Here is a 57,671-nt window from a genome sequence, read left to right on the forward strand (position 1 = left end):
TCACCTAAAAATCTAGTGAGAGGACATATTGCCGAAGGGCCGTCGGGATGAATCAAATCGCCAAACGGTCGATTCAAGCCTCGCATTTCGTACCGGGCTCCATTAGTTCCGAGCATATTCACGCTGTGCTCATTCGCGACCGGCGCCGAGGCGATAGAAGGCTTGCATCTGAAGGACGGAGTTATTGAGCCGCGTCACGTCAGCAATCTGGTACTGACGGGAGACTGCCTCGCGGACGGCATTGTTACGAAAGAGAATCTCGCAGACCGGTGTGTAACGGAGACGAAGCTCGCCTTCATACCTGTACAGACGTCGCCTGCGGTACCATGCGCCCTGCAGTTGGCCGGTACCGACTCCTTCAGCTTAGGTTCAGAGGAAGAATTCACTGAAGTGGTGATTACACTGCCGGAGCCGTTCGCCGATGACTCGTACGTGCTCGTCGCTATGACCGACCGCCCGGAATGTTACGCCGTATCCGGCGCCAAATCGCGCGCAGCGGCGACTGTGAGAATCGTACGCGCCAAGCCGGGCGCCGAAGTAAAAGGGACAGTACAAACTATCGCCTTCGGTCCGAAAGCATAACTGAAGAGTTCAAGCAGGGGGAGGGCGGCCACAAATTGCGGCCGCCTGTGTTAGTGCGCCCAGCATGGGCGGAATCTTTAGGAAGGTGATAACGTTGAGGTCAATGTTCACTTTCTGTAAGCCCACGCCATAAAGAGCGTGGGTTTTCTTTTTGTATTGGGATAGAATAAAGAAGGATGTCAACGAACAATAAATCCCAATTGGAGTGGTGGTACATACATGACGAACAGGGAACTTGAAATGTTGAATAACCCTAGACCGAACGAAACGCATAACTGGTTAGTGTACGAAAAATCGCCGTACCTTCAACAACATTGTACGAACCCAATCAACTGGTATCCGTGGGGAACTGCGGCGTTCCAGAAGGCACAACGGGAGTCCAAGGCTGTGTTTTTGTCCATTGGCTATTCCTAGCCCTACGGGGCTAATATACAGAAAGTGGGTATCCCTAATTTACATGTCATTGGTGTCATGTGATGGAACGGGAGTCATTTGAGGACCCGGAGGTGGCGGAACTCTTAAATCGTCACTTCGTCGCCATTAAGGTGGACCGCGAGGAGCGGCCTGACATTGATCATATCTACATGACGGTTTGTCAGGCGATGACGGGGCAGGGCGGGTGGCCCCTCACAGTCATTCTCACCCCAGACCAAAGACCGTTCTTCGCAGGAACGTACTTCCCGAAAGAACGTCGATTTGGCCGCATGGGGCTGCTGGAGATCCTGCAGCAAATTCATGAAAAGTGGGAAGAGGACCCAGACAAGGTTGTGGCAGCGAGCCTGAAAATCATGGACCAACTGAAGCCGGCGATGGAAGCTACGGGGAAAGGCGAAGTCGAGATATCCTGGATAGAGGATGCGTACGACGGATTTCGCGATGCATTTGACGAGGTGTTCGGAGGGTTCGGCGACGCACCCAAATTTCCGACGCCGCACAACTTGATGTTTCTTCTGCGGTACGGGCGTTTGAACGAGGATGTGCGGGCCATTGACATGGTGGAAAAAACATTGATGTCCATGTATCGGGGCGGCATCTACGACCACGTGGGGTTTGGCTTTGCGCGCTATTCCACGGACAGGGAATGGCTGGTGCCGCACTTTGAGAAGATGCTGTACGACAACGCGCTGTTGGCGATGACGTACGTCGAAGCCTATCAGGTCACGAAGAAAGATACGTACAAGGACATCGCACGGGATGTGCTGGAGTACGTGCTGCGAGATATGACCAGTGAGGATGGCGCGTTTTACTCTGCGGAGGACGCTGATTCAGAGGGCGAAGAAGGCAAGTTTTACTTGTGGACGGTAGATCAGGTGGTGGAAGTACTCGGCGAGGAACTCGGTGGACGGTACTGCCGGTACTACGACGTCACGCCGGACGGGAACTTTGAAGGGCGGAATATTCCCAATCTCATCGGCCAGTCACATGACGCGTTCTGTGCCCGAGAAGGAGTCCATCCAGATGAGTGGGCGAAGCAGGTCAGAGCCGCCAATCGAACGCTGTTTCAACACCGGGAGAGGCGTGTTCATCCGCACAAAGACGACAAAGTGTTGACGTCCTGGAATGCCCTGATGATTGTAGCGTTGGCAAAGGCTGGTCGGGCGTTTCACGAATCCACCTACATTGCGGCTGCCGAGCGGGCGCTGCAGTTCATCAACGACAACCTGAAAAATCCGGATGGAAGGCTCCTGGCTCGGTTTCGCGATGGTCACGCGGCTCATTTGGGCTACCTGGATGATTACGCATTCCTGACGTGGGCGTGCATCGAACTTTATGAAGCGACGTTCCAACCAGAATACCTAGCCGCTGCCGTCCAACTGCAGGACGTAACGATTCGTTTGTTTTGGGATGAGCGCTCTGGCGGGTTCTATTTTTATGGCAGCGACGCGGAAACGTTGATTGTCCGGCCGAAGGAGGTATACGACGGCGCGACGCCGTCCGGAAATTCCGTGGCGGCGCTCAACCTGGTACGCCTTGGACGACTGACGGGTAATACCGAGTACGAACGCCTCGCGGGGGAATTGTTCTCGGCGTTTGCAGACCACGTCGGGCACTATCCGATGGGACACACCATGCTGCTGATGGCATTGCAGTTGGCGCATGGCAAAGGCAGAGAGATGGTTGTCGTCGGATCGTCGGAACACCCGGAGACCCAGGCAGTGCTTGGACGTATCCAATCCTTGTTTCTTCCTGACACGGTTCTCATTCACCGGCCTACGGACGCAGCCAAGGCGGCGGAATTGGCCGCCCTGTGTCCGTATGTGGAAGACCAGGTCGCTGTGGATGGCAAGCCCACGATATACATTTGTGAAAACTTCGCGTGTCAACAACCGCTCACGGATGTCGAAGAGGCCATTCGGCGACTCCGGTAGTACGACACTTGAAACTGGCGCACGGTATGTCTCCGTGCGTCAGTTCGTATTCCAGCATATGTCTTACATGGGAAAAGTTTAGATACATGTGCAATTTCTACNAGAACTCCCAAGGGGACTTTGGTAGCATTAGGCTAGTCATGTCGCGATGCGTCGCTTTTTCGGGAATCTCGCAATATTATGTGGAATCATGTAACGTTTCTGTTGCACTGTTCGTCCATGTCAGGTGTGGGACTGCCGCCTTAGCAGCATCGCTGGAGACACACGTGAACTTACGTCCAGTTAAGGAGGCGCCAGTGTGAAGGGAAGGAAGTTCATCGCGTTAATGACGGCCCCGGACGGAAGATTCGGCAACACCACCGCTGCAGCAGTAAGGAAAAGATCGCCCAACATTTACCCGTCGATGGCGTCGTAGGTTCAGCGACGTGGACTGCACTGGGTGTGAAGGACACCTCACTCGCTTCCGGGGGAACCAGTGGCGGACCTACCTCTTCATCCTCCAGTCCCTCTCAACGCAATCTCAAGCAAACAGAGATTTGGTTGAATGGCAAGCTCGTTTCAAGCCCTATGGCGTTTGCGTGGAATCATACAACCTATATGCCCATTTGGTACGTCATGGAGGTTCTTCAACGCATTGGCGTGACCCAGCCGCGTCCGTGGGACGGCACGCACTGGTCTATGGCGACCAAGAACGGCCTGTTTACAGCGTACAAGATGGACGGAACAAAGCTGCAAGACTACGCGACGCTCTCCGACGCGGAAGCCGCGGTTTCCAATGTTCCCGGGGCGGACGTGAAAGATGGCTCGGGAACTGTCGTCCATCAAGTGCCAGATTACCGGGCGTTTGCGTCTCCAACGAAAATCGTGGGGGATTTCACCAGCGTGCAAACGGCGGCATCCGCGTTGCAAGCCAGTAACGGATATGTCATCAACGTGAAGACAAATACAGTGGCTCAGTATCCGGAATATTACTATTATTTAAATAACGACGGGCAATGGACAAGCAAGAAGTCTGGGCCGACAGGGACAGCAGCGCCGTCGTTCGCGAAGTTGGGGGAAACGTATTACGTGGTTGCCGCTTCCACCACACAGTACTACCTGTTGAGCCCGGCGGACAACCAATATAGCGGGAAACTGTTGAACCCCAATTCGTCGGAAAATCCGTTGCAGAATGTAGATCTCCGTTTCCCGGCACCGAGCAGTGTCACGCCGGCACAGATTGACAACTGGCTGTCGCAACATCAATCACCGTTGACCGGGCTGGGCACTTCCTTCGTGAGTGCGCAAAATAAGTACGTGGTGGACGCCACGTACTTGGGGAGTCACGCTGTCCTTGAAACATACTGGGGAACGAGCCAGATTTACAAGGCAAAGAACAACCTGTATGGATGGGGGGCATACGACAGCAATCCCGGCAACTACGCAGGTTCGTTTCCTTCGTCAGACTACGCAATTCAGTACGAGGCGTACATCGTACGGCAAGTGTACTTGGAACCCGGCGGGACTTTTTACGTTTCGCCGACACTGGATGGGATGCAAAAGCACTATGCGACAGATACGAGCTGGGCAAATAGCATTGCGCGGATTATGAACCAATACGTGTCTGAGAACAACGGAACCGTGAGTGCGTACCCACAGTTTCCGCAGAGCACTTTACCGCCTGTGTCCCTGATCAGTGACGAACCGGTGTATCGAATGAATCGCGCGACAGCCAAGGTGCTGTCCAATCCTTGCGGAAACCTGCCGGTCTTTTCCGATCCGGGATCTGGCGCGTCTCAGATGTTTCCAGGTACCCTCAAGTACGGCAGCAGCGGCTCTGCTGTGAAGCAATTGCAGAAAGCGCTGGGCGTTACTGCGGATGGAGTGTTCGGGCGGATGACACAAAGCGCCTTGACCGCTTACCAACGCAACCACCCTGGGACAGCGGGGTGTGTGACGGGGCTACGTGGGTCAGCCTATTTCCACCGCCGAAGGCGTTGCCAGTGGGCACCCCGGTGGTGGCGGATGCCATGAAACAGGGCATGGTGGCTAACACCGTGACGGAATGGTGTGACGTGACGGGAAACGGCATCTCCGGTTGGGTGGATGAAAACGACCTCGCTTTTACGAACGTGTATCGCGTTCAAATCCGTCGCGGATATCATGCGAACGTGTACGCCGCCGACAGTAGAAGTTCGACTCGCGTCGGAACCGTACACGTGGGTGACTACATCGTCACCAATACGCCTTCCCCGGATGGATTTGAATTCGTCTAGGTCCAGTTCCTCACGGATGCCACTCAAAAAGGCGAGATCCACATTGGATCTCGCCTTTCATCACGTTGAGATATCCTTCGATGAACTTGGCTTTGGCCATCGTGGTGCGGGTTTCATCCATCACCGTGACATAGAAACACCGCGATTTATGTTAGTGCACTGTGGTAAACGCTGAACAGAGGAAACCAACAAACATCAGGGCACCGAATCTGAACAGAAGTTTTGAAGTACCTTTGACTGCGGGATGCAGTTGTTTCGGCTCTGTATACCGATAGTACAGTTTCACGACATAGATGGCCGAAGGAATGGTGAGAAAAACCAACAAGGCCCACGGTGTCAAATAACCGAGTACGACGAGTGCGAGGACCACCACATAGGAGACGACAAACACGCTGGCAAACAGGACGCGGCCACGTTCGCGACCGAGCAAGATGACTAATGTTCGACGGCCACCCTCGCGGTCCTGATCCATATCGCGTATGTTGTTTCCGAGCAGGATGGCTCCAATCAGCAGGCCGATTGGAATCGATGTCACGACGGATTCCGCGGTAATGGTGCGGGTCTGCACGTAGAACGACAACAAGACAATGGCTGGCCCCATGGCGACAGCGGCTGCCAATTCACCGAATGGCGTGTACGCCAGAGGTTTCGGGCCCCCGGAGTAGCAATAAGCAACACATAGGCACAGCGTACCCACGGCCGCAATCCACCACGTCGTGGATGCACAGATGTATACGCCGAGCAGGACGGAAATCGCCACGCAGATCCAAGCCAATCGAATCACGGTGCGTGGACTCACGCCATCTCGCACGATGGTGCCGGCGATGCCCACCATGTTGTGGTCATCGAGACCCCGCTTGTAGTCGAAGTATTCATTGAACATGTTTGTCGCCACTTGTATGAGAAGCGATGCGATGAGAAAACTTAAGAATAACAGTGCATGAAAACGACCCTGCGACAGAGCCATGCCTGTGCCAATGAGCACCGGGACCAGCGATGCCGTGAGCGTGAACGGGCGCAGAAGTCGCCAGCCAATGGAAAAACGTTCGCGGAAGCTCATCCCCGCACACCTCCGTTTCAACAGACTATCTACCACCCACCGATCATAGCAAACCCGGCCTGCGCCGACAACGCGCACATCTTGGTCAACTTTCCGGCTAGTTGCGAGTTTGCTATACTTGTTGTGGTGTTTTTGAGGGTCATGGTTGCGTAGGATTGAATTCGCAGAATCGGAGGTTTGTCCATGCTGGACTGGCAAATTGTTAAACCATATGAGGACATTATTTATGAGAAGGCGGAAGGCATTGCGAGAATTACCATCAACCGCCCTGAAGTACGTAACGCGTTCCGTCCAGAGACGGTCAAGGAACTTATCGATGCGTTCGCACATGTACGCGACGACGCGGAGACTGGTGTGGTGCTGCTCACCGGAAAGGGAGACAAGGCGTTCTGCTCCGGCGGCGACCAACGAGTCCGTGGGCACGGCGGCTACGTTGGCGGCGACAACGTACCTCGCTTGAATGTGCTGGATTTACAACGGCAAATCCGGGCATTGCCGAAGCCGGTGATTGCGGTCGTGGCCGGGTATGCCATTGGCGGCGGTCACGTGTTGCACTTGGTCTGCGACCTGACGATTGCTGCGGACAACGCGCGGTTTGGGCAAACGGGTCCAAAGGTCGGGAGCTTTGACGCTGGCTATGGAGCCACCTTATTGGCTCGCACAGTCGGTCACAAGAAAGCCAAAGAAATCTGGTTCCTGTGCCGTCAATACACTGCGCAGGAGGCTCTGGAAATGGGGCTTGTCAACGCTGTGGTGCCGCTCGACAAGCTGGAAGAAGAGTCCATTAAATGGGCGCGTGAAATACTTGAAAAGAGTCCGATTGCGCTGCGGTTCCTGAAGATGGCGTTCAACGCAGACACCGATGGACTGGCCGGTCTGCAGATGCTGGCCGGGGATGCAACCATGCTGTATTACATGACCGACGAAGCGAAAGAAGGCATGCATGCGTTTCTCGAAAAGAGGAAGCCTGATTTCAGCAAGTTCCCGCGCCTGCCATAACCTTTTTCACCTCGGCGCGCCCCTCCTGGCAAGGTGGGGCGGTTGTATTTTTGGGGAAGGAGGAGGCGCATGGCGACGACGAGAGACTTCCAACCTGTATTGCCTGACTGGCTTCATCGGCGGGCCGCCGATGTACCGAACAACGTGGCCCTGGAATCGCCGGACCAACGGTTGACCTATGCGGAATTGTTGCAGGCAGCGACGGGACTGGCTTCTAAGCTGCGCGATGTCGGCTTAGTCCCTGGAGACACCGTCGCGCTGTTGTGCAAAAAAGGCCTGGTGTTTGCAGTCGGGCTGCATGGCGTGATGCAGGCTCGCGCGGTGGCTGTACCGCTCAACGTGCGGTTAACGACTGCAGAGTTGTCGTGGCAATTGCGCGATGCCGGTGTCAAGGCCATAGCGCACGACAACTTTTTTGCGGACGTTGCGCACCGGCTTCAGGAAGAGCTCGGCGCAGGCGTGGTCGCTCTGAACCTTGAATCGGTCCAGGCCGATGGCCGTACACACACAGAACGGTTGCACATTGACCTCGGAGAAACGCTCGCCATCATGTATACATCGGGTACCACGGGCCATCCGAAGGGTGCCATCATTACGTACGGAAACCAGTGGTGGTCAGCCATCAACTCTGCGTTATTATTGGGGTTGCAAAAAGGGGATCGGTGGTTGGCGCCGATGCCGTTGTTCCATATGGGCGGATTATCGGTGCTCATGAGGAGCTTGATCTATGGTACAACGGCAGTGATTCACGATAAGTTTCACCCGGATGTGGTCAATCGAACGATTGACGAACAGCACATCAACCTGGTCTCCGTCGTTCCGGTCATGTTGCAGCGCATGCTGGAAGGTCGCACGAGGCCTTACCCAGAGCAGTTGCGGTGCGTGTTGCTGGGTGGCAGTGCCGCACCCAAAGCGCTCTTGGAACAGTGTCAGGCGTTGCAGGTTCCAGTGGCCCAATCGTACGGTTTGACGGAAGCCAATTCGCAGGTGACTACACTGCGGCCGGAGGAAGGGCTACGGAAGCTGGGCTCCTCTGGTAAGCCGTTGCCAGCCACAGAGGTGGCCATCTGGGTGGATGGCAAACCGGTGGGAGCCCACGTGCCTGGAGAAATCGTGGTGCGGGGGCCGACCATTGTACCCGGGTATTTTCATCGGCCGGATGCCACAGCAGCGGCGATGGAAAACGGCTGGTTCAAAACGGGGGACATCGGCTACATCGATGAAGAAGGCTATTTGTACGTGTTGGACAGACGCAACGACTTAATCGTCTCTGGCGGTGAAAACGTCTACCCCGCAGAGGTGGAAAGTGTGCTCTCGACCCACCCCGGCGTGATTGAGGCGGGTGTGACAGGCAGAGAGGATGCAACTTGGGGGCAGATACCCGTTGCTTTCATCAAGGCCGTGTCACCTGGGCCGGATTTGTCGGCGGAATTGGAGGAGCACTGCCGCAAGTACCTGGCAGGATACAAAGTTCCAAAGGCGTTTTTCTTCGTCGATGACTTGCCGCGGAATGCGTCTGGAAAGCTCATGCGAAGGAAGTTACGAGAATGGCTCACCCACACATTGCAACAAAGCTAGAATACGACTTGGATTCACTGTGCGGCCGGTTGCGTGCAGCGGTTGACGCTGCCATGCAGACGTTCAAGGACCGGCCCACTCGTGCGGTCGTCAGTGCGACGGCGGATGTCGCGGTGCCGTGGTCTTTGATCCGCCGCTTGGCCGGAACCTGTCCGACTGCCAGTGAGCGGATGTATTGGTGTCTGCCGAGTGAACGAACCTGTCATCTGGCGCTCGGCGCAGCTGCCGTCATCCTGGCAGACGGCGAGAACCGTTCGGCCGACGTTCGCCGTCAGATGCATCAGTATGGTGTGGTTTTGGAAGCAACGGACACAGTCGGCAGTGTTGTACAGGAATCCCGTGACGCGACTGCCGTGTGGTTTGGAGGCATGTCGTTTGACATTGGTGAGCGACGGAGTCCGTGGGTGAACTGGCCAGAAGCGAAATTTGTGTTGCCACACCTGTGGATTTGCCGCACAGACGCTGGATGTCGGGTGACGGCGATGGTGGTCATCGGGGACGGCCAGGATGTCGAGGCCCAGTGGATGGGTCTGCAGCGCCAAGTGCAGTCGCTGACTCGACTCAATCAGCGCGATGCCGACGGACAACGTGTCGTGCAGAGCCACGGAACAACGGCCGAACCCGGCGTGGATCGTAAGCAGTGGGAATGGGCTGTCGCGCGCACTGCAGAAGACATTCGGCACGGGCGTTATGAAAAGGTCGTTTTGGCGCGTTACGAATTGGTGGAGGGAATCCGGAAGCCACTGTCTCGGGTGCTGGAAACGCTGGAGGCCACCTATCCAGACAGCCAGGTTTTCGCCATCTGGAACCAAGGACAATGCTTCTTGGCAGCCAGTCCCGAGCGCTTGGTGTCCGTCAGTGGAAGCCGCGTGGACGTCGACTGCCTGGCAGGGACGATTGGCCGCGGGAGCACGCCCGACGAGGATGCGGCCTTGGAACGGAAATTGTTGGCGAGTGCGAAGGACAGACATGAACACGAAGTGGTGCGCGCATGTATCACCGAACAGTTGCAGGCTGCGAGGGTTCGCTCTATTGATTATCCAAAGCAACCATTGATCAAGAAACTGGCCAACGTACAGCACTTACACACGCCAATAGTGGCCGTGCGGAATCCAGAGCAGACTGTGCTCGATTTGGTGGAACGGCTTCACCCGACACCGGCGGTTGCGGGAATGCCGAGAGACCAGGCGCTGCAGGTTATCCGGCAGCGGGAAGGCATGGACCGCGGTTGGTACGCGGGCCCCGTAGGGTGGATGAACGCGCGTGGAGAAGGGCAGTTTGCAGTGGCACTACGGTGTGCGTTGGTCATGGAAGACAACGCGTATCTCTTCGCAGGTGCAGGTATCATGGGGGATTCTGAACCTGCTTCGGAGTGGCAGGAGACGAAAATGAAACTGCGCGCCGTACAATCCGCCCTCATGGCGAATAACGGAGGCGTAGCTGAATGACTGAAAATCCAGCGTTATATATTGTAACAGCGTTTATGACTGAACTTCGCAGAGCTGGAGTTCGCAACGTGTGCATCTCACCCGGTTCCAGGTCCACGCCGTTAACGATGGCTGTCGCTCGCCACGGCGAATTTGCCACGTGGACACTTTTGGATGAACGATCCGCGGCCTTCTTTGCCCTCGGCGTAGCACGCGCCAGCGGGGAACCCGTGGCATTGATTTGCACGTCCGGCACTGCGACCGCCAATTACCTACCAGCCGTTATGGAAGCCCGGCAGTCGAATGTGCCGCTCATTGTACTGACGGCCGATAGGCCGCCGGAACTGCACGGCATCGGCAGCAATCAGACCATCCGGCAGGACTACATGTACAACGATTACGTCAAGTGGTCGTTCAGTATGCCGGTCCCGGAGGAGAACCCTGCACTGGTGCGTCACGCACGCTCCGTCGCGTGGCGGGCTGTCGCGCACGCCACAGCGGTCCCGCAAGGCCCCGTGCACCTCAACTGGCCGCTTCGCGAACCACTCGTTCCACCGAAGAATCCGCCTGCATGGGCAACGGCGGAGGCGAGCGGTGGGCTTCGTCACTGGTTTGAGGGGCGGTTGACGGTGGCCGACGAGGTGACAACCACAATGTCACACTGGCTGAAGTCTGCGGAACGTGGGCTCATCGTCTGCGGTCCGCAAGATGATCCGAGCCTCGCCAGCCCCATCATGCGGCTGGCGGAACGGTGGAACGTGCCGATTCTGGCAGATCCGCTTTCACAACTTCGTACAGGTTTACACATCAACGACCTTGTCATTGACACGTATGATCTATTTTTGCGCAACAGGCAGTTGTGGTCGGCGTTCACGCCAGATGTGGTGGTGCGTTTCGGCAGGACGCCGACGTCGAAAGTGCTTGGGCAGTTCTTGGCGGCCTGTGACGATGCTCACCAGGTTGTTGTCACCGACGACGTGGGTTGGAAGGACCCGTTTTTCACGGCGTCGGCAGTGGTGCAGGCGGATCCTGCGTCGTTGTGCGAGGCGCTCTTAGAGACACTGGATGGGTCGCTGCAGCGCGAGCGCCAGTGGACCCGCATGTGGACAGCGACAAACCGCGCAGCCGCTGGCGTGGTGGAGCGCATGGGGCAGAACGAGGTATGGTCAGAAGGACGAATCTTCTATGAGCTTTCGCATCTCTTACCGGACGGTGCAACGTTGTTTGCAGGGAACAGCATGCCGGTGCGTGACTTGGACGATTTCTACTTGAAACAACGACATCGCGTGCGATTTTTGGCCAACCGCGGTGTGAGCGGCATCGATGGTGTCGTCTCATCTGCGCTCGGCGTTGCCGCGGTCAGCCCAGAACCTGTCGTCTTGGTGATTGGGGATGTCTCGTTTTTCCACGATTTGAACGGACTCTTGGCGGCAAAGATGCACAACCTGAACCTGCTTGTCATTCTCGTCCACAACGACGGGGGTGGCATCTTCTCGTTTCTGCCGCAGGCTGCGCATCCGGATACATTTTCGTACTTTCGCACGGAACATGGATTGGACTTCCAACGCGCTGTGGAAATGTACGGAGGTTGTTTTGAGCGAGCTGAGGACTGGCCTGCCTTCCGTACAGCAGTTGGCCGATTGTTGTCTCGTGGTGGGCTCAATGTCCTCGAAGTCCGCACCGAGTCATATGAGAACGTGCGCCTACACGAAGACGTGTACCATCAAGTGGCAGAGGCAGTGGAGGAATTGGCATGGCCGAGCAGATGATCCAACTGGATGAGCGGGCGTGGTATGCGTCCGTGCAGGGCCGAGGCCATCCCATCTTGATGCTGCACGGCTTTACGGGAAGCGCTGACTCGTGGACACACGTTGCGAAGGCATTGGCAAACCGATTTCAGTGCATTGCGGTCGATATTACGGGCCACGGTCGAACTTCTGCACCGATGGACATTTCCGCCTACACGATGGAGAACGTGTGTGCTGACCTCCTGCAGGTGATGTCGAAGCTGGGGCATGACAAGTTCCACGTCCTCGGCTATTCTATGGGTGGTCGGCTGGCGCTCTGTCTCGCGCTGACTGCCCCTTGGCGCGTTCTCAGTCTCTGCCTAGAAAGTGCCTCGCCGGGCCTGCAGACAGAACAGGAGCGGGCACTACGCAGGGCGAGTGACGAGCGATTGGCCGATGAGATTGAACATTACGGCGTCGAAGTGTTTGTGAAGAAGTGGGAGCAGCTGCCGCTGTTTGCGACGCAGGCTCGATTGCCAGAGTCCGTGCGGCTTGCCCAGCGGAACATTCGCCTGTCTCAGCGAAAAGTGGGGTTAGCCAACAGCCTCCGCGGGATGGGAACCGGTGTGCAACCGAATCTCTGGGGGCGACTCGGGGAACTGAACATGCCGGTGTTGCTAGTGACCGGCGCGCTGGATGAAAAGTTCTGTCACATCGCAGAGCGCATGCTGCGAGAGATGCCCGTAGGGCGTCATATCACCATTGCCGATGCGGGGCACACGGTCCACATGGAGCAAACGGCGGCCTACGTGGACGCTGTTGCCGCGTTTTTTGCACAAAGCGAACGAGGGGAAGTGTGACGATGCGTGGAAAGGCTCTGTTCGCAGTTATCGTGTTGACGTCGCTTTTGACAGGGTGCGGAGGGGCCACGTCGACCACGTCGGGAGCCAACGACGTCAAGAGTTCAACAAATCCGGCACCGGTGGTCGGAAAACAGGCGCCTTCCTTTTCCTTGCCGCAGTTAAACGGGAACGGGACCGTGTCGTTGCAGACCATCCTTGCGCATCATCAACCTGTCATTCTCAACGTCTTTGCGTCCTGGTGCGAACCTTGCAACAATGAGGCCCCCGATTTTGTGCAGGCAGCGCACAAATACCGCGGTAAAGTGCAGTTTGTCGGCATCGATATGACCTCGACGGAAATGAACGAGAGAGGTCCCCAGGATTTTGTCGACAAGTACAAGATCCCTTATACAGTGCTCAAGGATCCTCACGCTGCGTTCATGAATGCGTACGGCGTGTACGCGGCGCCACAGACGTTTGTCCTGTCTCCCACCGGACGGATTATCGATATTGAGCCTGGTATGTTAACAGCCAGCAAACTGGATGCAGTCGTTCAAAAGGCGCTGAATCCATCCTGATGGATTGTACGGAAAACACGAAGGCGACGAGGCTGCGGCCCCATCGCCTTTGTTCATCATGCATCCAATGTCGCGTCGAAGTTTACGCGGTCTTGCTGACTGTGACAGTTCCCTGATCCGTGGTGATGGTAGGGGCTTTCGCGTTTGCAACGACGTCGAATTCATCCCACATGCCGCCAGCTGCGTGGCCGGGAACGCCGCAGACCAGGGCATACTTTCCAGCCTGATTCGCCACAAAGGAGAATTTATACGGTTGGTTTTGTGGAACGCCCGACTGGAACTTGTCAGATGGGCCCGTGGATCCCTTGAAGGCTGCGGTGAATTGTCCATTTGGCGTCTCACGCTCGGACCACGGTACAAAGCCGACACTGTGATTCACGGACTGCTGATTGTTGTAGGTTACGTTCACCGTCCAGCCTGCAGGTACGGTGATTTTGAGTGCGCCCTTACTGTATCCGTTGAAGTTCATTGGGTCATCGCCATTCTTGGAAGTGATACTCAGATCCAGCGTTTTCGGCACTTTGTCCAGCGCGTACCAAGCAGCCTGACCTTGCCCCGTCGCGCCTTGTCCTGTAGATCCGCTGGTTGGACTGACGGACGTTTGGATCTTCGGGTTTGCGGCGAAATTACGGTGCGTGACTTGGTTCGGAAGTACAAAATAACCTACAATCCAAAACACGATGGCAGAGCAGGCACCGAGCGCGACAACCAGTGCGCCGAGAGGTGAAATCTTCATGACGCATCCTCCAATCCATCTGAGCGTTCATCCGCATTCGCGAAGAGCATGTACAGGCATAGCCCTGCCCACCACCTAGGCTTCTGGGATGACCCACTACTTTCAAGTATATCTTGTATATCAGGCGGTGAAATAGACCTGCCGGCGACAAATATACAAAAAAACCTGAAAAGTGTCACATATTTGACACAATGTTTCGTCTGGATTGTCTAACGGTCAAAAATAAAGGGAAGCGCCATGCTGTTTCAACCACTGCTGACTCTCCTGATACGCTGGGAAGGCCTTGGCAACGTGTGCCCAGAACCGCGCCGAGTGGTTCATCTCAAGCAGGTGGCACAACTCGTGGACCACGACGTAATCGATGATCTCTGGCGGCGCCTGAATGAGTCGCCAGTTCAAATTGATGTTGCCGGTGCTGCTGCAGCTTCCCCAGCGCGTGCGTTGGTCTTTCACGCGGAATCCCTGATACGATACGCCGAGTTGGTGGCTCCAATGCTGCAGACGATGTTCAAAGTCAGTTTTGGCAGCCTGTTTATACCACCGCGTCAAGATGTCGTAGATCTTGTCTACGGGTGGTGAAACGTCTGGACCTGTGATGTAGAATCGGTTGTCGCGGTACGCGCAACGCCAATGCCCGGCCGTATATTCGTATTCCACTGGGGTCGGCTTCCCATGCAACCAGAATGTTGTATCCGTCCAGTGTTTGCGCGCCTGGGTATCAGACGGTGACTGCCGCAATCGCTCTTCAATCCAATCCCGGCGCGTTTCCAATATCCTTCGGATCTCATGCTCAGGGGTATCTGCGGGGGCGAGGATTCGGACTTGACCGCTCCGAACCATCACGGTGATGGTTTTTTTACGCTTTGCACTGCGGATGACTTCCAGTTTCCCTGAAAACGGTAAGGCCATGGTTCCGCTTCTCCTTTATTTCGATGGGCCTCTGACCCTCATGATATACTAGGCTGGTACTTTTGGGAATCGTGTCAGAAGGCGAGGAGGAATGCGCGTGCTTCACATGGAGCATTGGGAGAGTGCCTTGTTGGTGTTGGTCGTGGTGTTTGGAGGCAGTCTCATCGCCGGAAAACTGACGGAGAAGCCGCGCATCCCGGACGTGGCTGCGTACCTGCTGCTCGGTATTTTGATTGGGCCGGCCGTGTTGAATCTGGTTTCGGAACCGATAGGATCGCAAGTGAACTTATTCATTCTCAATATCGGAGCCACCCTCATCGTGTTTGATGGAGGGCGCGCAGTGCGGTTTTCCATCCTGCGGCAAGTCTGGGTCAGCATCGGATTGCTCGCCACCCTTGGTGTGCTGGTCTCTGCCATCGTGGTAGGTGTGGTGGCACATTGGTTGGTAGGCACACCGTGGGTGTTTTCGCTGTTGCTCGCGGGCGTCATCGCGTCTACGGACCCTGCGACGCTGATTCCTGTGTTTAAACGGGTGCCCATCTTGCCTCGACTGCAGCAGACGGTGGAATCTGAATCGGCTTTTAATGACGCGACCGCCTCTGTACTGGTCATGACGCTGCTCAGCTTGGTGACAGCGAAAGGTGCATTCCACTGGTACGCACCCATTGTGGGCTTTGTGAGTTCGTCCGTCACGGGTCTCGTGGTGGGATTTGTATGCGGTTTGCTTGCGTTGTGGTTGGTATCCGAACGAGGGTGGGGGCTATTTCGCGACTACGGATCGATGGTCATGCTGGTGTTGGCACTGGGTGCCTATGAGCTGGCGGAAGTGTTCCAAGCCAGCGGTCTGATGGCGGCTTTCACGGCGGGCGTCGTGACCGGAAACGGCGCGTCGTTTGGGTGGCCGTTGTCCAAGCACACGGAAGCTAACGTGAACCACTTTGGAAACTCCATCACTTTGATTATGCGCATGCTCATCTTTGTCTTTCTCGGCACTCAGGTCGACTTCTCGGAGGTCCGGCACTACCTGTGGGTAGGCATTTTGTTGGTGGCTGTCCTGATGTTTGTCGCGCGACCGCTGTCCGTGCTGTCGTCTGTCCTTGTGGACGGGCGAGCACGATGGAACTGGCGCGAAATTTTGTTCATGTTCTGGGTGCGCGAAACCGGCGTGATCCCCGCGGCACTGGCCGGGATGATTGCTGCAGAGCAAGTGCCTTTTGCAAAGCTGATTGGCGCGGTCACATTTCTGGCGATTCTGGCCACGATTTTGGTACAAGCCAGTACAACGCCGTTTGTCGCAAACCACTTGAGGGTTGCCGTAGAAGGGGAGGAATTGGATGTCTAAATGCCGAGACTGCGCAATCGGCGTCTTGTTCAGGCAAGACGCCGATTGGATCTCTGCAGACACGTCGGTCGCTTACTTCGCGAGCTCCCGGTATTTTCCGTGGAAATACAGGAGAGGTTCTTTGCTTTCGTCCACCGACGAGTGTTCCACTTGTCCTATGTAGATAAAGTGGTCTCCGCCATCTACCTCTTGGGTCACTTTGCACTCCAGATGCGCCAAAACGCCTTCGAGAACAGGAACACCAAGTGTTCCGATGCGGTAGGATACGCCTGCGAACTTGTCCTCTCGACGTGAAGCAAAGTGGTTGGAGACATCCGACTGATCACTGCTCAAAATGTTCACTCCGAATACGCGGCTGGTCCGGAGCAGTGGAATCACGGACGAGCGTTTATCGATACAAATCAAGATATACGGGGGATCAAGCGATACAGAACTGAACGCCGATACCGTCAATCCTCCGAGTTTACCGTCAACGGCAGTGGTCACTACGGTGACACCGCTGGCGAACCGACCCAGCGCATGCCGGAAATCATCTGCACTCACTGGCACAGCGGTAACCCCCTCTCGAAAGTTCCAAAAGTTTCAATACGCATACTGTTCTATTGTATCAGAAGCGGCATCCAAAGCGGAATGACGCAAGGGGACACAAGAAGGCCGTCGGCGGTCAACGAAACCTGCCAACGGCTCTCTCCATGCGCATATGAGAATGATTGACCCGATGTCGGCTACCCGCGTTGGGTAGGGATGGGCTTCACGCCTTCTGGGGGAATGATGAGATCGGCAGCAGTCAGACGTTTGACTTCTTCAATGCTGTGTCCATCTGCGACTTCGCGCAGCACGAGTCCTTTGTCCGTGACGTCCATCACGGCGTAGTCGGTAATGATGCGGTGAACCACGCGCTTTCCGGTGAGTGGCAACCGACATTCCTTGAGAATTTTGGGTTCACCTTGTTTGTTGACATGCTCCATGGTGACGATGACACGTTTGGCGCCGTGAACAAGATCCATGGCCCCGCCCATGCCTTTGACCATTTTTCCTGGAATCATCCAGTTTGCCAAGTCGCCCTTTTCTGACACTTCCATTGCACCTAAGATAGCGACGTCAATGTGGCCGCCGCGAATCATCGCGAAAGATTCAGCGCTGTTGAAGTAGCAGGCTCCGGGCAACACAGTGACCGTCTCTTTGCCTGCATTAATCAAGTCCGGGTCTTCCTCCCCTTCGTAGGGGTACGGTCCTGTACCTAACAACCCGTTCTCTGAATGTAAAATCACAGTGATGTCCTCAGGAATGTAATTCGCCACCAGTGTCGGCATCCCAATCCCCAGGTTGACGTAGTGGCCGTCATCAATTTCAAGTGCAGCCCGTTGGACGATTTCATCGCGCGTCAAAGGCATGTTTTCATCGCTCCTCCCGCATACAGTTTGAGCTACTCACGGTCACGATGGACGTGGGCGTGTGGTCCTGCGTTCAATCCGTTTCTCGTAAGAAGGGCCTACCACAATGCGCTGGACGTAGATGCTCGGGGTATGGATCTCGTGGGGATCCAGTTCGCCTGGCTCTACGAGTTCTTCCACTTCAACAATCGTAATTTTTCCAGCGGCCGCCATCATCGGATTGAAGTTTTGGGCGGTTTTACGGTAAATGACATTACCCAACGTATCCGCCTTCCAGCCCTTGATGAGGGCGTAATCTCCACGGATTGGCATCTCCAGGACGTATTCACGCCCGTCAATGACGCGTGTTTCTTTACCTTCCGCCACGACGGTCCCCACGCCGGCCGGTGTGTAAAAGCCGCCAATGCCAGCTCCGCCAGCGCGAACGCGCTCGGCCAACGTTCCTTGCGGAACCAGTTCCACTTCTAGCTCGCCGCTCAAAAACTGTCTTTCAAACGTTTTGTTTTCACCGACGTAGGAAGAAATCATTTTCCGGATCTGTCGGGTCTGCAGTAGCAGTCCCAGCCCCCAGTCGTCAACACCACAGTTGTTGCTGACACAGGTGAGATCTTTCGTGCCTTGGTCGCGCAGCGCGATAATCAGATTTTCTGGAATGCCTACGAGTCCAAAGCCGCCGACTAATAGAGTAGATCCATCCGGAATGTCGCGGACAGCATCCGCAGCGGACGCAAAGACCTTGTTCAAACCCAATCCCTCCTGCCACCGAAGACCTGTTTTCAATCCTATTACCGCACAGTCATCGCGGTTATGCAAGCGTTTTCGCGGACATCCCCCCCGTTTTCGCCCTCAAATTCTATGAATCTTCGATTGCTGGTTCAAGAGCCGCTGATATAATGTACATGGCGCATAAAAATACATATCCGAACTCCGTTGCGCCGGAGGCGGGGGATTCATGGATTGGTGCGAATCTGTACGTGAGATCACTGCTCAGGGCAACCCCCATATTCAGAGCCCGTCAACGAACCCCGCAGGAAGAAAAGGGGCTGTATCAGTGAACCGCTTGGCCAAGCTGTTTCTTTCAGCTGCCCTTGTCACCGTCGCAGGGCCTTCGGTGAGCTTTGCGGCCACCGCACACACATACGGTCAGAAGCAGGGTGTGAAGAACGCCCCGTCACATGCTATCGTGCGTGAAGAATTTTCGGACATCCACTTCACGACGAACCAGCAGAGAACCACCACGTACATAGTGAAGTCCGGAGACACTTTGTGGGGTATCGCAACGCGCTTTCACACGACCGTCTCGAATTTGGCAAGTCTGAATCATCTCAACAGTAAGGCCATATTGAAGGTGGGGCAACATTTGAAGGTGCCTTTGAGCCAGAGGACCAGTAGCCGTTCGGGCAGTGGGTTGCTCAGTATGGCGATTGACCTGAAAGGGCAACTCGTTGCCCAGTACGCAAGAACTTTCGTCGGTGCACCGTATCAGTGGGCGGGCACGACACCGAACGGATTTGATTGCTCTGGGCTGGTCTTCTACGTGTACAGGGATTTCGGGTTCAGTCTGCCGCGTTCAAGTTACGGAATGTACGGCATCGGATCTCCTGTACGGTCCAACGACTTGGCACCGGGTGACCTGGTGTTTTTCAACACGGATGGGCCTGGGGCATCACACGTCGGTATTTTCTTGGGTGGAGGTCAATTCATCAGCGCCGAGCGGAACGGCGTCAATATTGCGTCACTGTTTGACTCCTATTGGGGATTGCACTATCTTGGCGCACGCGATGTGTTACATTGATCACGTATCCAAGAAAGAACCGTAAAAAGGGCACAGGGTGTGCCCTGTTTACGGTTGCTTAGAAAGAAAACAGGCGCCATGTGCGCCCGGCACGATTGCATTATGTGAGTGCATGTAGGGACACGTAACCAATGGTCCCGCTGACAATCATCACCGCTGTAAACACTGCAATTCGCTCGCCGATTCTCCACAGTTTCTCTAACCCAGCGATGGGATTCGCCATGTCGTGATTTTTCATGAAGATCACCTTCTTCAAATGGGCATCCACCCTTGCTTGGAGTTAGTTTATCATGTCCGCCTGTCCGCAGTACAGCGATGCGCTCGGCCATTTGTGAAGCTTCTGTCACGGTTTTCTCGAATTTTCACTCATTTTGCAGTGCCGTGTCGTCACCACGGCTTTCGGATCATTGGACACGGGCGCCGCGAAGGGCGCCTGTGTCGATGATGCGGGACGTCATTTCAGGGGAGATTGGCTGCCGGGGGTGTTGATTCGCTCTGCGTCTTCGGGCCTGGCGGTGCGAACTGCGATGCCAGGCGTACCGTCGCCATGTGCATTGAACTTGCGCAGGAACTCCGTTGCATCATTTCGCAGCTTTTCGGGTGCGATATAGCGAAAAGGGTAGCCTGGAGTGCGAGGCGATGTTTTCATGCTCGATTCCTCCCCGAAAGATGGTGTACCGCACGCTTAGCGTGGCCCTGCTGCTCCAGATTATGAAGGGGAACGATGGCATATTGAAGAACACGCTTCAAGCGGGAGAGATCAGATCATTTCCCCGATGGTTGCGTGGTCGGAGGCGGTGACGCGAAAGAGGCGGTAGACCAAGGTCTCCGCCTCTTCGTTGTAAGGTGCGTACTGACGTACTGTCGCAACCACATCCCTTACCGATGTTTCAATCAGAAGGTTTGAGTCACCATGACACATCAGCCTCCTTACATGACGTAGTATGTGCATCGAGTTCAGTAGTATTCGTCGAACTTGATGAATACTTGGAATGGAACGTGGAACTTGTTCCGAAGCGTCCGACGTTTTGTTGGATGAATTTTTTGATTGCGACATGATTCGACACAAACAGTCAGGTCCATCGTGGTATTTTGTTGGCATTCGACACCAGGCGAAAGGTTGGGGGGGTGTTACGGACATGGTTGACTACCGAAATAGACCCCAGGAAAGTCCGCTTGCGTGGTGCCCTCACTGCGGACGACTGATTGGCGCGCAATGGGTGGATACGATGATGAAGACAGTCTTTCATGTATGCATCAGTGGCGTCTACCCATACGCTGTCTGCGTGAAGCACAAAGGAAAAACGCAAAGTCAAACGGCTTGATAATCTGATTGACGTTCATCTCTCGCCACGACATCGTGGCGTCTTTTTTTTCTCTTTGGCGGTGTTCCAACGTAAAGGTGAACGGAGCGTACACAGTGATTCGGGTGTGTCACTTTCACCAGTTGCCATGTTTATTCGTGGTCATCAGGATTATCCACCTTCACCCACGGCACCTCATTGTCCGTTGACTGAATCGCAGAGTATTTGCCCTCGTCCCTGAAATCGTCGGGACTGTCCACGTCGACGAGTGAGTTCACGGGGGCCGTCTGTTTCGTGACTCGACGGTGTTCAGGATGTGTTGTCTTCGTTTTATCGTCGTTGGGTTGCGGCGACGGCTGCATGGGCTTCACCATCTTTCGTCCAAGGATTGTGTCATCGAGTGATTTGTCACTCCTTACACTTCCCGGCGATTGGACGCACTATGCCAGCCGTCTCTCGGGAGCGTTGATTTCGGACCATGAACCATCTCTTGAAACGTAGCAGAGTTCTTGTGAAGGGATACGAACGGACACAAACGAGTCTGACAACGCTGGTGATGTTGAATACGAAAAACGGCTACGCGACACATCGCGTAGCCGTTGCTATTTGCATGATTTGGTGCGGTCGAGAGGACTTGAACCTCCACGAGCTTGCGCCCACAAGAACCTGAATCTTGCGCGTCTGCCAATTCCGCCACGACCGCGTGTAACTGACTGCCCTGCAGTGAGCAGAACACCCAAGCGATATTGTACATGGAAGGTGCAAGATAAACAAGGGCCAAGTTTCACCAATAACACAATGCTCAAAACTTGCACTCTGTCAAGCTGCTGCTATAATATTATTAGCAGCCGAGGTTTGTGAGTGCTAACAGTCAGTTCTTTTGCTAACACCTGACATGTTTGCAGGTGGGCATATCCGCGGAATGTCCATGTCATGCCAAAAATGTCAGATGTTCTTTCATGAGCCATTCGTCTATTGGAATGACACCGAGCAATTTGCTCGCTGGACATCAAGAGACCAATGGGGGGATGAGAAATGAAGGCACTGTTGTTAGCTGGGGGATTAGGAACGCGCTTGCGACCACTGACAGAGAACCTTCCTAAGCCGATGGCGCCGGTTGCAAACCGCCCATGGCTTGAACACCTCATTTTACACCTCAAGGAACAGGGTATTGAGCAGTTTGTCATCGCCGTGAAGCATCACGCGGATACCATTCGCAATCATTTTGGTGACGGGCGCTCTTTGGGCGTTGAAATCGAGTACGCGGTGGAGCGTCAGTTGATGGGAACCGCAGGTGCTATCAAGAACGCAGAATCCATGTTATCCGATAGGTTCTTGGTACTCAATGCCGACATCATTCATCAGATTCAGTTAATCCCTTTGCTTGACTTTCATGCTAAACACGGTGGCCTTGTGACCATTGGCCTCACAGAAGTGGATGACCCGACACAGTACGGAGTCGTCGAACAGACAGCGTCGGGCAGGATTGTACGGTTTGTGGAAAAACCGCCTCGTCACGCGGCACCTTCCAATCGTGTGAATGCGGGTATTTACGTGATGGAGAAGCAGGCCTTGCGCTGGATACCTGCGGACCGAGAGACCTCGATTGAACGGGAAACTTTCCCAACGTTGATCCAGCAAACAGGCCGTGTGTACGGAACGGTCATTCGCGGCTACTGGCTCGACATGGGGACGCTTGATAGGTACCTACAATTGCATCGGGATGTATTGGATGGACGTTTTCGTGCTCAGCTTCCTTATACAAAGAAGGAACCAGGAATTTGGATAGGGCGCGGCGTCCGCATGGCCACCGACGTCCAGTTGGTACCGCCTGTCATTATTGGCGATGATGTGGTGCTTGAACGTGGGTGCACGGTGGGCCCTTACGCGGTCGTGGGGGACCGGGCCGTACTTGGTCGGAACGTACATTGCTCGAGATCTGTGATATGGCCAGACACACGTTTAGAAGTATCGCATGATCTGAACGGAGTCGTGGTAAGTCCACACTTTATCGCAGACTGTGAACCGGATCACAATCGTTCGACACAGTCCGTGGAGGTGTTACAAGGATGACTCAAATTGCGTACATCAGCACCTACGTTCCGAAAAAGTGTGGTCTCGCTACATACACGCACCATTTGCGGCAGGCCGTGGAGGGTGCGAAAGGGACCTCAGTTCAGGATAAAGTGATTGCGGTTGTTAGCCCAGGTGAGGACAACACCCGATACCATCCTTCCGTTTGGACGCTGCGGCGCGATGTGCGTCAGGACTACCGCAACCTCGCGGCACGTATCAACGACAGCGCCGTTGCGGCGGTGTCTCTGCAACATGAGTTTGGCATCTTCGGTGGCAATGCTGGCGAGTATGTACTCGACTTCGCACGAGCCTTGCGAAAGCCGCTCATCACGACGTTCCACACAGTATTTGAACACCCGAAGGAGCCGTACCGCTCCATTCAAGATGAGTTGTGCGCGCTGAGCCGCCGTATTGTCGTGATGAACCGACGAGCAGTGACCTTTTTGAACAACGCCTTTGGAGTGCCTGAGGATAAAATCTTTTACCTCCCACATGGGACGCCGACGCCGATGCCGGAGCAGCGGGCAGCCATTCGAGAGCGCTTCGGCTGGGCTGACAAGAAGGTTGTGCTGACGTTTGGCTTGCTTGGTCGCGGCAAAGGCATTGAGTTAATTCTGAAGGCACTGCCTAAGGTTGTCCAGCGGGTACCGAACGTGGTATATGCGCTCGTCGGTCAGACGCACCCAGATGTTCTGCGTCACGAAGGCGAGGCGTACCGCAACGAGCTGCTTGAAATGGTCCATGATCTCGGTTTGGATGAACATGTGCAAATGGTGAATCGGTACCTCACTGAAGAGGAACTGGTGGAAGTCATCACAGCGTGCGATCTTTACGTCACCCCTTATCCTGGCATGGAACAGATCACCAGCGGAACGTTGGCATACGCGGTGGGTCTCGGTCGGCCGGTGTTGAGTACGCCGTACGCGTATGCGCGGGACTTGTTGGCTGGGCTTGATGAATTGCTGATTCCGTACGGGGACGTGGACACCTGGGCGGATACAATGGTCCGTATGTTGTCGGATGCGTCACTGCACGCAACGTGGGAACACCGGATTCGCGAGATTGGTCAGCACATGCAATGGCCAAATGTTGGGGCCACCTATTGGCACTTGGTTCAGGATGTGCTGCACACGGAGAAAGGTCGTGTTGCGGGAGGGAGTGCACTTGCGTCCATTTCCCGTTAAGTTGGAGCACCTGCGACGACTGACCGATGACACGGGATTGATAGAACATTGTTTAGGAAAGATTCCTCGCCGGAACGAGGGATATTCGACAGACGACAACGCGCGTGCGCTGTGGCTGTGTGTCGAGTGGATGCGCTACGCGGAGCGCACGCAGGCGGCGGAACAACTGCGTACACTCTCGCCGCTGGTTGACACCTATCTCGCCTTCTTGCTGTGGGTGCAACGCGACGATGGACAATTCCACAACAACGTGTTCTACAATCGTACGTTCGAACCAGAGACTCCGTCCGACGACTGCCAGGGGAGATCCATTTGGGCCACCGCGTTCGCAGCGATTCACTTGCGTGACCAAGACCGGAAAACTGCGGCACAGCAGATGTGTTATCGGGGATTCCGCACGGTTTCGCGCTTGCAGTTTCCGAGGGGTCGCGCCCACGCTTTGGCAGCTGCCTGTCTGTTGCTTTGCGCAATGGAAAGTGGGCAAGGAGAGCAGAACTGGTTTTCTGACTGGGTCAAGGCAGAATTGCCGCAGGTCGCCCGAAATCTGGCGGACCATCTCATCCAACAGTACAGGCGAAACCAGCAACCCGGTTGGCGTTGGTTCGAGCCAATGATGACGTACGGAAACGGAGTGTTTCCGTGGGCTTTATTCCACGCGTACAGCGCGCTGAAAGACGCGTCCGTACTTGCGGTCGCCACTGAGAGCCTGGAGTTCTTGATGGAAAAAATGACAGCTCCCCAAGGGCACATTCGTCCCATCGGAAACCAAGGGTGGTGCTCTCCAAGTTCCATCAGCCAGTGGGACCAGCAGCCACTGGAGGTCATGAAGTTGGCGGTCGCTTGTGCGCAGGGGTACCGCGTCACTTCCAATCCTGATTATTTGAAAGCTCTGGAGAATTGCGTCGCCTGGTTTCACGGAAAGAACGACCTGGGTGTTGCGGTGGCGGATCCGTCGGATGGTGGTTGCTGCGACGGGTTAATGGAGAACGGTCCAAACCGCAACCAGGGCGCTGAGTCAACGATATCCTACCTATTGACAGAAGCGGTTTACCATAATTTGGTGACGGAGGGGTGTGATAACGATGACACAGATGGTTTCTCAAACAGCACAGTTGCCGAAACACGTGTTTCGCGAGTATGACGTTCGGGGTGTGGCCAACACGGAGATCAACGAGCGGTTTGCTTACTTGCTCGGCCGTGCATTTGCGCGTCGATTGAAGGCAGCCGGAGAGGACACGATGGTTGTCGGCAGGGATAACCGCGCTTCTTCACCCGCGTTGCACCGTGCACTGGTAGCGGGGGCGACTGCGGAACATTGCCGAGTCCGGGACATTGGTGAAGTGACGACACCGATGTTCTACTACAGCCTGGAACACCTTCAAGTACCCAGTGGCATTATGGTCACAGCGAGCCACAATCCACCCAACGAAAATGGATTTAAAATCGCCATGGGCAACACGACCATCCACGGTGAAGCCGTACGCAGCCTGTATGACGAAATGATGGCTGTGGAACGTAGCATCGAGATGCCCGAAGTGCTGAGCGCTGACTCCGCATGGGTTGACCGTGTCGATGTGAAAGAGGCCTACTTTGAGATGCTGGAGGACAAGATTCAACTGGGGCGTCGGCTGAAAGTGGTGGTCGATTGTGGAAATGGTACGGCGTCCTCGTTTGCTCCTGAGATGCTCAAGCGGTGGGGGTGTGACGTCATTCCGCTCTACTGTGAGTCAGATCCCACCTTCCCGAACCACCATCCAGATCCGGTCGATCCGGAGAATCTCCGCGACTTGATTGCCACGGTGAAAAAGGAAAAGGCAGACCTTGGAATCGCTTTTGACGGAGACGGGGACAGACTCGGCGTCGTCGACGACAAGGGTACTATTCGCTGGGGCGACGAATTGATGATCTTATACTGGCGTGAGATTCTGCCCAAGTATCCAGGGTGCGAGGCGCTGGTGGAAGTCAAGTGCTCGCAGGCGTTGATTGACGAGATTGTGAAACTCGGCGGGAAGCCGCGCTTTCACCGCACGGGGCATTCCCACATCAAGGCGACGCTGCGGGCCACGAACGCGCCGTTTACCGGAGAAATGTCTGGCCATTTGTTCTTCAACGATGAGTACTATGGATACGATGACGCGCTCTACGCTGCGGGCCGCTTGTTGCGTTTGCTGTCCAGACAGGAACGCAACCTGTCCGCGCTGTTTGAGGATGTGCCACAGTACTACTCGACCCCAGAGACTCGCGTTCCATGTCCGGAGTCACAGAAACAAAACGTCATTGAGGCTGTCAAGAAGTACTTCGCTGAGCGTTTCAATATCGTGACAGTCGATGGCGCCCGGGTTGAGTTCCCTTCAGGATGGGCGCTCATACGCAGTTCCAACACACAGCCGATTCTCGTGCTTCGCGCGGAGGCGAATACACCGGAGCACCTAGCGGCGATTCAACGGGAAGTGGAACAGGCGCTGCATCGCGCCGGTCTCGAGTCCACCATTCCGTGGTAAGGCGTCCATTCGGTGTGCCTGACGGTACGCAGACTTGCACCATCGCGCAAACGAGCGCGTTTGCGCGAATTCGCCGTCAGGCGGCCACCGGCGGTGCATGGAAGCGGCGAGGGCGACACACAGAAAAACCGGCACATGAGACAATGTCCCATGTGCCGGTTTTTCGCATTTGGTGCGGTCGAGAGGACTTGAACCTCCACGAGCTTGCGCCCACAAGAACCTGAATCTTGCGCGTCTGCCAATTCCGCCACGACCGCATGAGTCAGAAGCGACAGTGGTTATTATAACAACGCCATCTGATTTATGCAAGTAGGTAATATCGGGAATTTACACGGTTGTCGTAGCGGTTGCTTCTCAATGGATGAAGGGCATCGCGAACGGCGGCAAATGGCAAAGGGGCGGATTCGTGCACGTGACGTTGTGATGTAGTGTGCAGTGGGTGTGATAGACTGTGAGAGTGGAAAGATTGTCGGTTATTATGAAGGCATGCTCGCAACCCCGCACATCTTGTTCTGAGCGGGACGGTATGAAGGGAGAATGGCGAATTGCAGATTACAAAGATGCACGCCCTCGGCAATAACTACATCTACGTGAGTGAGTTCGAAGAGTCATTGGACGATGCTTCGCTGGCTGATCTGGCAGTGGCAGTCAGCGATATTCGCAGAGGTATTGGTTCGGACGGACTGATTCTCATCGGGCCATCGAATGTAGCGGATGTGCGCATGCGGATTTTCAACGCGGACGGTTCAGAAGCGGAGAACTGCGGGAACGGCTTGCGGTGTGTAGCGAAATACGCGTATGAACACAAGTACGTGTCAGATACGCGGATGCGGATTGAAGTGAAGACAGGCGTCGTGGAGGCGGAAGTCCACACGGGGGCAGATGGCAAGGTTCACTCCGTGACCGTGGACATGGGTGTCCCGCAGTTTGGTGCACAGCACGTTCATTACCAAGGGCCGCCCACGTCAGGGGACGACGTCACCCTCGCGGTCGGCGACGCGACCTTTACAGGGACGTTGGTGTCGGTTGGAAACCCTCATTTTGTCACTTTCGTTGAGGATGCGCTGACTGCCCCGGTCGCTGAAGTGGGGCCGCTGATTGAACGGCATCCGTATTTTCCGCAGCGGCTGAATGTTGAGTTTGTCACGCCGAGGCATCGCAACGAACTTGACTTCCGCGTGTGGGAACGGGGCTCTGGAATTACCTACGCCTGTGGCACAGGGGCGTGCGCGAGCGTGGCGGCCGGTGTCCGACAAGGTCGCTTGGACAACCGCGTTACCGTGCACCTGCTCGGAGGCGATTTGCACATTGAGGTCAGCGATGGACGCGTGTATATGACCGGTGAAGCGGTCGAAGTCATGCGTGGCGAGTACCTGTGGCCGCGCGTCAGTGGTGCGTAAAGAGTCGCAGCAGCACCAACATGAAAAACGACAGGACGGCGAATGTCACGGCAATGCCCAGTGCGCCGATGCAGAGGACAAACCATGTCACGAGGGTACCCCCCATGAACAGCCAAAGTCCCCCCGCGCCGCGCTTGTGGAAGATGACGTTGTACGTCCTACTGTGCAACCAGACGATATAGAGGATGACCATTGCCGTGAGAGCAGCGCTAAGCCAGTGCAGGTAAGGCCAGATGTCGTACGCGATGGCGAGCGGAACGGAGAGCGGTAAGATAGAACCGTAGAAATTCAGTAACCGCAACCGCTGTCCACGACACTTGAAGATATTGGTGACCATCACGTGGTGGACTAGAGTGTATAGACGAAGGAAGCCATAGGTGACACAAAGGCCGAGCACTGTCAGGGCGACAGTCAGTACCGAGGTCTCGAAGCGATGGAGCCGAACGTGTACCCCAGAAGCTGCAAGGGATGATGTCACTACGTTTGGATGGCGCAGCACAATGGCGAGGGCAGCCACCAGTCCGGTCCAGGCGGTCGCCCACTTGCATCGCACAATGGCGAGTTCCAACTTGATGTCCAGGTTCGGGATGACCACGTCTCGAAACAAGATGAGTTGAGCGAGTGCTCTCCAGTAATTGAATGCTGGGTGCTCCGCCATTGAACGCGGCCTCCATTTCCGTGGTGTCCGTCCCATTATACACGCTCTGACTCGGATTTCAGTAGCTTACAAAGGATTCGTGGATTCAGATATAAAGGCGACACCAATGTAAAAACATTAGAATGCTAGCGTTTCGTGCCTGTGTTTAGGGAGAGGAGAGAAACTGTGTCAGAGATAAACAAGCCATCAGGCACCAAGGTGATTCGGCCAGCAGCATCACTCATAATTGTTCGCGACGGCGTGGAGGGCGTTGAAGTGCTGGTTATGAAGCGGTCCCGCGAGATGCGCTTCTTGCCAGGCTACTTAGCGTACCCGGGTGGAAGTTTGGACAGTCGCGACTGGATGGAGAACGCCGCTTGGTGGACAGGCTCCATCATTGGGCAAAACCGACACGATGATTCCGCCTACGCCATCGGAGCCCTTCGCGAGTGTGCAGAGGAAGTCGGTTGGCTGTGTGCGCTGCAAAGCGACAGCGGTGTGTACGCCCTGTCGGAACAAGAACAGAGGGACCTGTTGACCGGAGAATGCACGCTGGACCACCTCTTAGCGGCGCACGGGTTCAAGCTGGACGGATCTTCTCTCCGATTTGTTGGTCGGTGGGTCACACCACCGCATATGCCGGCCCGGTTTGACACCCGCTTCTTTTTATACGTCATGCGCGTCGAAAGCCCGGAGCCGCGCTTACATACCACCGAAAATGAGTGGGTGCGGTGGTGTCGGCCAGTGGACTTGCTGTCGAGCATTCGTGCGGGAGCCCACAACGCAGTTTCACCGACGATTGCAATGCTGAAGGGTATCGCCGAGTACGCGTCCGCAGACGATTGTTTGCAGTCATTGTCCGTACCTGGACCAGAGAGCCGCGCCTAGGGTCATCCATCATGCACTACACGGTACCCGTTGGCGATGACAAGGGACTGCGGGTATAAACAAATTGACCAGTGGCTGCTGCATACTTACGTGTGATGGCCCCGCCGCTGAGGAGATGTTGCAGATGTGCTTGAACGGTTTTGCGGGCGACCCACAGTGCGGCATCCGGAACAATCCCGTCGTACAACAAGCTCACCAGTTCTTGCAGGGTACGTGGCGCCTGTGCAATCAACTGAACAATCTCCTGTTCGCGCTGTTGACGACGTTTCAAAAGCGCTGTTGCGGCCTCTGCGGGATTTGGTAATGCTTTGCCGTGGCCCGGTCCCGCTATCTCGCAACCGCTGTGCTCAATCGCTCGAAGCGCGTCGAAGTACGGTGCCATGTGTCCGTCGGGCGGGCCAATCCATACGGAACCGTCACCTGTCATGTGGTCACCGACGAGAACCACCTTGTCTGCCGGAATGCGGATGTGGACGTGGCCATGCGTGTGACCCGGATGATGGTCGACGTGCACAGTCAGGCCGTTGACATCGTACGTTGACTGGATGGGCTTTACGTCCCAGTTGAAACCTATCTGCTGAATGACTGCAGGCTGATCCAGGCGATGGACGTGGATGGGGGCATGATATGCCCTCTGGAAGAACGGCAGTCCTTGTGTGTGGTCACGGTGATAGTGCGTGGCGAGCAGCGTGGTAACACGCTCGATTCCCTCTGCCTTGAGCGTATCCACCAGTTCCTGCAGCACGGCTTCGTCTTCGCTGCCGGCATCCACGAGCAGCGCGGTACTCCCGTGATGAATGACGTATGTATTCGTTTCATAGGAAGGGGGAAGCGTGGGCGTCGGGACAGCCACTTGCAACACGTGCTCCGACAACCGCACTGCGTTCACTTGCACGTTGCCTCACTCCTGTACGCAAATTTTGTGTCTCGAGTGTCAACCGCAGATGACAGCCTGTGTACCTCCCATAGTACAATAAGTCGTGACAGAATGGTGTTGACTCGGAAAGCCATGAACGGTGTGCGTCTGGAGGGGAATGTATGAAAATCTACACAAGATCTGGTGACGAAGGACAAACGAGCTTGATTTACGGTCGGCGCGTTGGTAAGGACTCTCTGAGAGTGACGGCGTACGGGACCGTCGACGAAGCCAACTCCACCATCGGTGTGGCTGTCGCACACATCTCGTCGGACCCTCAATTTGCCGACGTTGTTCGGTTTTCAGAGCGTGTACAGCGCGATTTGTTTGACGTCGGACGCGACCTTGCCACGCCGGAGGACAAGCGCGACGGATTTTACATTAACCAGGCGGATGTGGATCTGCTGGAGCGAATGATTGACACACTGGACGCCGAGACGCCACCGCTCAAGCAATTCGTTTTACCTGGAGGCCATCCTGCGGCTGCGGCGTTTCATCTTGCGCGAACCGTTGTACGGCGCGCTGAGCGGTGCATCGTCGCGTTGGAAAAGCAGGATACGGTCCAACCCATGATCCGCAAGTATCTCAATCGCTTGTCTGACCTGCTTTTCATCATGGCTCGAGTTGTCAACACCCGAACCGCCGTTGCGGAACCGGGCGTCGATTTCCACGCAGCCAAGCCAAATCCATTCACGGAGTGAACCGCATGAACCACACACAACGTCGTTGGAAAGCGGCTCTCCTCGATTTGGACGGGACGTTGTATCGAGGAGAGACCGTCATTCCCGGAGCAGTCGAGTTTGTACAAAGACTGCGCAAACGAGGGATTCAGCCTGTGTTTTTTACGAACAACGCCACGAGGACGCCGGGCGATGTTTGTCTCAAGTTGAAGCGGCTTGGATTTGACGCTTTCCCGAACGAGGTCTGCACGTCGGCGCAGGCAGCCGCTCGGTATCTGCAGCGCGAGGTGGCCGAAGGTAGCAAGGTGGGGTACCTGGGCCAATCTGGACTGTCCTTCGCGCTAGAAGAGGCGGGACTGGTGCCAGTTTCCGTAGCAGCAGATGATGCAGACGTGATAGAATGTTCGGCGGCTGTGCTCGGACTGGATCCCACAGCCACATATCAGTCGTTGGCACGGTTTTGCAACCTCGTCGGACGTCTTGGCGCATTTGTCCTGACAAACGCGGACGTACGCCTTCCTGCGGATGATACGTTTCTCCCAGGCAATGGAGCACTTGGAAGCTTCGTCAGTACCGCAACCGGCGTGTCTCCATACGTCGCGGGCAAACCAAATCCCGACTTTGTGCAGTACGTACTGGAACGATTCCAAGTATCTGTAGAGGACGTCCTGGTCATCGGCGACAATCTCGAGACGGATGTCGCGAGCGGTGTGTTGAGTGGGGTATATACCATTCACGTTCAGACCGGTGTGGTCTATTCGGAAGCGCAAAACGGCGAAGTGCGCGGACAATGGCAGCCAAATGAGACGTGGCCGTCTGTCGCCTCGTTGTTTCAGGCATAAACGCTGGATAACCACGTTTTCTCCGAGTGTCGAAAAATATTCCCCCCAATTTTTTGCCCCTCGGCTGTGGCTGATTCTCTTAAAGCCCTGATGGGACGCGGAAAAATGAGAGATTTGCGGCGTTTTTTCATAGCCTTGATAACCACATATGTAGTGTGTATAATGAGCGATGTACGAATCGTGAACACTATATATATGGTGTGCACATTGCGGGTGCAGGATTCTCTGATGGTGAAGAGGTTGACTTGTGAGGCGTACCTCCATACATAACACGTCCAAACTGAACATGATAGGCCTTTGTGGCATCTATGTTTGACGATTTTTGTCGAATGTATAAGGTCGAGAAATGAGGCGGATGAAGGCGTGAGATGTCCTTACTGTAGTACAGACAACTCCCGCGTTGTGGAGTCTCGCGCGGGGGACGACGGCAACACCATCCGGCGCCGCCGGGAATGCACCAACCCGGAATGTGCACGACGATTCACAACGTACGAACGCGTGGAGCAGCGGCCTCTGATGGTCATAAAGAAAGACGCGAAGCGCGAAGAGTTTTCTTACGAAAAGCTGTATCGAGGCGTCATGAAGGCCTGTGAAAAGCGCCCCATTCCCGCCGAGAAAGTAGAAGAAGTCGTCGCTGGCATCGAGCGGTCGCTGCACCTTGAGTACGAGCGCGAAGTGCCATCTACCGTCATTGGCGAAAAAGTCATGGAGGCACTGCGCGAGCTCGACGGTGTCGCTTACGTTCGGTTCGCGTCTGTGTACCGTGAGTTCCGGGACGTGGAGACACTGGCTCAGGAGGTTCTTTCTCTGTTGACGGAATCCTCTGACAAGGGGAAGTGAGGAGTGAAAAGCATGGAACAGACCATGGGTCAAAGCATGTTGCCTTTTACCGATGAAGACCGGCTGGGTAGCACCGGTGAGCGAATTGTTGCCGATAGGTACTTGTTGAAAGACGTGAAGAAAGACAGTCTCGCCGTCGGCTCGCTCGTGGTAGCGGTTTTAGATAAAAAGCGCGCTTATCACGAATTAGCGCGTGTCGTTGAGATTCACGAGGAAGACAAGACGGCGACCGTCGAGTTGAAAGACGGAGTCCGTGAGGTGCTGCCGTTTCACCAAATTGACGTGTTGCTGGAGACGGCTCCTCGCGACATGTGGCGTCGAGTGGCGCGTGGAGCGGCCGAAGTGACGAATGACCCTGAACTTTGGGCGGAAAAGTTCTACCAACTGCAGAGTCGATGGAAGTACGTTCCGGGCGGTCGCATTAACGCCTCCATGGGCACGGGGATGCAGACCACGAGTTACAACTGTTTCGTCATCCCGAGTGTGGGTCCAACCATGCGCGATTACGCGGAGTCGTTTGGACAGACCCTGGAAATTCAAGCTCGGAGTGGCGGCGTTGGGATGAACCTGTCGCGCATCCCGCCACAGGGCACGTACATTCCGGTCTCAGAAGGCTCTCGCGTGTCCGAACTGCACCTCGTGTTGGATGTATGGCACGCGGACCTGCCTGACTTTTTGACGACGACGTATCCGCACAGCACAAAGGTGGTTCGTCTCAATCGCGAGTTCTTGCGTGCGGTTGAAGAAGACGCACAGTGGCAGTTTGTGTTTCCAGAAACGTCCGTGGAAGGGTACGACGACCTTTGGAACGGAAAAATCGAGGATTGGATGGCTGCGGGTCTCCCGGTCAACTTCTCCGATCCGGTTTCCGCCCGCGAACTGTACGACCAAATTCTACAGAGCGGCTCCCTCGTCATGACCGATTTGGTGGGCACCGTGTTGTATCCGGGAGACCGGCGAAGCACGATTGCCTCCACCCTGGGGGATATGTGGGAGCGCATGGCCGAGAAGAAGCGCGTCTCGGTGGTTCTGTCGTCGCTGCGTCCACGGTATAGTTACGTGCGGGGCGTGAACGGGCGGAGCTCTGGCGCGTATTCCTGGGGCATGCTCTACGACAAGGGCAACCAGGTCTTTGGGGACGGCTTCGGACCGGTCGGGGTCGGTGAAATTATGAGTGTTGGCTGTCAGTTGACGCTGCAGGGCGGATCGCGCCGCGGTGCATTAATGTTGATTTTGAATGATAGGCACGCGGATGTCCTGAAGTTCATTCGCTGCAAACAGGTGGACGGCGTGATTACTGGTGCCAACATCTCTGTGGGTATTTCCGAGCGGTTCATGGAGGCGAAAGAAAACGACGAGCCTTGGGAAATCGGGTTTGTCCCGCAGACCGCAGTCTCGGAGTTTGACGGCGACTTTGATAAATGGACGGGCAGTGGACAACCCTTCGAAGTGACGGAGGTCCTGCCTGCGCGCGAACTGTGGGACGAATTGGTGACGTCCGCATGGAAATCGGCTGAGCCCGGTGTCGTGTTCTTGGGGCGGGCCAACCGGATGTCGAATTCATGGTATTTTAACCCGCTTGTGGCAACGAACCCTTGCGGCGAGCAGCCACTCCCGGCAAACGGCATTTGTAACCTCGGCGCTGTCGTCTTGAGCCGCTTTGCGACCGGGTTCGAAGACTCCGGGCAACGTGTGGAGTTCCAGGACAAAGCGAAAGAAGCGTACATTCGCAGTTGGCTGCGGAAGCACTTTGACGAAGAGCGAACGGAGTTTTTGCTACACCACGTAAAGTGGGAAGAACTCGAGGAAACCACGCGGACAGGCATTCGATTCCAGGATGCGGTCATCGACGCCACATATTATCCGTTTGAAGAGAACCGGATCAACCAGATGAGTGAACGCCGCGTTGGGCTTGGCATCATGGGCTTGCACGATTTGCTCTTGTACTGTGGTATTCGGTATGGTTCCGAAGAATCCGTGAAGTTTATCGATGTGCTGATGGGCATGATGGCCGAGTGGGCCTACTTGGAATCTGTGGAATTGGCGAAGGAAAACGGCCCGTTCCCGAAATTTGACGCGGATCTCTTCCTGCAGTCTGGCTATATGCAACAAATGGCTGCGGAGCGCCCGCATGTGGTGGAGGCGATTCGTCAACACGGTGTGCGGAACGTCACAACCATGACCATCGCTCCAACGGGTACCACGGGTACGATGGTTGGTTGCTCGACCGGGTGTGAACCCTACTACGCGTGGTCGTACTTCCGCAACTCGCGCCTGGGCATGTTCGAAGAGCACGCGAGCATCGTTCAGGAGTATTATGAGACGCACCCTGGCGCAGAGCTTCCAGACTACTTCGTGACGGCAATGGACTTAGCGCCGGAGGATCACGTGCGGGTGCAGGGTGCGCTTCAGAAGTGGATTGACAGTTCGATATCGAAGACCTGCAACGCCCCGAATTCGTACACCGTGGAAGACACCAAGCGCTTGTACGACTTGGCGTATGAACTGGGGTGCAAGGGGATTACCATCTACCGCGACGGCTCTCGTTCAGAACAAGTGTTGTCGCTGAAGAAGGAAGACGAGCAGAAAGACGCCGCAAAGTCGGCAGAAGCCGCGAAGATGGTGGATGTGGCAGCTACAGTTGCACCGCAAACGGGACACCAGACGTACGTGAAACGTCGCCGTCCAGACGTGTTGTACGGCGCCACGTACAAAAAGGACACGCCGCTTGGAAAAGCGTACATCACCATCAACGACGATCCAGAGGAGCACCTGGCCCTCGAGATGTTTGTCAACATCGGCAAGGCGGGCAGCGACGTGTACGCCGCAAACGAAGCGCTCGGCCGCGCCATTACCCTGTATCTCAGAGATTCGCACAATCCGAACAAGGAAGCGGAATTGGTGAAGCACTTCGCGGGCATTGGCGGGTCCAACTCGGTCGGCTTCGGCGACCGCCGCATTACCTCCGTGCCGGATGCCATCGCCAAGGCTTTGATTGAGCACTCGGAAACGTTCCCGATGCGCAAGGCCGCTTTCAACGAATGGGCGAGCAGCCAGGAGACTGCGGCTGAGGAACCGGAACGCCCGACATTGCGCAACTATTCCATCGCGAAGGACTTGTGTCCGAATTGCCACCAAACCAGCTTGGTGCGCACCGGTGGCTGTTACGAATGCGAAGCGTGCGGTTATAGTAAGTGCTAATACGTTATGCGGGGGCTGCGGCCCCCGCTTTGTTAATGTACAATACGGACGTTTTTCGACCGTTAAATGATCAAGTTTTGTGAAGGAAAGCTTCTAATTATAAATTCCGCTCCAACAATATCCCCACTTGTTCTGCCATGACATGAGGTGGATAAGGCATTCCATTCTTAATCCACCATTCCACTACCCCTACGTAAGACGCCACAATAAATTGAAGGACAACATCTTCACTTAAACCGCGATTTTTTCCTTTTGTTGTATCCACTTCATCTTTGAACTCTTCGATGAGAAACTCAACGAACCGATTACGAAAATAAGGGGCACCTTTGCTGGCTAACATCGTCGAAAAGAATAAATAATTACGTTCAAGGTATTCGAACCAGGGCAGATTCGCATCTTTATAATCCAAGTCAGCTGCCGATTCGCACATTTCCCGTAGTTTATTCATGTGTTCTTCAATAAGCTTATCCAGTAGATCGAATTTATCCACGTAATGAAGATAGATGGTTCCTCGGCTAACGTTAGCCCGATCGGAAATATCCTGTATCGTAATGTCATCAAAGTTTTTTTCAGACATCAGTTCAATAACAGCCTTTTTTAACGCTTCTTGAGTTTTGAGTATTCGTCTATCCACTTTGGGTCACCAAACTTCCTTCAGGATTATGAACAATTATAATACATTTGTTCATTAATGAACGAATGTGCTCTGTTTAACCATTGAAAGCATCCTGCATCTGTTTATAATACTACACAGATGTACATTAAAATATCAATGTCCATTATATGTGGCAGCTTGGCTTTACCAGTGCTAAGGAGTGAGAAAAAACATGACGATGACCCGTGTGCTAAGTGTCCCAAGCGCAAAAGCACCATTTGAAAAGACCACAATTGAGCGGAGAGAATTACGACCACACGACGTCTTCATCGATATTAAGTATTGCGGTATTTGCCACTCCGACATTCACAGTGCATTCGATGAATGGGGTGGCGGAATCTTTCCGATGGTTCCCGGTCACGAAATCGCCGGAGTCGTGGCAGCAGTCGGATCAGAAGTTACAAAATTTGCTGTCGGTGATCGCGTGGGCGTTGGTTGCTTTGTTGACTCCTGCGGAGAATGCGAATACTGCCTCAGTGGCGAGGAGCAATATTGTACGAAGGGCGTTATCTCAACATATAACGCATTGGATTACGACGGCAATCCGACATACGGCGGGTATAGCCAAAAAATCGTTGTAACGGAAAACTTCGTTGTCCGTATTCCAGACGGTCTGGAACTGGATGTTGCAAGCCCGCTCTTGTGCGCAGGCATCACCACATACTCTCCTTTGAAGCACTGGAACGCCGGTCCAGGTAAAAAGATTGCCATTGTGGGGATGGGTGGTCTTGGTCACCTGGCGATCCAATTTGCGCATGCCATGGGTGCTGAAGTAACGGTTTTGAGTCGGTCTACGAATAAGAAAGATGAAGCCCTCGGTTTTGGCGCAAATCATTACTTTGCAACCAGTGATCCCGCTACATTCACTACGCTCGCTGGTCGTTTCGACCTCATCTTAAACACAGTGTCAGCAAATCTTGACGTTGATGCGTATTTATCGATGCTTCGCGTAGATGGAACGCTTGTAAATGTCGGTGCACCAGCCGAGCCAGATAAGTACAGTGTGTTTTCCTTAATTATGGGTCGGCGTAGCATTGCCGGTTCACTCGTTGGTGGAATTCGGGAAACGCAAGAGATGCTTGATTTCGCCGCAGAGCACGGCATTGCCCCTAAAATTGAGGTGATCCGTGCTGACCAAGTCGACGAAGCATATCAGCGTGTTCTCCGTAGTGATGTGCGTTATCGATTCGTGATTGACATCTCGACTTTGTAACTTGTAGAGATTCTCTTTGGTTCACTAAATTGTTATACGAGGAGAAGAAAATATGGATAAATCAATTCATTTAAGTGAAAGTGTCATCTTTCCGAAGGGTCAAAAAATAACAAATGACTATTTCATAGGGGCAGCATGGCTTGAAATGCTTGTTCCTTATGACTCGACTTTTAATTGCCCAATAGGCAATGTCACGTTTGAACCAGGATCCAGAAATAATTGGCATAAGCATGCAGGTGGTCAGATTCTGCTGGTTACCGGCGGTAAAGGATATTATCAGGAAGAAGGCAAACCGGTACAGGTGCTTCATGAAGGGGATGTAGTAAAGATCCTTCCGGATGTAAAACATTGGCATGGTGCTACACCGGATAGCTGGTTTACACATATCGCGATAACTACTAATCCTCAAAAGGGAGACACCGAATGGCTGGAACCCGTAACCGATGAAGAATATAACAAGTTAAAATAGCATTCCTGATCTTCTTTGATACACCATGGGTTATCCAATTCAATTGGTTGACCCATCTTTTGTTTTCTGGAATGGTGACTCCGGGACACTGAGGTTTAATGAACTATTATTATTCGTCTGTTCACTAATGTACAAATCGTGTTTACTTAACCATTGCAAGCATCATGCACTTGTTTATAATAATGTACAATTGTACATTAATTTATCAACGTTCATTATGTGCCGGAAGCTGGATATGGGGAAGTCGATTACTGTGCATTCAGTATGCGCCAGAAAGGATGGTGTCATCTGTTATGTCCAATATTCAAGGGAAAGTTGTCATCATTACCGGTGCCTCCAGTGGGATTGGAGAAGCTACTGCAATAGAACTTGCTTCGAAAGGGGCGAAGGTGGTTCTTGCAGCGCGTCGCGAAGATCGTTTGAAGAAACTGCAAGAAGAAATTCAAAACAAAGGCGGTGAAGCCATTTACAAAGTGACCGATGTGACTTCGTACGAGCAAGTGGAAGAGCTCGCTCAGTATGCCCTTGAAGAGTTTGGAAAAATCGATGTGTTAGTCAACAATGCCGGCATCATGCCACATTCATTCCTCTATAAGAAAAGAGTGGATGATTGGAACCGGATGATTGACGTCAACATCAAAGGCGTTCTTTATGGCATTGCGGCTGTGCTTCCTTCGATGAGAGAACGGAAAGAAGGGCATATCATCAATGTTTCTTCCGTGGCTGGACACGTTGTCGGAGCCGGAAGTACTGTCTATGCCGGAACGAAGTTTGCTGTGCGCGCAATTTCTGAAGGTCTGCGTAAAGAAGAGCTTGGCAACAACATACGCTCAACGATCATCTCGCCGGGGGCGGTTGCTACGGAATTAACGAATTCAGTGACAGATCCGGACCTAAAACCTAGCATTGATGAAATTTATAAAGGTGCGATCGATGCCGACAGTATTGCTCGTGCCATTGTTTTTGCAATTGAACAACCATCTGACGTCGCGATAAATGAGATCATTATTCGTCCTACGCGTCAAGAGCGGTAAATTGGCTGTCAAGAGAAAGGAAGATAAATCTTGCAAAAACGTAAATTAGGAAAAAGCGGACTCGAAGTTTCTGCTATCGGGCTCGGTTGCATGGGAATGAGTCATGGTTATGGTCCGGCATCAGACAAAAATGAGATGATTTCGCTGATCCATGCGGCGATTGACCGTGGAGTTACTTTCTTTGACACTGCCGAAGTGTACGGACCGTACACGAATGAAGAGCTCGTAGGAGAAGCACTTGCCCCATTCAAGGGAAAAGTGGTCATCGCCACCAAATTCGGTATCAAAGTGGTAAATGGCAAGCAGGTGCTTGACAGCAAACCGGAGCACATTCGGCAATCCGTCGAAGGCTCGCTCAAACGCCTTAAAGTCGAAGCCATTGACCTGTACTATCAGCATCGAGTTGATCCGGAGGTGCCAATCGAAGAGGTAGCGGGAGTCGTGAAAGATCTGATCCAGGAAGGAAAGGTCAAGCATTGGGGACTTTCTGAAGGTGGGAACGATTCGCCGCGCACACGCGGTTCAGCCGCTCACTGCAATTCAAAGTGAATACTCAATGATGTGGAGAAATCCTGAAGAAGAACTGCTGCCTACGCTCGAGGAACTCGGAATCGGCTTCGTTCCGTTCAGCCCGCTGGGCAAGGGCTTCCTTACCGGAACCATTGATAAAAATGCCACATTCGTTGAATCCGACTTCCGCAGCATTGTTCCTCGCTTCAAACCGGAGAATCTCGAAGCAAATCAGGTTTTGGTCGAACTGATAAAGAGGATTGCTGCAGAGAAAAACGCAACACCGGCTCAAATCGCACTGGCATGGGTGCTTGCCCAGAAGCCATGGATTGTTCCGATTCCCGGCACGCGCAAATTGGAGCGCCTGGAAGAAAATCTTGGCGCAGTGAACGTTGTGCTGACTCCAGAGGAGCTAAGTGATTTGAACGACGCGCTCTCGAAGATCGAGATTGCTGGAGATCGCTATCCGGCAGGTTCAGAATACGCAAATAGAACGGGCAAATAACGTTGATTTATTGAAAGAGCCCTATTTTCGATGTGGAGATAGGTCCACAAATGGATTGTTGTCCAGCGGACACCCAAAACGGATGTCCGCTTTTCATTTGCAAAATCGTGAAGAGGGATAGGAGACAATGAGCAACACCTGGAAAAATTACATGCTCACCCTGATCAGCTTCTTGGTTGGCACGTCACAATTCGTCATCGTAGGTATTTTGGACAAAGTCGCTGCTTCCGTCGGCGTATCGGTATCGGCGGCGGGACAGCTAATCAGCGTATCCGCGCTTGCCAACGCAATCGGAACGCCCGTCGTCATGGTGGCGACGGCGAAGATGGACCGGCGAAAGCGATTGCTATTGGCTCTCGCCATCATATTACTAGGCATCGCTTCGACGGTCGCCTTTCCGGGCTTCGGCTTCCTGATGGCCTCGTACGTCGTACTCGGGGTGGGAACGGGCGTCTTCGTCGTCACCGCCTATGCCACCGCTGCGAATCTGGCGCCTCCCGGGCGGCAGGGGCGAGCGATGTCCAACGTCTCACTGGGCTTTAGTGCGTCCCAAGCCCTCGCTCTCGCGTTGCTGTCCATCGTCGCCCGGACGACCGTCGTCGCCATCCCGTGGCTCATGCTTTGGGCCATCGCTGCATGGACGTTCGGACCGACTCAGAACTTCAACTTACTCTCACTCGCTCCGGAAGCCTGCGGCATCGTGCTTAGTCTGAACAGCTCCTTCGTGCAGCTCGGCTTTGCCACAGGCGCCGCCATCGGGGGAATCGCCGTGGGTGGCTCGTCGATAACGGTCATCTGTTGGATCGGCGCCGCTGCGGTCGCCATCGCTCTCTTCATCGCGACCGTCTCCTTCGGGCTTACCCGTACGTTCTCAAAGCGCGTGGCGACGAAGTGACGGTAGTTGATAATGAACAGTTGTAATTCGACTGTTCATTAAATCAATATCTACAGCTAATAGATTGTTTTTAGTCTTCGAAATAACCCCGTCAGTCTCATCCATGTACAAAGTACATGTTTTTCGTCACAGGTGAAACACTGACCCTAGAAGTGGAATTTGTTCTGCAAAGGGGTCAGTTGGGACGTGATCTTTCAAATTGACAATCGGAATGATCCCGCGGCGTATGCCAAGGAGTTGAAATTCGGGAATCTGTTGCTGAAGCGAGCGAAGCGGGAATTAAGTCGTTTGGACTTACAGATCAAACAGGCTCATGAATACGGTACAGATAGTGCCGCCTTGCAGGTTCAGTTCGAACAACTTCAACAGTCCATAGCGGTGTTTGAACAAGAGTTAACGATGTTTGAATTGCAGTACGGAGATGGCATGGTGGACGCATCACAAGCGTAAGCGTCCACCTCCCAGCCTCTCTTCAGTTAAAGTGGTCATCGACTTTTTCAGTACCATCGATATTCTCGCTATTTTTCTCGGTATGAAGTTCCGTCACGGAAGCCTGCTCGTCGTGCGCTGGTTGATCCAATTGCCCGTCTGACTTCCAGGTAACGGTTGGTTGTTTCACCATACCAGCAGTGACTCCTCCCACTTGTTCGACCATATCCATCACACCAGCTGTACCTTTCACCATGCACCGGCGGATGGCCCTCCTTGCATCGGGTGAAAGCGCGAGAATGACTCCCGCTGCCATCAGCGCAATGCCAAGTGGCGAGGAGATGTTCATTTTTTTAAACACGTTCAGCCCCCCTGTATCGTTTACCGTATATATGTAAACCACCTTTTCAGATTCTATACATTTCCTTTACATTTACCCGCTGACCGCGTATGCAACGTGCACCAGATGCACATAGTAACCCTTATTCGTGTTCGTGCGTAAGTGAGAGGGGGTTGCCTATGGACGTGGAAATTACACATCAGTTGCCGGGGCGACTTCGGGTCATCGTCAAAGGACTACAAAACCAAGCCGTCCTTGCTTATCGTCTACAGGTGATGCTGAAACAAATCGACGGAATCAGGGACGTGCAGTGTAATCCGGATACAGGGCGTGCACTCATCTGTTTTGACGAACGCCGTCTGACTCCGGAGCGGGTGGTTCAAGCTATATGCTCCTGGACAGTGAAGGTTGCAGATACCGATGGTCGGGAAGCCGTTGCAGCCACCATTGAGGCCGATTTACAGCATGACCCGGCTGTGACAAAGGGCCAACAGGTCTCTCTGGCAAATCCCTATCTAGTACCAACGATTGCCTCGTCGGCTTTACTTGGTGGGCTATCGCTGAAACGGCTTTTCATGGGGCGCTCGGTACTCGCGACTTCTCCCGTGACGTTTTGGGCGAGCGCTGCCGTGTCGGTGGCGGCAGGCTATCCAGCTCTGCGGAGGGGTATGGAACATCTCATCCATCACCGCAAGGCATCACCTGACCTATGGATTGGACTCGGTACCCTCGCGATGGCAGCCGTTCGCGAAAACCTGGTTGCCTTATCTGTCATTACTGCGCTCAATTATGCCATGTATCGTCGTTACAACGTATTGTCTGCACCCGAGGACACGCACTTGCCCCCGGAGATTGAGCACCATAGCCGGCGACTGAGTCGTCTGAGCTTATGGCTGGCACCACTTTCGTTATTGCTTACGCGCAGTCCGTTACGAGCGATAGGTGTGGCGCTGGCGGCGAATCCGCGTCCCGTCATTTTGTCGCACAAGTACCGCTGGGCACAGGCGGAACGGGAAGCATATGAAAAGAATCTCCTTGTCTCCACACGGTGCGGGCTTTCGGCTTTGGCTTCGGCGAAGACGATTGTGTTGTCCGACGAGAACTTGATTCTCGGTAGTGAAGAAGAATGGCGCATTCAGCCCGTCAATGAAAAATTTGACGCTGGAAAAGCCACCGCCATCGCAGCATCCCTTGTTCAAAAATGTGACAATCACCCTTGGCGCTACGCCCTAGTACAAAGAGCACTCCGAGAGCAACGAACATTCCGTACTGCCTTTGACGTTGAATGTCAATCCGAGGGCATACGGGGCTCTATACAAGGGCACGAAATCCTTTTGGGGACACGTGAATTTATCAAGAAGTACGGCGTTGACACGACCCCCATCCTCATGGAAGAGCGCCGCATGCGCCGTCAAGGTTTTTTCACGCAAATCCTAGTGGTAGAGAGCCACCCGGTCGCCATCTTTGGATGTAAGCGAGACATCGATTCGGAATGGAAGCGTATGTTCGACGAGTGGCAGAAGTACGGGTACTCTGTACGGAGCTTGCAAAAAGATCCATATGCCACAACCTTGTTAGAGCCGATGACGATGGATCAGTTGTCAAACGAACTTGAAATGGGCAATACCACCATTGTCATTGGGGATGAAGGTCAACTTTCCACGGATCATCCCTGCTTCATCCCCATCTCTCCACAAGATGGGAAGCGGTTGTCGGAAACTTTAGCATTTTGTCGCGAAACAGGGCAGCGTTCACAGCGTGATGTCGCCATTGTGAAGGCATGGAACTTTGTTGGTGTAGGACTTGCTCTGGCTGCGCCTGTCACGGCACCTTTGATTGCCCTGACCGGTGATGTCGTTTCTATGTTCCTCATTGCGGCACAGGACTGGACAGGCCGTATTCGTGCCCGCATTCGTGAGAGACTTGATACATCCGATAAAACGGTTTGTCAGGATGGTTCTCGCGGTCGCCGTTCCGGTGGTGGTCATTCCGAGCCATTTCATGCGCTGGAAGTGTCTGAGTTGTTGGATAAACTCGGATCAAGCATCAGCGGCCTTACGAGTCAACAGGTCTCGGAACGCCTTCAGATGTGGGGAGCCAACGTGTTGGCATCCCCTGAGCCACCGAGTTCAGTCCGTATCTTTTTGAACCAGTTCAAAGACCTTTCGATGTTGATTTTGCTCGGTACCGCGGGTCTTTCGTTTGTCATGGGAGAGCGATTTAGCGCCTTGTGCATGGGCGGTATCCTCGTGGTTAACGCATTGGTTGCCACTTGGCAGGAACTGAGGTCCACGACTGTCATCCAGGCGTTAAAAATGGAAGACAATTCACAAACCAAAGTGATCCGGGATGGAACGGAACAGTTGGTGTCCACGAAAGAATTAGTTCCCGGAGATGTTGTGCTGCTCGAATCGGGAGACAAGGTGCCCGCTGACATTCGGGTCATGGAGGCGTGGAATCTTGAAGTAAACGAAGCCATGCTCACGGGTGAATCTGTCCCTGTGGTGAAGGATACCGTGTTGCTTCCCCTGGACACGCCGGCGGGGGATCGATCAAACTCACTGTTCATGGGTACTGTGGTCACACGCGGTCGTTGTAAGGGAGTTGTCGTTGCAACGGGCAAAGCCACGGAGATTGGGCAATTGGACTTGCTCATCAATGAACAGGAGGAAGAACCAACGTTCCTCCAACAGAGGGTCACACAAATTAGTAAACGCTTTGTGATTGGCGCCATCGTAGCAGCAAGTGTCGTCGCTGTTGCGGGGTTGTTGCGGGGGATACCGCCGGTGCAACTGCTCATTTCCTCCGTCACATTGGCAGCCTCGGCGATTCCGGAAGGTTTGCCGTTAACCATCACCGTGGCGCTCACCGCCGGCGTCTTGACGATGTCCAAGCGACGCGCGGTGATTAAAAAACTCGCCAATTTAGAATCGCTCGGAAGGGTTACGGTCATTTGTTGCGATAAAACCGGAACGTTAACGAAGAATGAAATGACGGTTAAAGAACTTGTGACCGTCAGGCACCGGATCCGTGTGACTGGAGACGCTCAAAGTGGGAAATTCTGTTTAAGTGATCAACCCGATGTGGCATTTCCGGTGCTCGACGATGCAGATACTCGGCAGTTGTTGACGATTGGGATGTTGTGTAACAACGCGCGTATTGGGGATGAAGGTACGGAACCAACGGGTGATCCGACGGAAGCCGCTTTGCTGACTGTGGCAGAAAAGGCGAACCTGCATCCAGAGATTTGGAAACGACAGCGGGAGATTCCATTCGATTCAGCGACGCGCAGCATGAGCGTCATTTGCGAAGAGGACCAACAGGCGCATGTCGTTTGCGAAGAGGGAGAGCGTTTACAAAGATGTACCATCTTTTCAAAAGGGGCGCCCGAGGAGATTTTACAAAAATGTACACATTACCTGGCTGAAGGCGAAGTTCGCCCGATGACGGAAGAGGTCAACCGACAGATCCGGGAAGAGAACTTGCGGATGGCAGATCAGGCACTCCGTGTCCTAGCGTGTGCGTATCGGAACGTGAATGATGACGAAGATCCATTGCAAGTCGTCGACAATGACCTCATTTACGTAGGGTTAATGGGCATGATGGACCCACCGAAGGAGGGAGTCGCTACTGGCATTCAGGAAGCACGGAAGCTTGGAATTAAACCCGTCATGATCACCGGTGACCACCCCTTCACGGCTCGTGCGATTGCTGCCGAAATCGGGATTTTTCAACCGGGAGACCGTATTTTGACGGGTATAGAATTGGACCAGTTGTCTCAGGAAGATTTGGATCGATTGATAGTTGACACGTCCATTTTTGCGCGAGTCTCTCCGGAGCACAAATTGCGCATTGTAGAGGCATTTCAGCGGATTGGCGAAGTCGTCGCCATGACGGGGGATGGAGTGAACGATGCACCAGCCATCCGCAAAGCGGATGTTGGCATTGCAATGGGATTGAAAGGAACGGATATCACGAGAGGGACTGCTGGAATTGTCCTCTTGGAAGATCACTTTCACTCAATTGTGGATGGCGTGAAAGGTGGGCGTGCGATTATTGGCAACATCCGAAAGGCCATGGGGTGTTTGCTGGCAGGGAATCTTGCAGAAGTCTTGGTGACAGCCGTGTCCATCATCGTTGGCTTGCCGATGCCGTTGATTCCGCTGCAAATCTTGCTGATGAACATCCTGACGGACGCCATACCTGCAATGGTTCTCGCGACAGGACCACAAAATGACATCCCGGAAAAGCCCTACAAGGATGTAATTGACCGAGAACTCTACAGGACGTTCGCGACGCGAGGGTGCGTCCTCGGGCTTGGGGCTGTCGCTGTCTTCGCAGCGGCACTGGCGGCTGGGATGCCACTACCTTTAGCCCAGACGATGACGTATGCATCGCTGGTCGTGGGACAATTGATGCAAACCGTCGCCTGGCGGAGGTATGGAACCGCAGGGAAGGGTTCCTTGAAGAAAGATAGAGTGTTACTCACGGCTACCATCGGTTCCTGGTTGGCTTTGGCTGCCACCATTTACGTCCCTGGGCTTAGAACCGTGTTTGCCACTGTACCACTTGGGATTCCGCATTGGGGCATGGTCTTCGCGGTGACCGGTACCTTGACGTGGATGGCACAACGGTGGATTGATTGGTTTTCAAATCGGGAACGTTCGATGTCGCCCATGTTGAGACCCACTTATTGCTCTTCCATGTAATCGGGCAAGGGAGGACGAATCAATGAACTGGAAGGCAGAGCAATGGGTAGCCAGCGTCGGACTGATGTTCGCCGCTTCCGTTCTGGTACCCAAACTGAAAACCGTCGCAAAACCGGCGATATCAGGAGGCTTCACGGGGGCATCCCTGGCAGGGAATGAAGTGCGAAAAAGATTTTCACTCGTCCGTGAAGAACTTGAGGATTTCATGGCGGAAGTTCAGTTTGAACGCTTTAAGAAACGAATTGACAGTGAAATGGAAGTGAAATGATTTCACAATGAACGAGCAGATTTCGGAACACTTGGAACAAGCACTGCGACATTTAAGTGAAGCGTTGAACATCAGTGTTCACGCTGTTTTACAAGACACCAAGCTGAAGGCTCCGATTGGTCGCTTATGGGAACAATTCCTGGGTCGATTTTTCGATGCCATTCGGACCAAGAGCCGAGAAAGCAAATTAAATATACTGTCTTGGATATCGTTTGCGAAGATGTGGAGAGGTTAAGCGAAATCAGATTGGTCTCACTACGGGGTGGGTACACTAACGAAAACGAAAGGGGGTGACCCTAATGTTTGAGCAGGTATGGAGAAACATGTTCGAAGGTGGATCGCTTTGGGCCGGTGTCATCAACGGTGGATTCGCGCAGTTGCAGGATACCATCGCGCTAACGAACGGGAAAATCAAGGCGGAAGATTACGCTGCGAATTCGACGAAGAACGTCTCCATGGCGATTGGAACCATGGCGGGCGTTGAATGTGGAGCCTTAGTCGGTACCGCCGTGATGCCCGGTTTTGGAACGATGATTGGCTCCATTGTAGGGGGCTATGTCGGAGACCGGCTGGGAACCTACGCAGGCCAACAAGTGGGGAATATCGCATTTAAGGGTTCAAATCCAGGCGGAGGAACTTCTCCTTCGGTATCCGTTTCACAGTAAAGAGCACCAAGAGGCTGTCCCAAAAGCCATCTTCAGATGGCCTTGGGGCAGCCTCTTTGAGTTTTCACGGGCCCGCAGACGGTAATCGCTCCTGGTAGCTGGAGGGAGGGGCGCCTGCGTGAATCTCATATTTTTTTACGAGAAGATAAATGTCTTCCGGACTCACATTCGGGCTTAATTTTGGGCCCCACTTCGCCGCTGAAAAGTACTGCACCACGAGTGAAGTGCATATCTTCTTATTTCGTTCCTCTGCTTGTACGAATCCCACCGGTAAATGAATCACATCATGCGTAACATACCGCAAAATGTCGTCCGTCACGAGCCACCAATCGTAGGGCTCACCCGCGAGGCGCTTCATGTAGTCAATCCCGGAATTCCGTTGTTGTGGTGGGATTGGTGGTCGAAACACATCACACTGTTCATCGTTTACCGGTTCAATGGTGACGACTTTACCGTTTGCTTCAATCTTGGATTGCTTGTCCAATGCAATCGCCACGTGATAATACTCGCGAACATGCGGGCCATCTTTTAGCCGCTGAATAAATTTGATGGATTCCGTTTTCCTGTTGCGGAGTTTCCGATAGAGAAGAATATCACCGGGTTCTACGATTTGGTTGCCTTCTGTTTTCTGATTCCCGATATACTTGCCGTAGGTGTATGTATCTCCCCCCTGAAGTGGTCCGTTTTTTTCCTCTCGTCCTCCGGAGATGCTCAAGACAAATATGGAAGAAACAATGACCATCCCCGTTATGTAAAGCTTTAGGATGAACGTGGGCTTGTGCACACGAGTCACGACGACGAGAGTCAAAACGGCGAGCGTAATCATAAACGACATAAAGCCATCGCCCCGTTTGCCATAAGAAATCTCGTCTTCACGGTGACCATAATGCCCTTCAATTATTCATCCTGAAAACAGCCCATCTCGATGCTGAATACTCCGAACGAGGAAGACCGTCCGAGTCTCTACTTCTCGTTGAGGATGTAACGCAGAATTCGCGGTGTGACGTTCCACTTCTTGCTCAACAGCTGCCTGTTTCCATCCGTCTCGGCGAGCCCTTTTTCAATCACTTTCTTCCCAACGGCGGACTCTAATTTCTTCATTTTCTTCATCAAGTCCACAAAATCGAGGTCGTCAATGGACTCTATGCAGTTCACGACGTTTTCAACAAACTGTTGTATCTGTCGCTCAAGGCGCGCTTCCAGGCTGGACGAAGACGGTGACTCTTCGGATGGGTGAACAGGTCTGGTCGTGATCCAGCGAGGAAGGTGTTCTTCTCGGATCATTTTGCAGTCGTGAATGGCAATCGTTTGATTGAGCGCGTTGAGAAGCTGTCGTACGTTTCCTGGCCACTCGAACGCCTTCAACGCCTCGATGGCTTGGTCGTCAATGTCCACGTGGAATTTCGTGTTCACATAATAGCGGGCAATCCAAGGTATATCGTCGGGGCGATCTCGCAATGCAGGGATGGTCAACTTAACCCCTTCCAAACGATATAGCAGATCCGCACGAAACCGATTGGCTTCAATTTCTAACTCCAGATTCCGATTCGTAGCGGCAATCACGCGAATGTTCGTTTTTATGGGGGCCTCACCGCCCACCCTGATGAATTCTCCGGTTTCCAGAACGCGAAGGAGCTTCACTTGGATGGGTAACGGAGCCTCTCCGATTTCATCAAGAAACAGCGTGCCGTTGTTGGCCAATTCGAAGAATCCTCTACGCGGTTTCACCGCTCCCGTAAAGGCTCCCTTTTCATGCCCAAACAGTTCGCTTTCCAACAGGGATTCCGAAATGGCACCACAGTTTATGCCCACGAAAGGGCACGTCGAGCGCATGCTCAATCCATGAATGAACCGAGCCATGAGTTCCTTACCCGTGCCGGTCTCGCCTTCGATGAGGATGTTAAGGGATTTGCCTGCCACCTTGCTTGCGATGGCGAGGAGATTCTTGATGGGACTGTTTGGAGAGCAGATGATTCCGTAGTGGGCCGCCTGATTACACAGGCTATCCTCATTTGTGGAATCGCGACTCAGAAGGGAATCCACGAGTGCTTCCAATTGAGTAATATCGTCAAATGGCTTTTCGAGATAATCTTTGGCGCCTGCTTGAATCGCCGCGACGGCCGTTTTGACGGTACTATATCCCGTCATCACGATGACTTCACACGCCGCTCGTTGCTTTTTGATTCTGGACAGTAATTCCAATCCGCTCGCATCAGGCAGTTTTAAATCCACCAAAGCCAGGTCGAACGGGACCTGTTGTGAGAGCAGGCGGTCCACTTCGACTGCATCGTTGGCGATGTATACCTCGCAATCCCTGCCGGCTAAGAGGTGTTTGAAAAACGTAGTGACTTCCTTTTCATCATCCACGACAAGGACCTTTTTTGCAGTCATTCACAACACCTCACATCGAGCTTTCGGAAGAGTCAGCGTAAATTTGCTGAACTCGCCTTCTTTACTCTCCACCAGCAACTTGCCACCGTGCGTTTCGGCGATGCCATGGCTGACGGAGAGTCCGAGCCCTGTGCCTTTGAATTTTTCTTTGGTCGTGAAAAATGGATTGAAAATTTGGGGTAAATGCTCTTCCTTGATCCCCGTTCCGTTGTCCAAAACAGAAACGTACACGTAGCCCACGGCGTCCGTATCCACTGTACCGGTCTCCACCGTAATACGGGCGTCCTCCCTCTCTTGCGTGGCATCTCTCGCGTTGAGCAGCAGATTGATCAACACCTGTTCAATTTGGTGACGGCTGCCCTCAAAACGAGGGACATCATCGCTCAATCGAGTTTGAACGGTAATTCCGGACACCTGTAGTTGATACCCTATCAAACCCAACACATCTTCCACTACATCGTTCAGACTCAGGGTTTCGTACTGATACTCGTCTTGTCTGGAGAACGTCAGTAAGTTTTGGATGATCTTTTTGCATCGAAGTCCACACTGGAAAATATCATTCAGCATTTGATTTGCCGGCTCGTCCCGGATAGCTCTCAGGAGCAACTGAACATTGCCGAGAATAGCGGTGAGAGGGCTATTTAACTCATGAGCGACCCCTGCCGCCATCTCACCGACTGCCGCGAGTTTCGCAGAGTGAATGAGTTGAGCCTCCAAGTTGACCTTCTTACTCAGGTCCTTAAATAAGAAGATGTTTTCAATCGCAACGCTGACATAATCGGCGATGCCTTGAAAAAAGTGGTTCTCCTCATCCGAGTACTCAACCGGGGAATGATTCAGGAATGTCAAGAATCCAAACACCTGGTTCATTTGATTGGTTAAAGCGACGGATGTGTGGTGGGTTCGGGGCATATACCGGGAAAGAATTCCGTGAATTTGCTCCGCGTCCATGGCTTGACCCGCGACAGCAGTTCCTGTTTTCGCCTGACAATTCCACTTGTCGCTTTCAAACCAGCAAATATAGCTGAACACCGTGGCTCCTTCCATCAAGGACAGCACGAAAAAATCAAACCGGAACGCCTGATGCAATTGCCCTGCGAGATACTTGCTGATCTCCTCCCAGGATTTGTTCACCTGAATCTTGGTCAGTTGATTGAGGATCCTCAGTTGGTTGCTCTTCTTTTTCATCTGTTCCATTGCGAGGGTCAACTCGGCGTAGTAGCTCAAACGAGAAGATTGAATGCCGGTTAACTTTTCGATGATTTCCTGCTTTTGGTTCACCACAGGTCACACCTCCTTACAGCGCCTGACGGAGGAGCGTGGACACGTCTTCAGCCGACATGTCTCGGGGATTGGTGAACATGCATACATCCTGTACCGCGTTCCGGCTGAGCATTGGAATTTGCTCGTCGTTCAGTCCCAGATTGGACAAGGATGTCGGGATGTCCAAATCTCTGGCCAACTCTCGAACGGCCTGAATGGCCAGCTTAGAAGCGCGATGCGGGCTCACATCGACGACCTGTTCACCCAGGGCTTCGGCAATGTCTTTGTATTTTTCGGGGCAGGCAATGTAGTTGTACTGCATGACATAAGGAAGCAAGATGGCATTGACTTCACCGTGGGGGGTGTCGAGCAATCCTCCGAGTTGGTGCGAGATGGCATGCACTGCGCCAAGAATCGCGTTCGAAAATGCAATGCCTGCCTGCAGACTGGCCATGGCCATCGCCTCTTTGGCTTCTCGATTGGATTGGCTTGCCGTAGAGGGCCTGAGATATTGTGCCACCAGCCGCGCGGCCTGCAGCGAGTACACTTCGGTTAGAGGCGTTGCGGCTACCGAAACATAGGATTCAATGGCGTGTGTTAGAACGTCCATCCCTGTATTGGCTGTCAATCGGCTGTCCTTCGTCGTCAAGGTGTCGGGATCCACAATGGCGATGTCCGGGATTAACGACTTCGACACAATGGTCATTTTTACTTTGCGGTGTGTATCCACGATGATGGAAAACTGGGATACTTCCGATCCAGATCCCGCCGTGGTAGGAATCATCACCATGGGGGGGAGAGGACGTGTAATTTTGTCAACGCCTTCATATTGATGAATGGTACCACGGTTTGTCGCTAGGAGGGCGATTGCCTTCGCTGCGTCGATGGCGCTCCCGCCACCAATGCCAAGCACGGCGTTGCAATGGGCCGACAAGTACTCCTCCACGCCGGCGTGCACTTCAAAGTCCTTGGGATTCGGAGATGTATTCGTCCACAAATGATAGTCCAGGCGATTTTGCTTCAAATAGTGGATGACCTTGTCCGCCCACCCGTGTTGAACGACCCCGGTATCACTGCCGATGAAGACCTTCTTGGCCCCAAGTCTCAACAGACTTTCTCCAACCTGAGAAATGGAACCGACTCCAAAGATGATTTCCGGCGCCATGAATTTTGTAATCCGCATTTTCTTTCCTCCGTATTTGGGGTCTGCCCTAGCGGATACCTCAGACCCAGATGACGAAAAAACGTCCGCGTTGCCGATTTTTCGTCGAATGAGCCGAAATTTCGTCCCACAATCAGTGCTGTCTCGGGAGTATACTATGATTTTTCCGAGATTTCAAATGGGTTTATGATTGGCATCATTATTGCTAATTCATTAGTTGCGTGAAAAACGAAACACACATTGTCAGGAGGCGTTGTGCATGAAGGCTGCAGTTGTCAATGCGTTTCATCAGAAACTCGAGATCAAAGAGGTTCCGGTTCCAGAGATTGACCATGGTGAAGTACTGGTGAAGATTAAAGCCTGTGGCGTATGTCACACGGATCTCCATGCGGCTCACGGGGACTGGCCCGTCAAACCGAAACTCCCGCTCATTCCCGGTCATGAAGGCGTCGGCACGGTCGTCAAGGTGGGCGACGGGGTCAAGTCTTTGAAAGTGGGAGACAGGGTCGGAATCCCTTGGTTGTATTCCGCCTGCGGCGAATGTGAGTATTGTCTCACCGGTAACGAAACGCTTTGCAAGGATCAGTTGAATGCCGGCTACTCCGTGGACGGCGGCTACGCAGAGTATTGCAAGGCACCTGCCGCCTACGTGGCGAAGGTACCGGATTCATTGTCGTTTGAAGAAGCAGCCCCCATCTTTTGCGCGGGAGTTACCACGTATAAGGCGCTGAAAGTGACGAATGCCAAACCTGGAGAATGGGTGGCTATCTACGGTATTGGCGGATTGGGCCACGTCGCTCTGCAATACGCCAGGGCCATGGGACTCAACGTGATTGCCGTGGATATTCAGGACGAAAAATTGAATCTCGCAAAAGAGCTGGGAGCCGATTTGACGGTGAACAGCAGCCGGGTGGACCCCGTTGAAGAAATCGAACGCTTGGTCGGCGGTGCGCATGCCGCGGTCAGCGTTGCCGTGACGCCAAAAGCCTTCGAACAGGCGTACCGTTCGATTCGGCGTGGCGGAACACTGGTGGTCGTAGGACTCCCGACCGGAGAAATCCCCATTCCGATTTTCGACACGGTGCTCAATGGAGTGACCGTGAAGGGGTCCATCGTGGGAACGCGTAAAGACCTTCAAGAAGCGCTGGAATTCGCAGCCCGTGGCAAAGTAAAGACCATCATCGAGACGCAGCCCCTGGACAACATCAATGATGTGTTCGACCGCATGACGAAAGGTCAAATCAACGGACGCGTCGTGCTGACTCTGGAGTAAATTCGCTCGAGGTAGTGGGGCGATATAGCAAGACTGGCGTGAGGTGGCTCTCTTTCGGGAGCCACCTCACGTAGTCTAGACTTCCGGCGGGGATTGGCGGCTCAAACCGACATTCCATAGACTGCTGATGAAGTTCGGTATACATTGACCCGCATCGGGAAATATAACCTTAACATAGCGATTTGGAGCGGCAATCAGAGTAAGACGGTGGTCAAACGATGCCAGTGACGGATATTCACGGGGTTCAGATGTATTACGAGACTGCGGGACAAGGAACGCCAATCATTTTCATTCACCCACCAGTACTCAGCAGCATCAGTTTTGCCCATCAATTGGATGGGCTATCATCGCATTTTCAGACCATCAGATTTGATATTCGGGGACATGGAAGAAGCCATTCATCACCGAAACCTCTCACATATTCCTTGATTGTGGACGACATGAAACGGCTGCTTGACTTCCTCAACATCGAAAAAGCATACCTGTGTGGTTATTCAACCGGCGGTTCCGTTGTACTCGAGTTTTTATTAACGTATCCTGAAAAAGCATTTGGTGGGATTGTCATTGGAGGTATGTCAGAGGTACACGATTTGCGTTTAGCTTCTCGCATTCGATTGGGCATTGCTCTGGCTAAAATGAAGGCGATGCGGCCTCTTGCACTGTCTTTAGCCTGGAGTAATTCAGATTCAAAACAGTTGCTATGGAAAACATATGAAGATGCGATACATGGTAGCCCTCAAAATGTGGAGCAGTACTATCGGTGTAGCTTGAACTACAATTGCACAGAGGGGCTATCGGCCATTCATTTGCCTGTTTTACTTGTCTACGGAGCCAAGGATAAGGGATTTCATTCGTATGGACGCCTTCTATATGAACGCTTACCCCATAGTGAGCTGTCGTTCATACCGCATGTGAAGCATCAAATTCCAACCAAAGCGAGTGACGAATTAAATGACCGCATAACACGGTTCATTCAGACACACACGAACACAGAATGATGACCGCGACGCATACCGCAATGTCCCACACGATTGATTTCATCTACGCCTACACTTTCTGAATCCATTTCTGATTGAGTTTGTCTTGCACGCCTTTGTATATAATACGCTCTGAATCCGCTTGAGACAGGGGGTATCCAATTGATGGTCCGGTTCACACGGGGCCAAGTCATGGAATATACCTATGTTTTGCTGGCTTTCTTCATTGGTGATTCGTTATTTGTTGAGAGTTATGAGCCGAATCAAAAAAACGGAAGCTTGAGGGACTACATCCACAGCATAGTTTGGAGGTCATGTGACGCACTGGTTCGGGCGGCGGCGAGAATCAAACATGTAGAACAGGGAGACTCACAGTACATTTTTTGTGTTGCCAAGCACAGATATCTAGGACGTCCGTTTTCAGTCGACGGGGTCTGTGTGCGCCGATTTGATCCTGTCATCGAAATTCACATGAACAATAAATTCTTAGCTCAAATCCTGCTTGAAGAGGACTCCGTGGTGAGCCTAGCAGCCAGACTCATCAAGGAGGCAAAACGGTCTTTGCCCGCTCTTGCGCATTGCGTAGCTTCTCAAAAGTTTCAAAAGGCAAAAATCGTGTATGGTACAACGTTCATCCACCGGGGTGTACAACGGTTTGGCTTTAGCACCTATCCCATTCATAGCCCGACGGCACGTCGTTTCTTAGCCTGGTATTTACGAAACATTTTGCGTGTCTCGAATCCCAGCGCATATGTTTGGGCTAAAGCACACCCAGATATATTCACTCCCAAAATTGTTGCGATTTCGAAGCAGCGACTGATCCAATCATATGGAGAAAACCGTGCTGCAGAAAATGCAAACAGTGGCTGAAGTGTCATCTTGCGAATGGAGATGAGTACATGAATGGGTAGGGGATACGGGGGAGACCGTATTCCCTACTTGAGATGACCGAACAGCGTAACACTTGAAAAATGATGACTTTGTGATTATTGGATTTCGTTTCCTGTTCGTCCGCTGTATGAATGGCTGTGCGGAATCCTCCCATCCACAGTGGTTACGCCTTCAAAGAAATGATAGTGTCCTCCCCCGGGTAAAGGAATCGCGGGTCCTGTTCTGCCGCTGATTCGATGCGTATGCCCATCGTTTAAGGAGGTTATGGTCGAGTATGCATGAGTGTGTGGGACCCCGCTTGGTGCTGGCATCGAAACTCCAGCATAGCTGTGGCGATGGCCCACATCTAACGAAGTGACACCGGAAAATCCGTGCGTATGAAGTTGTCTTCCGTCCCAAGTCATTAAATACAGTTCGTGAGCGTGTGTCCCGTTTTCCTCAGCGTCGGGGGACTCATAGACAATCCCGAATACCTTCTGTTCCTCTTCCATGCCACGGTCTCCTTCAGGTCCTGTTCTGCGCCTGGGGGACGCCGCGCTCAGACATGAGTTCTACCACAAATGCCCGGTGGCCTAACGAATCGTTGCACAGCCAACGAGCATGCTTCCGGCACAGCCCTGTTCACCCCATCACGTATTACCAAAGTAGTTCGCGAGCCATATCGGAGGAAACGGACAGGTGCACAGATGATTGTTGTGTAGACAACAAAGTAACGGGATATGCGGCGGATTCTAGAAAGGCGAGGCATTAAACAAGTGGTAAATGGGTGATTCGGGCGACGTCTGGGTCCCACGCAACGAGGTCTTCGCGAGTCAGGTCGCGAATCGACGTTTTCCCAAGAGCACGAATCCCTGTTTCCAGTTCCAAGGAACTGCTTTTCAAGAAATGAGCCAAACTTTGGGCCCCTTTTTGTACATCATACTTGCTCCGGGACACTCCATCCGCCCACGCAATTTGCGTTGGAGGCTGAAACGGCAACGTTTCAACCAGTTGTGCATGCGTGGCTGCAAAGAGTGCCGCTGAGCCTAGGTAGACCGCATTGGCGCCCAGTGCTAACGCCTTTAAGATGTCACCTGGCGTACGGATGCCACCAGATATGACTAAATCCACGTCTTTACCATAGCCGTTCTCTTTGAGAAACCGAACGGCTCTGCAAAGGGCTGACAATGTTGGCAAACCAAAGTCATCGGTCAAAATGGCTGGAGAGCTATGCGTTCCGCCTTGTGCGCCGTCGATGACAATGACATCGACGCCTGCCTTTAAAGCGATTTCCAGCTCGAATTCCAAGTAGTGGCTGGCTGCCAATTTCAGCGCAATCGGAACGCCATGACTCATGAAACGCAATGTCTCGACGAGGCGTTTCAGATGGCGAGCTCTATGAATTCCCGGGATGCCAGCAGGAATATACACGAATTCGTCTATATCACGTGAAGAGAGTCCCATATCGTCCAACACTTCTGGGGGAAGTGTTGCTGTCGGAATCAAGTGCCCATTGCCACCATTGGCGCCCTGCCCGAAACGAATTTCTACCATATCCGCTTGTTTTATGACATCCTCCTTTGGGCTCCATGGCGCTGCATGATATTGGATGATCATCCGATGCGCGAACTCCCGGTGTTCCGAGAGGACCGGACCTTCCCCCGTATTGAACGCGGTACCAACTAAGGCTGTGCCTTTCGCAAGGGCGAAACTAAAGGGCTTACTTAATGCGATTCCATACCCCATCGCTGAAACCATCATTGGCATGGTGAGAACTAAAGGACGTTTCGACTTCTTTCCCAGCACTGTTTTCAGATCCACGTGTTTGAATTCCTCGACTGGACGACGGTGTAATTGAACTGGATTCAGGAGAAGACCGTCGAAATGCGGAAAGGGACGATGCGTGCCTATCGGTTTTGGAAGCGCCTCCGCTTTTGTAGAGCGGAGTTCATTTTCCATCATCCACTGGATTCCCATGTGC

The 57,671-nt window shown here is 53.5% G+C and carries 53 protein-coding genes, 2 tRNA genes, 1 pseudogene and 1 riboswitch (1 of these 57 running past the window's edge); of the genes and pseudogenes, 35 read left to right on the top strand and 21 right to left on the bottom strand.

Features of this window, described 5'->3' with window-relative positions; all coding sequences use genetic code 11:
- Positions 1-162: 162 nt before the first annotated feature.
- The 5 genes from YWK_RS0103665 (at position 163) to YWK_RS0103690 (ending at position 5,206) form a co-directional block, all read left to right on the top strand.
- On the top strand, positions 163-582 hold the full coding sequence (locus YWK_RS0103665; RefSeq protein ID WP_026963736.1) for a WIAG-tail domain: 420 nt from the start codon (positions 163-165) through the stop codon (positions 580-582).
- 219 nt (positions 583-801) lie between these two features.
- Complete coding sequence (locus YWK_RS22750) at positions 802-996, top strand: DUF255 domain-containing protein (protein ID WP_342664230.1); 195 nt, start codon at positions 802-804, stop codon at positions 994-996.
- A gap of 62 nt (positions 997-1,058) precedes the next feature.
- The gene (locus tag YWK_RS0103675; protein WP_026963738.1) at positions 1,059-2,951 is read left to right on the top strand and encodes a DUF255 domain-containing protein; all 1,893 of its coding nucleotides are present in this window, start codon (positions 1,059-1,061) and stop codon (positions 2,949-2,951) included.
- Between the two features lie 597 nt (positions 2,952-3,548).
- Complete coding sequence (locus YWK_RS20775; protein WP_051375074.1) at positions 3,549-4,964, top strand: glucosaminidase domain-containing protein; 1,416 nt, start codon at positions 3,549-3,551, stop codon at positions 4,962-4,964.
- On the top strand, positions 4,961-5,206 hold the full coding sequence (locus YWK_RS0103690) for a hypothetical protein (protein ID WP_026963740.1): 246 nt from the start codon (positions 4,961-4,963) through the stop codon (positions 5,204-5,206). Before YWK_RS20775 ends, YWK_RS0103690 begins: the two co-directional genes overlap by 4 nt.
- Positions 5,207-5,357: 151 nt before the next feature.
- Here YWK_RS0103690 and YWK_RS0103695 read toward each other — a convergent pair whose 3' ends face one another.
- Positions 5,358-6,266: a 1,4-dihydroxy-2-naphthoate polyprenyltransferase gene (locus YWK_RS0103695; RefSeq protein WP_026963741.1), complete on the bottom strand. Its 909-nt coding sequence runs from the start codon at positions 6,264-6,266 to the stop codon at positions 5,358-5,360.
- Positions 6,267-6,449: 183 nt separating this feature from the next.
- Here YWK_RS0103695 and menB point away from each other — a divergent pair, with 183 nt between their 5' ends.
- The 6 genes from menB (at position 6,450) to YWK_RS18165 (ending at position 13,417) form a co-directional block, all read left to right on the top strand.
- On the top strand, positions 6,450-7,265 hold the full coding sequence (menB, locus tag YWK_RS0103700; protein WP_035465952.1) for a 1,4-dihydroxy-2-naphthoyl-CoA synthase: 816 nt from the start codon (positions 6,450-6,452) through the stop codon (positions 7,263-7,265).
- 69 nt (positions 7,266-7,334) lie between these two features.
- Complete coding sequence (locus YWK_RS0103705) at positions 7,335-8,843, top strand: o-succinylbenzoate--CoA ligase (RefSeq protein WP_026963743.1); 1,509 nt, start codon at positions 7,335-7,337, stop codon at positions 8,841-8,843.
- Positions 8,813-10,291 carry an isochorismate synthase gene (locus YWK_RS18160; RefSeq protein WP_051375075.1) on the top strand — a complete coding sequence of 493 codons (1,479 nt, stop codon included), beginning with the start codon at positions 8,813-8,815 and terminating at the stop codon, positions 10,289-10,291. The genes YWK_RS0103705 and YWK_RS18160 overlap by 31 nt, the downstream gene beginning before the upstream one ends.
- Positions 10,288-12,039, top strand: coding sequence for a 2-succinyl-5-enolpyruvyl-6-hydroxy-3-cyclohexene-1-carboxylic-acid synthase (menD, locus tag YWK_RS0103715; protein WP_026963744.1), 1,752 nt, complete (start codon positions 10,288-10,290; stop codon positions 12,037-12,039). Before YWK_RS18160 ends, menD begins: the two co-directional genes overlap by 4 nt.
- On the top strand, positions 12,024-12,857 hold the full coding sequence (menH, locus tag YWK_RS0103720; protein ID WP_245578506.1) for a 2-succinyl-6-hydroxy-2,4-cyclohexadiene-1-carboxylate synthase: 834 nt from the start codon (positions 12,024-12,026) through the stop codon (positions 12,855-12,857). Before menD ends, menH begins: the two co-directional genes overlap by 16 nt.
- A 2-nt stretch (positions 12,858-12,859) precedes the next feature.
- The gene (locus tag YWK_RS18165; RefSeq protein ID WP_051375077.1) at positions 12,860-13,417 is read left to right on the top strand and encodes a TlpA family protein disulfide reductase; all 558 of its coding nucleotides are present in this window, start codon (positions 12,860-12,862) and stop codon (positions 13,415-13,417) included.
- Between the two features lie 82 nt (positions 13,418-13,499).
- On the opposite strand, the gene YWK_RS0103730 is transcribed toward YWK_RS18165, so the two are convergent.
- Positions 13,500-14,153: a sulfocyanin-like copper-binding protein gene (locus YWK_RS0103730; protein WP_026963746.1), complete on the bottom strand. Its 654-nt coding sequence runs from the start codon at positions 14,151-14,153 to the stop codon at positions 13,500-13,502.
- 216 nt (positions 14,154-14,369) lie between these two features.
- Entirely contained in the window at positions 14,370-15,062 is a 693-nt protein-coding gene (locus YWK_RS20780) for a M48 family metallopeptidase (protein ID WP_026963747.1), read from the bottom strand.
- 106 nt (positions 15,063-15,168) lie between these two features.
- Here YWK_RS20780 and YWK_RS0103740 point away from each other — a divergent pair, with 106 nt between their 5' ends.
- Positions 15,169-16,404 (top strand): cation:proton antiporter, encoded by a 1,236-nt coding sequence (locus YWK_RS0103740; protein WP_026963748.1) that lies wholly within the window; start codon positions 15,169-15,171, stop codon positions 16,402-16,404.
- A 72-nt stretch (positions 16,405-16,476) separates the two neighbouring features.
- Here the strand turns inward: YWK_RS0103740 and YWK_RS0103745 are convergent, their stop codons facing one another.
- The 3 genes from YWK_RS0103745 to YWK_RS0103755 all read right to left on the bottom strand — a co-directional run bounded on the left by YWK_RS0103745 (position 16,477) and on the right by YWK_RS0103755 (position 18,542).
- Positions 16,477-16,953 (bottom strand): flavin reductase family protein, encoded by a 477-nt coding sequence (locus YWK_RS0103745; protein WP_026963749.1) that lies wholly within the window; start codon positions 16,951-16,953, stop codon positions 16,477-16,479.
- 176 nt (positions 16,954-17,129) lie between these two features.
- The gene (locus YWK_RS0103750) at positions 17,130-17,798 is read right to left on the bottom strand and encodes a CoA transferase subunit B (protein ID WP_026963750.1); all 669 of its coding nucleotides are present in this window, start codon (positions 17,796-17,798) and stop codon (positions 17,130-17,132) included.
- 42 nt (positions 17,799-17,840) lie between these two features.
- Positions 17,841-18,542, bottom strand: coding sequence for a CoA transferase subunit A (locus tag YWK_RS0103755; RefSeq protein ID WP_026963751.1), 702 nt, complete (start codon positions 18,540-18,542; stop codon positions 17,841-17,843).
- Positions 18,543-18,706: 164 nt separating this feature from the next.
- A riboswitch (cyclic di-AMP (ydaO/yuaA leader) is annotated at positions 18,707-18,847 on the top strand.
- 2 nt (positions 18,848-18,849) lie between these two features.
- Here YWK_RS0103755 and YWK_RS18175 point away from each other — a divergent pair.
- Entirely contained in the window at positions 18,850-19,593 is a 744-nt protein-coding gene (locus YWK_RS18175; protein ID WP_051375081.1) for a C40 family peptidase, read from the top strand.
- 100 nt (positions 19,594-19,693) lie between these two features.
- Here YWK_RS18175 and YWK_RS21775 read toward each other — a convergent pair whose 3' ends face one another.
- The 4 genes from YWK_RS21775 to YWK_RS0103790 form a co-directional block, all read right to left on the bottom strand.
- Positions 19,694-19,831 (bottom strand): hypothetical protein, encoded by a 138-nt coding sequence (locus YWK_RS21775; RefSeq protein WP_156909026.1) that lies wholly within the window; start codon positions 19,829-19,831, stop codon positions 19,694-19,696.
- A gap of 216 nt (positions 19,832-20,047) precedes the next feature.
- Positions 20,048-20,242, bottom strand: a complete 195-nt coding sequence (locus YWK_RS0103770; protein WP_026963752.1) for a hypothetical protein — start codon at positions 20,240-20,242, stop codon at positions 20,048-20,050.
- An 807-nt stretch (positions 20,243-21,049) separates the two neighbouring features.
- Positions 21,050-21,268: a hypothetical protein gene (locus YWK_RS0103785; protein WP_156909027.1), complete on the bottom strand. Its 219-nt coding sequence runs from the start codon at positions 21,266-21,268 to the stop codon at positions 21,050-21,052.
- Between the two features lie 245 nt (positions 21,269-21,513).
- Positions 21,514-21,600: transfer RNA gene (locus tag YWK_RS0103790), tRNA-Leu, on the bottom strand.
- A gap of 332 nt (positions 21,601-21,932) precedes the next feature.
- On the opposite strand from YWK_RS0103790, the gene YWK_RS18180 reads away from it, so the two are divergent.
- Genes YWK_RS18180 through YWK_RS0103810 form a run of 4 tightly spaced genes read left to right on the top strand, consistent with a single transcriptional unit; the run spans position 21,933 to position 26,658 of the window.
- The gene (locus YWK_RS18180) at positions 21,933-22,970 is read left to right on the top strand and encodes a nucleotidyltransferase family protein (protein WP_084453462.1); all 1,038 of its coding nucleotides are present in this window, start codon (positions 21,933-21,935) and stop codon (positions 22,968-22,970) included.
- Positions 22,967-24,157: a glycosyltransferase family 4 protein gene (locus YWK_RS0103800; RefSeq protein WP_026963755.1), complete on the top strand. Its 1,191-nt coding sequence runs from the start codon at positions 22,967-22,969 to the stop codon at positions 24,155-24,157. The genes YWK_RS18180 and YWK_RS0103800 overlap by 4 nt, the downstream gene beginning before the upstream one ends.
- On the top strand, positions 24,138-25,298 hold the full coding sequence (locus tag YWK_RS18185; protein WP_035465954.1) for a hypothetical protein: 1,161 nt from the start codon (positions 24,138-24,140) through the stop codon (positions 25,296-25,298). The genes YWK_RS0103800 and YWK_RS18185 overlap by 20 nt, the downstream gene beginning before the upstream one ends.
- Positions 25,240-26,658 (top strand): phosphomannomutase/phosphoglucomutase, encoded by a 1,419-nt coding sequence (locus YWK_RS0103810; protein WP_026963756.1) that lies wholly within the window; start codon positions 25,240-25,242, stop codon positions 26,656-26,658. Before YWK_RS18185 ends, YWK_RS0103810 begins: the two co-directional genes overlap by 59 nt.
- A 170-nt stretch (positions 26,659-26,828) precedes the next feature.
- On the opposite strand, the gene YWK_RS0103815 is transcribed toward YWK_RS0103810, so the two are convergent.
- A tRNA-Leu gene (locus YWK_RS0103815) sits at positions 26,829-26,915 on the bottom strand.
- Between the two features lie 288 nt (positions 26,916-27,203).
- Here YWK_RS0103815 and dapF point away from each other — a divergent pair.
- Positions 27,204-28,058, top strand: a complete 855-nt coding sequence (gene dapF, locus YWK_RS0103820; protein WP_026963757.1) for a diaminopimelate epimerase — start codon at positions 27,204-27,206, stop codon at positions 28,056-28,058.
- Here dapF and YWK_RS0103825 read toward each other — a convergent pair.
- Positions 28,045-28,716, bottom strand: a complete 672-nt coding sequence (locus tag YWK_RS0103825; protein ID WP_026963758.1) for a hypothetical protein — start codon at positions 28,714-28,716, stop codon at positions 28,045-28,047. The two genes, dapF and YWK_RS0103825, sit on opposite strands and share 14 nt — an antisense overlap.
- A gap of 165 nt (positions 28,717-28,881) precedes the next feature.
- Between YWK_RS0103825 and YWK_RS0103830 the strand changes: the two genes are divergently transcribed.
- Positions 28,882-29,583: an NUDIX hydrolase gene (locus tag YWK_RS0103830; RefSeq protein WP_051375085.1), complete on the top strand. Its 702-nt coding sequence runs from the start codon at positions 28,882-28,884 to the stop codon at positions 29,581-29,583.
- Positions 29,584-29,599: 16 nt separating this feature from the next.
- Here the strand turns inward: YWK_RS0103830 and YWK_RS18190 are convergent, their stop codons facing one another.
- Positions 29,600-30,478, bottom strand: coding sequence for an MBL fold metallo-hydrolase (locus YWK_RS18190; protein WP_051375087.1), 879 nt, complete (start codon positions 30,476-30,478; stop codon positions 29,600-29,602).
- Positions 30,479-30,621: 143 nt separating this feature from the next.
- On the opposite strand from YWK_RS18190, the gene YWK_RS0103840 reads away from it, so the two are divergent.
- The 4 genes from YWK_RS0103840 to YWK_RS0103855 all read left to right on the top strand — a co-directional run bounded on the left by YWK_RS0103840 (position 30,622) and on the right by YWK_RS0103855 (position 36,062).
- Positions 30,622-31,200, top strand: a complete 579-nt coding sequence (locus YWK_RS0103840) for a cob(I)yrinic acid a,c-diamide adenosyltransferase (RefSeq protein ID WP_026963760.1) — start codon at positions 30,622-30,624, stop codon at positions 31,198-31,200.
- Between the two features lie 5 nt (positions 31,201-31,205).
- On the top strand, positions 31,206-32,021 hold the full coding sequence (locus YWK_RS18195) for an HAD-IIA family hydrolase (protein WP_035465956.1): 816 nt from the start codon (positions 31,206-31,208) through the stop codon (positions 32,019-32,021).
- Between the two features lie 363 nt (positions 32,022-32,384).
- Positions 32,385-32,861, top strand: a complete 477-nt coding sequence (gene nrdR, locus YWK_RS0103850) for a transcriptional regulator NrdR (protein WP_026963761.1) — start codon at positions 32,385-32,387, stop codon at positions 32,859-32,861.
- Between the two features lie 12 nt (positions 32,862-32,873).
- A complete protein-coding gene (locus YWK_RS0103855; protein WP_026963762.1) occupies positions 32,874-36,062 on the top strand; it encodes an adenosylcobalamin-dependent ribonucleoside-diphosphate reductase in 3,189 nt (1,062 codons plus the stop codon).
- Between the two features lie 97 nt (positions 36,063-36,159).
- On the opposite strand, the gene YWK_RS0103860 is transcribed toward YWK_RS0103855, so the two are convergent.
- A complete protein-coding gene (locus tag YWK_RS0103860; RefSeq protein WP_084453487.1) occupies positions 36,160-36,639 on the bottom strand; it encodes a TetR/AcrR family transcriptional regulator in 480 nt (159 codons plus the stop codon).
- 250 nt (positions 36,640-36,889) lie between these two features.
- On the opposite strand from YWK_RS0103860, the gene YWK_RS0103865 reads away from it, so the two are divergent.
- The 6 genes and pseudogenes from YWK_RS0103865 (at position 36,890) to YWK_RS0103890 (ending at position 41,793) form a co-directional block, all read left to right on the top strand.
- Complete coding sequence (locus YWK_RS0103865; protein ID WP_026963764.1) at positions 36,890-37,930, top strand: NAD(P)-dependent alcohol dehydrogenase; 1,041 nt, start codon at positions 36,890-36,892, stop codon at positions 37,928-37,930.
- A gap of 52 nt (positions 37,931-37,982) precedes the next feature.
- Entirely contained in the window at positions 37,983-38,399 is a 417-nt protein-coding gene (locus YWK_RS0103870; RefSeq protein WP_026963765.1) for a cupin domain-containing protein, read from the top strand.
- A gap of 293 nt (positions 38,400-38,692) precedes the next feature.
- A complete protein-coding gene (locus tag YWK_RS0103875) occupies positions 38,693-39,433 on the top strand; it encodes an SDR family oxidoreductase (RefSeq protein WP_026963766.1) in 741 nt (246 codons plus the stop codon).
- A 30-nt stretch (positions 39,434-39,463) separates the two neighbouring features.
- Positions 39,464-40,448: pseudogene (locus YWK_RS18200) on the top strand (aldo/keto reductase).
- A 127-nt stretch (positions 40,449-40,575) separates the two neighbouring features.
- Positions 40,576-41,343 (top strand): MFS transporter, encoded by a 768-nt coding sequence (locus YWK_RS0103885; protein WP_026963767.1) that lies wholly within the window; start codon positions 40,576-40,578, stop codon positions 41,341-41,343.
- A gap of 186 nt (positions 41,344-41,529) precedes the next feature.
- On the top strand, positions 41,530-41,793 hold the full coding sequence (locus tag YWK_RS0103890) for a hypothetical protein (protein WP_026963768.1): 264 nt from the start codon (positions 41,530-41,532) through the stop codon (positions 41,791-41,793).
- A 22-nt stretch (positions 41,794-41,815) separates the two neighbouring features.
- On the opposite strand, the gene YWK_RS18205 is transcribed toward YWK_RS0103890, so the two are convergent.
- Positions 41,816-42,133, bottom strand: a complete 318-nt coding sequence (locus YWK_RS18205) for a hypothetical protein (protein ID WP_035465958.1) — start codon at positions 42,131-42,133, stop codon at positions 41,816-41,818.
- Positions 42,134-42,291: 158 nt separating this feature from the next.
- Here YWK_RS18205 and YWK_RS18210 point away from each other — a divergent pair, with 158 nt between their 5' ends.
- The 3 genes from YWK_RS18210 to YWK_RS18220 all read left to right on the top strand — a co-directional run bounded on the left by YWK_RS18210 (position 42,292) and on the right by YWK_RS18220 (position 47,754).
- Positions 42,292-46,821 carry a cation-translocating P-type ATPase gene (locus YWK_RS18210; RefSeq protein ID WP_051375090.1) on the top strand — a complete coding sequence of 1,510 codons (4,530 nt, stop codon included), beginning with the start codon at positions 42,292-42,294 and terminating at the stop codon, positions 46,819-46,821.
- Between the two features lie 22 nt (positions 46,822-46,843).
- Complete coding sequence (locus tag YWK_RS18215) at positions 46,844-47,089, top strand: hypothetical protein (protein WP_051375092.1); 246 nt, start codon at positions 46,844-46,846, stop codon at positions 47,087-47,089.
- Between the two features lie 299 nt (positions 47,090-47,388).
- On the top strand, positions 47,389-47,754 hold the full coding sequence (locus YWK_RS18220; RefSeq protein WP_211231375.1) for a glycine zipper domain-containing protein: 366 nt from the start codon (positions 47,389-47,391) through the stop codon (positions 47,752-47,754).
- A gap of 64 nt (positions 47,755-47,818) precedes the next feature.
- Here the strand turns inward: YWK_RS18220 and YWK_RS0103920 are convergent, their stop codons facing one another.
- The 4 genes from YWK_RS0103920 to YWK_RS0103935 form a co-directional block, all read right to left on the bottom strand.
- On the bottom strand, positions 47,819-48,589 hold the full coding sequence (locus YWK_RS0103920; protein WP_026963770.1) for a hypothetical protein: 771 nt from the start codon (positions 48,587-48,589) through the stop codon (positions 47,819-47,821).
- A 128-nt stretch (positions 48,590-48,717) separates the two neighbouring features.
- A complete protein-coding gene (locus YWK_RS0103925; protein ID WP_026963771.1) occupies positions 48,718-50,145 on the bottom strand; it encodes a sigma-54-dependent transcriptional regulator in 1,428 nt (475 codons plus the stop codon).
- Entirely contained in the window at positions 50,146-51,429 is a 1,284-nt protein-coding gene (locus tag YWK_RS0103930; protein ID WP_342664231.1) for a sensor histidine kinase, read from the bottom strand.
- Positions 51,430-51,442: 13 nt separating this feature from the next.
- Positions 51,443-52,591: an iron-containing alcohol dehydrogenase gene (locus tag YWK_RS0103935; RefSeq protein ID WP_026963773.1), complete on the bottom strand. Its 1,149-nt coding sequence runs from the start codon at positions 52,589-52,591 to the stop codon at positions 51,443-51,445.
- 238 nt (positions 52,592-52,829) lie between these two features.
- On the opposite strand from YWK_RS0103935, the gene adhP reads away from it, so the two are divergent.
- The 3 genes from adhP to YWK_RS18225 all read left to right on the top strand — a co-directional run bounded on the left by adhP (position 52,830) and on the right by YWK_RS18225 (position 55,690).
- The gene (gene adhP, locus YWK_RS0103940) at positions 52,830-53,843 is read left to right on the top strand and encodes an alcohol dehydrogenase AdhP (protein ID WP_026963774.1); all 1,014 of its coding nucleotides are present in this window, start codon (positions 52,830-52,832) and stop codon (positions 53,841-53,843) included.
- Positions 53,844-54,061: 218 nt separating this feature from the next.
- A complete protein-coding gene (locus tag YWK_RS0103945; protein ID WP_026963775.1) occupies positions 54,062-54,841 on the top strand; it encodes an alpha/beta fold hydrolase in 780 nt (259 codons plus the stop codon).
- 171 nt (positions 54,842-55,012) lie between these two features.
- Positions 55,013-55,690, top strand: coding sequence for a YkoP family protein (locus YWK_RS18225; RefSeq protein ID WP_156909028.1), 678 nt, complete (start codon positions 55,013-55,015; stop codon positions 55,688-55,690).
- Positions 55,691-55,806: 116 nt separating this feature from the next.
- Here the strand turns inward: YWK_RS18225 and YWK_RS0103955 are convergent, their stop codons facing one another.
- Together YWK_RS0103955 and YWK_RS0103960 are read right to left on the bottom strand one after the other, a co-directional pair.
- Positions 55,807-56,202 (bottom strand): YmaF family protein, encoded by a 396-nt coding sequence (locus YWK_RS0103955; RefSeq protein WP_035465960.1) that lies wholly within the window; start codon positions 56,200-56,202, stop codon positions 55,807-55,809.
- A 256-nt stretch (positions 56,203-56,458) separates the two neighbouring features.
- Positions 56,459-57,671, bottom strand: the 3' portion of a protein-coding gene (locus YWK_RS0103960) for an FMN-binding glutamate synthase family protein (RefSeq protein ID WP_245578507.1). The gene runs 182 nt beyond the window's last position; the window shows 1,213 of its 1,395 coding nt (coding positions 183-1,395); the start codon falls outside the window, past its right edge; it ends in the stop codon at positions 56,459-56,461.

Origin of the sequence: Alicyclobacillus pomorum DSM 14955 (assembly GCF_000472905.1) — a bacterium.
Lineage (GTDB): Bacteria > Bacillota > Bacilli > Alicyclobacillales > Alicyclobacillaceae > Alicyclobacillus_A > Alicyclobacillus_A pomorum.

Bases quoted from the DNA above. Each gene is read 5' to 3' on its own strand.
- YWK_RS22750 (WP_342664230.1), top strand. From the start codon at position 802: ATGACGAACAGGGAACTTGAAATGTTGAATAACCCTAGACCGAACGAA.
- YWK_RS0103675 (WP_026963738.1), top strand. From the start codon at position 1,059: ATGGAACGGGAGTCATTTGAGGACCCGGAGGTGGCGGAACTCTTAAAT.
- YWK_RS20775 (WP_051375074.1), top strand. From the start codon at position 3,549: ATGCCCATTTGGTACGTCATGGAGGTTCTTCAACGCATTGGCGTGACC.
- YWK_RS0103690 (WP_026963740.1), top strand. From the start codon at position 4,961: ATGAAACAGGGCATGGTGGCTAACACCGTGACGGAATGGTGTGACGTG.
- YWK_RS0103695 (WP_026963741.1), bottom strand. From the start codon at position 6,266: ATGAGCTTCCGCGAACGTTTTTCCATTGGCTGGCGACTTCTGCGCCCG.
- menB (WP_035465952.1), top strand. From the start codon at position 6,450: ATGCTGGACTGGCAAATTGTTAAACCATATGAGGACATTATTTATGAG.
- YWK_RS0103705 (WP_026963743.1), top strand. From the start codon at position 7,335: ATGGCGACGACGAGAGACTTCCAACCTGTATTGCCTGACTGGCTTCAT.
- YWK_RS18160 (WP_051375075.1), top strand. From the start codon at position 8,813: ATGGCTCACCCACACATTGCAACAAAGCTAGAATACGACTTGGATTCA.
- menD (WP_026963744.1), top strand. From the start codon at position 10,288: ATGACTGAAAATCCAGCGTTATATATTGTAACAGCGTTTATGACTGAA.
- menH (WP_245578506.1), top strand. From the start codon at position 12,024: ATGGCCGAGCAGATGATCCAACTGGATGAGCGGGCGTGGTATGCGTCC.
- YWK_RS18165 (WP_051375077.1), top strand. From the start codon at position 12,860: ATGCGTGGAAAGGCTCTGTTCGCAGTTATCGTGTTGACGTCGCTTTTG.
- YWK_RS0103730 (WP_026963746.1), bottom strand. From the start codon at position 14,153: ATGAAGATTTCACCTCTCGGCGCACTGGTTGTCGCGCTCGGTGCCTGC.
- YWK_RS20780 (WP_026963747.1), bottom strand. From the start codon at position 15,062: ATGGCCTTACCGTTTTCAGGGAAACTGGAAGTCATCCGCAGTGCAAAG.
- YWK_RS0103740 (WP_026963748.1), top strand. From the start codon at position 15,169: ATGGAGCATTGGGAGAGTGCCTTGTTGGTGTTGGTCGTGGTGTTTGGA.
- YWK_RS0103750 (WP_026963750.1), bottom strand. From the start codon at position 17,798: ATGCCTTTGACGCGCGATGAAATCGTCCAACGGGCTGCACTTGAAATT.
- YWK_RS21775 (WP_156909026.1), bottom strand. From the start codon at position 19,831: ATGAAAAATCACGACATGGCGAATCCCATCGCTGGGTTAGAGAAACTG.
- YWK_RS0103770 (WP_026963752.1), bottom strand. From the start codon at position 20,242: ATGAAAACATCGCCTCGCACTCCAGGCTACCCTTTTCGCTATATCGCA.
- YWK_RS18180 (WP_084453462.1), top strand. From the start codon at position 21,933: ATGAAGGCACTGTTGTTAGCTGGGGGATTAGGAACGCGCTTGCGACCA.
- YWK_RS0103800 (WP_026963755.1), top strand. From the start codon at position 22,967: ATGACTCAAATTGCGTACATCAGCACCTACGTTCCGAAAAAGTGTGGT.
- YWK_RS0103810 (WP_026963756.1), top strand. From the start codon at position 25,240: ATGACACAGATGGTTTCTCAAACAGCACAGTTGCCGAAACACGTGTTT.
- YWK_RS0103825 (WP_026963758.1), bottom strand. From the start codon at position 28,716: ATGGCGGAGCACCCAGCATTCAATTACTGGAGAGCACTCGCTCAACTC.
- YWK_RS0103840 (WP_026963760.1), top strand. From the start codon at position 30,622: ATGAAAATCTACACAAGATCTGGTGACGAAGGACAAACGAGCTTGATT.
- YWK_RS18195 (WP_035465956.1), top strand. From the start codon at position 31,206: ATGAACCACACACAACGTCGTTGGAAAGCGGCTCTCCTCGATTTGGAC.
- YWK_RS0103855 (WP_026963762.1), top strand. From the start codon at position 32,874: ATGGAACAGACCATGGGTCAAAGCATGTTGCCTTTTACCGATGAAGAC.
- YWK_RS0103860 (WP_084453487.1), bottom strand. From the start codon at position 36,639: ATGTCTGAAAAAAACTTTGATGACATTACGATACAGGATATTTCCGAT.
- YWK_RS0103865 (WP_026963764.1), top strand. From the start codon at position 36,890: ATGACGATGACCCGTGTGCTAAGTGTCCCAAGCGCAAAAGCACCATTT.
- YWK_RS0103870 (WP_026963765.1), top strand. From the start codon at position 37,983: ATGGATAAATCAATTCATTTAAGTGAAAGTGTCATCTTTCCGAAGGGT.
- YWK_RS0103875 (WP_026963766.1), top strand. From the start codon at position 38,693: ATGTCCAATATTCAAGGGAAAGTTGTCATCATTACCGGTGCCTCCAGT.
- YWK_RS0103885 (WP_026963767.1), top strand. From the start codon at position 40,576: ATGAGCAACACCTGGAAAAATTACATGCTCACCCTGATCAGCTTCTTG.
- YWK_RS18210 (WP_051375090.1), top strand. From the start codon at position 42,292: ATGGACGTGGAAATTACACATCAGTTGCCGGGGCGACTTCGGGTCATC.
- YWK_RS18215 (WP_051375092.1), top strand. From the start codon at position 46,844: ATGAACTGGAAGGCAGAGCAATGGGTAGCCAGCGTCGGACTGATGTTC.
- YWK_RS18220 (WP_211231375.1), top strand. From the start codon at position 47,389: ATGTTTGAGCAGGTATGGAGAAACATGTTCGAAGGTGGATCGCTTTGG.
- YWK_RS0103920 (WP_026963770.1), bottom strand. From the start codon at position 48,589: ATGTCGTTTATGATTACGCTCGCCGTTTTGACTCTCGTCGTCGTGACT.
- YWK_RS0103925 (WP_026963771.1), bottom strand. From the start codon at position 50,145: ATGACTGCAAAAAAGGTCCTTGTCGTGGATGATGAAAAGGAAGTCACT.
- YWK_RS0103935 (WP_026963773.1), bottom strand. From the start codon at position 52,591: ATGCGGATTACAAAATTCATGGCGCCGGAAATCATCTTTGGAGTCGGT.
- adhP (WP_026963774.1), top strand. From the start codon at position 52,830: ATGAAGGCTGCAGTTGTCAATGCGTTTCATCAGAAACTCGAGATCAAA.
- YWK_RS0103945 (WP_026963775.1), top strand. From the start codon at position 54,062: ATGCCAGTGACGGATATTCACGGGGTTCAGATGTATTACGAGACTGCG.
- YWK_RS18225 (WP_156909028.1), top strand. From the start codon at position 55,013: ATGGAATATACCTATGTTTTGCTGGCTTTCTTCATTGGTGATTCGTTA.
- YWK_RS0103955 (WP_035465960.1), bottom strand. From the start codon at position 56,202: ATGGAAGAGGAACAGAAGGTATTCGGGATTGTCTATGAGTCCCCCGAC.